This window comes from Streptomyces sp. NPDC048106, from assembly GCF_040706415.1.
In the GTDB taxonomy this organism is placed as follows: domain Bacteria; phylum Actinomycetota; class Actinomycetes; order Streptomycetales; family Streptomycetaceae; genus Streptomyces.
In genome coordinates this window covers 1-57075 of record NZ_JBEZND010000027.1, presented here as the reverse complement: position 1 = coordinate 57075, position 57075 = coordinate 1, and the positions used below count along the sequence as shown (strand labels likewise).

At 72.3% G+C, this 57075-nt stretch carries 51 protein-coding genes, 2 tRNA genes and 1 pseudogene (1 of these 54 only partly in view); 8 read left to right on the top strand and 46 right to left on the bottom strand.

Going from position 1 to position 57075, the window contains the following annotated elements; all coding sequences use genetic code 11:
• On the top strand, positions 1-140 hold the 3' portion of the coding sequence (locus AB0927_RS25535; protein ID WP_366670032.1) for an MFS transporter. 1276 nt of this gene lie to the left of the window's left edge; only the last 140 of its 1416 coding nucleotides appear in the window; the start codon falls outside the window, past its left edge; its stop codon occupies positions 138-140.
• A gap of 2 nt (positions 141-142) precedes the next feature.
• On the opposite strand, the gene AB0927_RS25530 is transcribed toward AB0927_RS25535, so the two are convergent.
• The 15 genes from AB0927_RS25530 to hrcA form a co-directional block, all read right to left on the bottom strand.
• Positions 143-1162, bottom strand: a complete 1020-nt coding sequence (locus AB0927_RS25530; protein WP_366670031.1) for a S66 peptidase family protein — start codon at positions 1160-1162, stop codon at positions 143-145.
• A gap of 40 nt (positions 1163-1202) precedes the next feature.
• Positions 1203-1562, bottom strand: a complete 360-nt coding sequence (locus AB0927_RS25525; protein WP_366670030.1) for an MmcQ/YjbR family DNA-binding protein — start codon at positions 1560-1562, stop codon at positions 1203-1205.
• Positions 1559-2854, bottom strand: a complete 1296-nt coding sequence (locus AB0927_RS25520; protein WP_366670029.1) for a hemolysin family protein — start codon at positions 2852-2854, stop codon at positions 1559-1561. The genes AB0927_RS25525 and AB0927_RS25520 overlap by 4 nt, the downstream gene beginning before the upstream one ends.
• A gap of 8 nt (positions 2855-2862) precedes the next feature.
• Positions 2863-3360 (bottom strand): rRNA maturation RNase YbeY, encoded by a 498-nt coding sequence (ybeY, locus tag AB0927_RS25515; protein WP_366670028.1) that lies wholly within the window; start codon positions 3358-3360, stop codon positions 2863-2865.
• A gap of 12 nt (positions 3361-3372) precedes the next feature.
• Positions 3373-4452 (bottom strand): PhoH family protein, encoded by a 1080-nt coding sequence (locus AB0927_RS25510; RefSeq protein ID WP_366670027.1) that lies wholly within the window; start codon positions 4450-4452, stop codon positions 3373-3375.
• 137 nt (positions 4453-4589) lie between these two features.
• Positions 4590-5732 carry a PfkB family carbohydrate kinase gene (locus AB0927_RS25505; RefSeq protein ID WP_366670026.1) on the bottom strand — a complete coding sequence of 381 codons (1143 nt, stop codon included), beginning with the start codon at positions 5730-5732 and terminating at the stop codon, positions 4590-4592.
• A gap of 316 nt (positions 5733-6048) precedes the next feature.
• On the bottom strand, positions 6049-7038 hold the full coding sequence (locus tag AB0927_RS25500) for an adenosine deaminase (protein WP_366670025.1): 990 nt from the start codon (positions 7036-7038) through the stop codon (positions 6049-6051).
• A gap of 20 nt (positions 7039-7058) precedes the next feature.
• Positions 7059-7964 (bottom strand): ribonuclease Z, encoded by a 906-nt coding sequence (locus AB0927_RS25495; protein ID WP_366670024.1) that lies wholly within the window; start codon positions 7962-7964, stop codon positions 7059-7061.
• A 6-nt stretch (positions 7965-7970) separates the two neighbouring features.
• Positions 7971-8324, bottom strand: a complete 354-nt coding sequence (locus tag AB0927_RS25490) for a histidine triad nucleotide-binding protein (protein WP_366670023.1) — start codon at positions 8322-8324, stop codon at positions 7971-7973.
• A 98-nt stretch (positions 8325-8422) separates the two neighbouring features.
• Positions 8423-11632 carry a PDZ domain-containing protein gene (locus AB0927_RS25485; protein ID WP_366670022.1) on the bottom strand — a complete coding sequence of 1070 codons (3210 nt, stop codon included), beginning with the start codon at positions 11630-11632 and terminating at the stop codon, positions 8423-8425.
• 45 nt (positions 11633-11677) lie between these two features.
• Complete coding sequence (locus tag AB0927_RS25480) at positions 11678-12181, bottom strand: hypothetical protein (RefSeq protein WP_366670021.1); 504 nt, start codon at positions 12179-12181, stop codon at positions 11678-11680.
• A gap of 175 nt (positions 12182-12356) precedes the next feature.
• Positions 12357-13103, bottom strand: a complete 747-nt coding sequence (locus tag AB0927_RS25475; RefSeq protein ID WP_366670020.1) for a 16S rRNA (uracil(1498)-N(3))-methyltransferase — start codon at positions 13101-13103, stop codon at positions 12357-12359.
• The gene (locus AB0927_RS25470; RefSeq protein ID WP_366670019.1) at positions 13100-14188 is read right to left on the bottom strand and encodes a nitronate monooxygenase; all 1089 of its coding nucleotides are present in this window, start codon (positions 14186-14188) and stop codon (positions 13100-13102) included. The genes AB0927_RS25475 and AB0927_RS25470 overlap by 4 nt, the downstream gene beginning before the upstream one ends.
• An 86-nt stretch (positions 14189-14274) precedes the next feature.
• Positions 14275-15411 carry a molecular chaperone DnaJ gene (dnaJ, locus tag AB0927_RS25465; protein WP_366670018.1) on the bottom strand — a complete coding sequence of 379 codons (1137 nt, stop codon included), beginning with the start codon at positions 15409-15411 and terminating at the stop codon, positions 14275-14277.
• Positions 15412-16428 (bottom strand): heat-inducible transcriptional repressor HrcA, encoded by a 1017-nt coding sequence (gene hrcA / locus AB0927_RS25460; protein WP_366670017.1) that lies wholly within the window; start codon positions 16426-16428, stop codon positions 15412-15414. It abuts the gene before it with no gap.
• 168 nt (positions 16429-16596) lie between these two features.
• Here hrcA and AB0927_RS25455 point away from each other — a divergent pair, with 168 nt between their 5' ends.
• Both AB0927_RS25455 and AB0927_RS25450 read left to right on the top strand, forming a co-directional pair.
• Positions 16597-17319 carry an MBL fold metallo-hydrolase gene (locus AB0927_RS25455; RefSeq protein WP_366670016.1) on the top strand — a complete coding sequence of 241 codons (723 nt, stop codon included), beginning with the start codon at positions 16597-16599 and terminating at the stop codon, positions 17317-17319.
• A gap of 211 nt (positions 17320-17530) precedes the next feature.
• On the top strand, positions 17531-18328 hold the full coding sequence (locus AB0927_RS25450; RefSeq protein WP_366670015.1) for a DUF3097 domain-containing protein: 798 nt from the start codon (positions 17531-17533) through the stop codon (positions 18326-18328).
• Here AB0927_RS25450 and hemW read toward each other — a convergent pair whose 3' ends face one another.
• The 4 genes from hemW to lepA all read right to left on the bottom strand — a co-directional run bounded on the left by hemW (position 18329) and on the right by lepA (position 25621).
• Complete coding sequence (gene hemW / locus AB0927_RS25445) at positions 18329-19561, bottom strand: radical SAM family heme chaperone HemW (RefSeq protein ID WP_366670014.1); 1233 nt, start codon at positions 19559-19561, stop codon at positions 18329-18331.
• A gap of 67 nt (positions 19562-19628) precedes the next feature.
• Entirely contained in the window at positions 19629-21425 is a 1797-nt protein-coding gene (locus AB0927_RS25440; protein WP_366670080.1) for a SpoIIE family protein phosphatase, read from the bottom strand.
• A gap of 160 nt (positions 21426-21585) precedes the next feature.
• Entirely contained in the window at positions 21586-23463 is a 1878-nt protein-coding gene (locus tag AB0927_RS25435) for an AMP-dependent synthetase/ligase (protein ID WP_366670013.1), read from the bottom strand.
• A 283-nt stretch (positions 23464-23746) separates the two neighbouring features.
• A complete protein-coding gene (gene lepA / locus AB0927_RS25430; RefSeq protein WP_366670012.1) occupies positions 23747-25621 on the bottom strand; it encodes a translation elongation factor 4 in 1875 nt (624 codons plus the stop codon).
• A 227-nt stretch (positions 25622-25848) separates the two neighbouring features.
• On the opposite strand from lepA, the gene rpsT reads away from it, so the two are divergent.
• On the top strand, positions 25849-26115 hold the full coding sequence (rpsT, locus tag AB0927_RS25425) for a 30S ribosomal protein S20 (protein ID WP_366670011.1): 267 nt from the start codon (positions 25849-25851) through the stop codon (positions 26113-26115).
• Positions 26116-26451: 336 nt separating this feature from the next.
• On the opposite strand, the gene holA is transcribed toward rpsT, so the two are convergent.
• The 3 genes from holA to AB0927_RS25410 all read right to left on the bottom strand — a co-directional run bounded on the left by holA (position 26452) and on the right by AB0927_RS25410 (position 28682).
• Positions 26452-27441 carry a DNA polymerase III subunit delta gene (gene holA, locus AB0927_RS25420; protein ID WP_366670010.1) on the bottom strand — a complete coding sequence of 330 codons (990 nt, stop codon included), beginning with the start codon at positions 27439-27441 and terminating at the stop codon, positions 26452-26454.
• 63 nt (positions 27442-27504) lie between these two features.
• A complete protein-coding gene (locus AB0927_RS25415; protein WP_366670009.1) occupies positions 27505-27750 on the bottom strand; it encodes a hypothetical protein in 246 nt (81 codons plus the stop codon).
• Between the two features lie 41 nt (positions 27751-27791).
• A complete protein-coding gene (locus tag AB0927_RS25410) occupies positions 27792-28682 on the bottom strand; it encodes a YceI family protein (RefSeq protein WP_366670079.1) in 891 nt (296 codons plus the stop codon).
• Positions 28683-28936: 254 nt separating this feature from the next.
• On the opposite strand from AB0927_RS25410, the gene AB0927_RS25405 reads away from it, so the two are divergent.
• Positions 28937-29431, top strand: coding sequence for a DUF3761 domain-containing protein (locus AB0927_RS25405; protein ID WP_366670008.1), 495 nt, complete (start codon positions 28937-28939; stop codon positions 29429-29431).
• An 18-nt stretch (positions 29432-29449) separates the two neighbouring features.
• On the opposite strand, the gene AB0927_RS25400 is transcribed toward AB0927_RS25405, so the two are convergent.
• The 14 genes from AB0927_RS25400 to AB0927_RS25335 form a co-directional block, all read right to left on the bottom strand.
• Positions 29450-32164: a ComEC/Rec2 family competence protein gene (locus AB0927_RS25400; protein ID WP_366670007.1), complete on the bottom strand. Its 2715-nt coding sequence runs from the start codon at positions 32162-32164 to the stop codon at positions 29450-29452.
• On the bottom strand, positions 32161-33108 hold the full coding sequence (locus AB0927_RS25395; RefSeq protein WP_366670006.1) for a ComEA family DNA-binding protein: 948 nt from the start codon (positions 33106-33108) through the stop codon (positions 32161-32163). Before AB0927_RS25395 ends, AB0927_RS25400 begins: the two co-directional genes overlap by 4 nt.
• 140 nt (positions 33109-33248) lie before the next feature.
• Positions 33249-34094, bottom strand: a complete 846-nt coding sequence (locus tag AB0927_RS25390) for a DegV family protein (RefSeq protein WP_366670005.1) — start codon at positions 34092-34094, stop codon at positions 33249-33251.
• 104 nt (positions 34095-34198) lie between these two features.
• Positions 34199-34855, bottom strand: a complete 657-nt coding sequence (locus AB0927_RS25385) for a hypothetical protein (RefSeq protein WP_366670004.1) — start codon at positions 34853-34855, stop codon at positions 34199-34201.
• 127 nt (positions 34856-34982) lie between these two features.
• Complete coding sequence (gene leuS, locus AB0927_RS25380) at positions 34983-37862, bottom strand: leucine--tRNA ligase (protein WP_366670003.1); 2880 nt, start codon at positions 37860-37862, stop codon at positions 34983-34985.
• Between the two features lie 250 nt (positions 37863-38112).
• Positions 38113-38185 (bottom strand) — tRNA-Ala (locus AB0927_RS25375).
• Between the two features lie 122 nt (positions 38186-38307).
• A complete protein-coding gene (locus tag AB0927_RS25370; RefSeq protein WP_037655034.1) occupies positions 38308-38541 on the bottom strand; it encodes a hypothetical protein in 234 nt (77 codons plus the stop codon).
• 170 nt (positions 38542-38711) lie between these two features.
• Positions 38712-38784 (bottom strand) — tRNA-Ala (locus tag AB0927_RS25365).
• A 97-nt stretch (positions 38785-38881) separates the two neighbouring features.
• Positions 38882-39550 carry a histidine phosphatase family protein gene (locus AB0927_RS25360; protein ID WP_366670002.1) on the bottom strand — a complete coding sequence of 223 codons (669 nt, stop codon included), beginning with the start codon at positions 39548-39550 and terminating at the stop codon, positions 38882-38884.
• Complete coding sequence (gene rsfS / locus AB0927_RS25355; protein WP_366670001.1) at positions 39550-39993, bottom strand: ribosome silencing factor; 444 nt, start codon at positions 39991-39993, stop codon at positions 39550-39552. The genes AB0927_RS25360 and rsfS overlap by 1 nt, the downstream gene beginning before the upstream one ends.
• A 128-nt stretch (positions 39994-40121) precedes the next feature.
• The gene (locus tag AB0927_RS25350) at positions 40122-41903 is read right to left on the bottom strand and encodes a LytR C-terminal domain-containing protein (RefSeq protein WP_366670000.1); all 1782 of its coding nucleotides are present in this window, start codon (positions 41901-41903) and stop codon (positions 40122-40124) included.
• Positions 41904-41919: 16 nt separating this feature from the next.
• Complete coding sequence (nadD, locus tag AB0927_RS25345) at positions 41920-42615, bottom strand: nicotinate-nucleotide adenylyltransferase (protein ID WP_366669999.1); 696 nt, start codon at positions 42613-42615, stop codon at positions 41920-41922.
• Between the two features lie 56 nt (positions 42616-42671).
• The gene (locus AB0927_RS25340) at positions 42672-42827 is read right to left on the bottom strand and encodes a hypothetical protein (protein ID WP_366669998.1); all 156 of its coding nucleotides are present in this window, start codon (positions 42825-42827) and stop codon (positions 42672-42674) included.
• Between the two features lie 130 nt (positions 42828-42957).
• Positions 42958-43125 carry a hypothetical protein gene (locus AB0927_RS25335; protein ID WP_366669997.1) on the bottom strand — a complete coding sequence of 56 codons (168 nt, stop codon included), beginning with the start codon at positions 43123-43125 and terminating at the stop codon, positions 42958-42960.
• 100 nt (positions 43126-43225) lie between these two features.
• Between AB0927_RS25335 and AB0927_RS25330 the strand changes: the two genes are divergently transcribed.
• Complete coding sequence (locus AB0927_RS25330) at positions 43226-44305, top strand: M48 family metallopeptidase (RefSeq protein WP_366669996.1); 1080 nt, start codon at positions 43226-43228, stop codon at positions 44303-44305.
• Positions 44306-44336: 31 nt separating this feature from the next.
• On the opposite strand, the gene AB0927_RS25325 is transcribed toward AB0927_RS25330, so the two are convergent.
• From AB0927_RS25325 to proB, 5 genes are all read right to left on the bottom strand, one after another.
• Positions 44337-45401, bottom strand: coding sequence for a hypothetical protein (locus AB0927_RS25325; RefSeq protein ID WP_366669995.1), 1065 nt, complete (start codon positions 45399-45401; stop codon positions 44337-44339).
• Positions 45402-45482: 81 nt separating this feature from the next.
• Positions 45483-46043, bottom strand: coding sequence for a hypothetical protein (locus AB0927_RS25320; RefSeq protein ID WP_366669994.1), 561 nt, complete (start codon positions 46041-46043; stop codon positions 45483-45485).
• 34 nt (positions 46044-46077) lie between these two features.
• Positions 46078-47364, bottom strand: a complete 1287-nt coding sequence (locus AB0927_RS25315; protein WP_366669993.1) for a glutamate-5-semialdehyde dehydrogenase — start codon at positions 47362-47364, stop codon at positions 46078-46080.
• Between the two features lie 83 nt (positions 47365-47447).
• Complete coding sequence (locus tag AB0927_RS25310) at positions 47448-47873, bottom strand: hypothetical protein (RefSeq protein ID WP_366669992.1); 426 nt, start codon at positions 47871-47873, stop codon at positions 47448-47450.
• A gap of 132 nt (positions 47874-48005) precedes the next feature.
• Entirely contained in the window at positions 48006-49109 is a 1104-nt protein-coding gene (gene proB / locus AB0927_RS25305; RefSeq protein ID WP_366669991.1) for a glutamate 5-kinase, read from the bottom strand.
• A gap of 878 nt (positions 49110-49987) precedes the next feature.
• Between proB and AB0927_RS25300 the strand changes: the two genes are divergently transcribed.
• Together AB0927_RS25300 and galU are read left to right on the top strand one after the other, a co-directional pair.
• Positions 49988-52291: a bifunctional glycosyltransferase family 2 protein/CDP-glycerol:glycerophosphate glycerophosphotransferase gene (locus AB0927_RS25300; protein WP_366669990.1), complete on the top strand. Its 2304-nt coding sequence runs from the start codon at positions 49988-49990 to the stop codon at positions 52289-52291.
• Positions 52292-52341: 50 nt separating this feature from the next.
• The gene (gene galU, locus AB0927_RS25295) at positions 52342-53256 is read left to right on the top strand and encodes a UTP--glucose-1-phosphate uridylyltransferase GalU (RefSeq protein ID WP_366669989.1); all 915 of its coding nucleotides are present in this window, start codon (positions 52342-52344) and stop codon (positions 53254-53256) included.
• A gap of 132 nt (positions 53257-53388) precedes the next feature.
• Here the strand turns inward: galU and obgE are convergent, their stop codons facing one another.
• The 5 genes and pseudogenes from obgE to AB0927_RS25270 form a co-directional block, all read right to left on the bottom strand.
• On the bottom strand, positions 53389-54834 hold the full coding sequence (gene obgE / locus AB0927_RS25290) for a GTPase ObgE (protein WP_366669988.1): 1446 nt from the start codon (positions 54832-54834) through the stop codon (positions 53389-53391).
• Positions 54835-54955: 121 nt separating this feature from the next.
• Complete coding sequence (rpmA, locus tag AB0927_RS25285) at positions 54956-55210, bottom strand: 50S ribosomal protein L27 (RefSeq protein ID WP_030779398.1); 255 nt, start codon at positions 55208-55210, stop codon at positions 54956-54958.
• 14 nt (positions 55211-55224) lie between these two features.
• Entirely contained in the window at positions 55225-55545 is a 321-nt protein-coding gene (gene rplU / locus AB0927_RS25280) for a 50S ribosomal protein L21 (RefSeq protein WP_009188585.1), read from the bottom strand.
• A gap of 211 nt (positions 55546-55756) precedes the next feature.
• The gene (locus AB0927_RS25275; protein ID WP_366669987.1) at positions 55757-56815 is read right to left on the bottom strand and encodes an iron-containing alcohol dehydrogenase family protein; all 1059 of its coding nucleotides are present in this window, start codon (positions 56813-56815) and stop codon (positions 55757-55759) included.
• Positions 56803-57075 (bottom strand): annotated as a pseudogene (locus AB0927_RS25270) (phosphocholine cytidylyltransferase family protein); the annotation flags it as partial. The pseudogene AB0927_RS25270 and the gene AB0927_RS25275, both read right to left, overlap by 13 nt.

The window sequence follows — 57075 nt, the reverse complement described above, 5'->3', positions numbered from 1 at the left end:
GCATCCCGCTCCTCGGGGTGCTGGCCACCACCTCCGGCGACCTGCTGTCCGGGGTGCGCACGGTGGTAGCCCTGGACGCGGCGATCGTGCTCGGCGCCGCGGTCCTGATCGGGCTCGGCCTGCGCCGGTCCGGGAGCTGACCTCAGTCCAGGGTCTGGACGATCTCGCTGCGCGCGGCCGTGTGCACCACACGGCCGCGCGCGCCGTTGACCAGCGGGAGGTACGGCGCCACGTGCCCGCACTCGACGTCGGCGAGGATCGGCACGCCCAGCGGCCCGAGGGCGTCGAGGACGGCCTCGTCCTGGGTGAGGGTCGGCGCGTCGGGGGCGCGGGTGCGGCCGACGAGGACGGCGGCGGCCCGGTCGAAGAACCCGGCGAGGCGCATGCCGTGCAGGTGGCGGCAGATGACGAGCGCGTCGTCCTCGCAGGCCTCGACGTAGACGAGCAGCGGCTCCTCGCCCGCGAACCCCCTCGTGTCGAGGTAGGGGCTGCCGGCGAGCGGGGCGACGGTCTCCACGCAGCCACCGATCAGCCGCCCCTCGACGTCCAGGTCCCCGCCACCGTCGAGCCGCCGCCAGCCGCCGTTCCCGGCCAGGGGCAGGTCGCGCATGCCTGGGTCGCCGATCCAGTCGGGGCGGCCACCGGTGTAGTGCCGGCCGGGCGGCGTCTGGGCGAACGGCTCGCCCTGGGGCGCGGCCACGACGTCCAGCCAGGACACGAGCCCCTCGGGCACCCGGTACGGGGTGTCCATGAGGTTGTTGCCGTGCACGGTCGCGACGCCGGTCAGCAGGGTCAGGGGGGCGAGCACGGTCGACATGTCCGAGTAGCCGACGAGCCAGGTGGGCTCGGCCCGGCCGATCGCCTCGAAGTCCAGGTGGGACATCAGGTCGATCGCCGTCTCGCCGCCCCACGGGGGCACCACGGCCCGGATCGTGGGGTCGGTCAGCATCCCGGTCAGCTCGGCGGCGCGTTCGGCGGCCGGGGCGCTGATGTGGGTGGTGCCGTCCATGCACCGGCCGACGACGACCTCGTAACCGCGCGCCTCGACCTCCTTGATCGCGGCGTCGAGACGCCCCCGGAGGGGTTCGGCCACTCCGGAGGAGGGAGAGGTCACACCGACACGGTCACCGGGGCGCAGGGGGCGCGGGTAGCGAATGCTCATACCGGATGCTCGCGGAGTCACCGGCCCCCCGGCAACGGGATTACGGCCGGTCCAGCCGCAGCCGCTGCGCCCTCGGCAGTCCCGCGACGACCAGGTCGTACGAGTCCTCGATCAGCTCGCGCAGCAGCCGGTCCGGCAGGCCGGCGTCGGCGGTGACGGTGTTCCAGTGCCGTTTGTTCATGTGCCAGCCGGGGGTGATCAGGCCCTCGTGGTCGGCGCGCAGCCGCGGCGCGTCCTCCGGGTCGCACTTGAGGTTGACCGTCAGGGGCCGCGCGGCCAGGTTCGTCAGGGCGAACATCTTTCCCAGCACCTTGAAGACCGAGGTCTCCGGGCCGAACGGGAAGTCCTCCACGGCCGCGTTGAAGGACAGGCAGAAGGCGCGCAGCTCCTTGGGGGTCACCCGGCCCGCTCCTCCCCGGCGGGCCCGGCGGGCTCCACCAGCACGGTGACGATCTTGTTGCGGCGTCCGGCGGAGGACTCCGCGGTGAGCTTCAGCCGCCGCTCGTCGGGGAGTTCGACCTCGGCGGACGCGCCCGCGATGGGCACGCGGCCGAGAGCCTTGGCGAGCAGCCCGCCGACGGTCTCCACGTCCTCGTCGTCGTACTCCTCCAGGCCGTACAGCTCGCCGAGGTCGGTGATGTCCAGGCGGGCGGTGACCCGGAAGCGGCCCTCCCCCAGGTCCACCACGGGTGGCAGTTCGCGGTCGTACTCGTCGGTGATCTCGCCGACGATCTCCTCCAGGATGTCCTCGATGGTGACGATGCCCGCGGTGCCGCCGTACTCGTCGATGACGACGGCGACGTGGTTGCGTTCCTTCTGCATCTCGCGCAGCAGGTCGCCGGCGTTCTTGGTGTCGGGCACGAAGACCGCCGGGCGCATGGCCGTGGAGACCAGGTCGCTCTCCGCGTCGCGGCTGATGTGCGTCTTGCGGACCAGGTCCTTCAGATACACGATCCCGACGATGTCGTCCTCGCTCTCACCGGTGACCGGGATCCGGGAGAACCCGGAGCGCAGGGCAAGGGTGAGGGCCTGCCGGATGGTCTTGAAGCGCTCGATGGTGACCAGATCGGTGCGCGGCACCATGACCTCGCGCACCAGGGTGTCGCCCAGCTCGAAGACGGAGTGCACCATGCGGCGCTCCTCGTCCTCGATCAGCGACTCCTTCTCGGCGAGGTCGACCAGCGCGCGCAGCTCCGCCTCCGAGGCGAACGGGCCGTGCCGGAAGCCCTTGCCGGGGGTGAGCGCGTTGCCGAGGAGGATCAGCAGCGAGGGGATCGGGCCCATCACCCGGGCCAGCGGCACCAGGGCGTACGCGGCGGCGGTCGCGGTGTTCAGCGGGTGCTGGCGGCCGATGGTGCGCGGGGAGACGCCGACGGCGACGTACGACACCAGGACCATGACGCCGATGGCGACCAGCAGGGCCTGCCAGGTGGCCGGGAACTCCTCCAGGCAGGCGTAGGTGACCAGCGCCGCGGCCGCCATCTCGCAGGCGACGCGGACCAGCAGGGCCACGTTGAGGTAGCGGGTGGGGTCGGCGGCGACCTGCGCCAGCTTGGCGCCGCCGCGCCGCCCGGACTTCACGGCCTCCTCGGCCCGGAAGCTGGAGACGCGGGCGAGGCCCGCCTCCGCGCAGGCGGCGAGCCAGGCGACGACGACCAGCGCGATCGCGCCGATCACGATCTGCGGGGACATACGGCCGCTTACGAGACGGTCGGCGCCGGGGACGGTCCGGTCAGACCGCGCTCGGCCCGCCAGCCGTCCACGATGGCGGCCTGGAGCCCGAACATCTCGGCCTTCTCGTCGGGCTCCTCGTGGTCGTAGCCGAGCAGGTGCAGCACGCCGTGGACGGTGAGCAGTTGGAGCTCCTCGTCCATGGAGTGCCGCGTCGGGGCGTCCGCCCCCTGCTTGGCGGCGACCTCCGGGCACAGCACGATGTCGCCGAGCAGCCCCTGCGGGGGCTCGTCGTCGTCCTTGCCCGGCGGACGCAGCTCGTCCATCGGGAAGGACATGACATCGGTCGGCCCGGGCAGGTCCATCCACTGGATGTGCAGCTGCTCCATGGCGTCTTCGTCCACGACGATCACCGAGAGCTCGGACAGCGGGTGGATGCGCATCCGCGCGAGCGCGTAGCGGGCGATGTCGAGGATCGCCTGCTCGTCGACCTCGGTGCCGGATTCGTTGTTGACGTCGATCGACATGCTCGTGCGGGTCTACTTCCCCTTGGTGCCCTTGGCGCCGGTCCTGGCGCGGTCGCCCTTGTGGGTGCCGTCCTCGGTGCCGTTCTTGCTGTCGTACTTCTCGTACGCGTCGACAATACGGCCCACCAGCTTGTGCCGTACGACATCGTGGGACGACAGCCGGGAGAAGTGCACGTCCTCGACGCCCTCCAGGATCTCCTGGACCTGGCGCAGACCCGACTTCTGTCCGTTCGGCAGGTCGACCTGCGTCACGTCGCCCGTGATCACGATCTTCGAGTCGAAGCCGAGGCGGGTGAGGAACATCTTCATCTGCTCGGGGCTCGTGTTCTGGGCCTCGTCCAGGATGATGAAGGCGTCGTTCAGCGTGCGGCCGCGCATGTACGCCAGCGGGGCGACCTCGATGGTCCCAGCGGCCATCAGCTTCGGGATGGAGTCCGGGTCGAGCATGTCGTGCAGCGCGTCGTACAGCGGGCGCAGGTAGGGGTCGATCTTCTCGTAGAGCGTGCCGGGCAGGAAGCCCAGCCGCTCGCCGGCCTCGACCGCGGGACGGGTCAGGATGATCCGGTTGACCTGCTTGGACTGGAGGGCCTGGACGGCCTTGGCCATGGCCAGGTAGGTCTTGCCGGTACCGGCGGGGCCGATGCCGAAGACGACCGTGTGCTTGTCGATCGCGTCGACGTAGCGCTTCTGGTTGAGGGTCTTGGGGCGGATGGTGCGGCCACGCGAGGACAGGATGTTCTGCGTCAGCACCTGGGCCGGGGTCTCCGAGCCGTCGCTCGTGCCGTTGTCGCTCGCCTTGAGCATGGCGATCGAGCGTTCCACTGCGTCCTCCGTCATCGGCTGCCCGGTGCGGAGCACCAGCATCATCTCGTCGAACACGCGCGAGATCAGGGCGACGTCGGACGGGTCGCCGACCGCGCTGATCTCATTGCCCCGGACATGGATGTCGGCCGCCGGGAAGGCCCTCTCGATCACGCGCAGGAGGGAGTCGCCGGAACCCAGAACGGTCACCATGGGGTGCTGGGCGGGGACGGTGAGCTGTGCTCTCGCCTGCTCCTGCGCGGGGGTGTGAGCTGTGGGTGTCTGTGTCATGGGCCGGCGCGAAGGCCTTGTGCTTCCTCCTGATCACGACCGCGCAACCAAGGGCGGCCTCGTCGCTGTCCAGAGTACGCCGGACGGCTGACAAGCCTGTAGGACTTTTCCTCCGGAAGAGTTCCGGCCCGGACCCGTCAGCCGGAGCGCCGGAAGCCGATCGTGGGCACGGCCCGCCGCAGCGGCCACGGCCGGTCCAGCTCCTCGGGCACCAGTCCGTCGAGGAACGCGTACCTGCGCAGCGCCGCGGGCTCCTGGGCCGGGAGGGACTGGACCCTGCGCCACCACGCGCCGATCTCCGACCAGCCCGGCGCCGACAGCGAGCCCCCGAACTCCTGCACGGACAGCGCGGCCGTGAGGCCCGCGAAGGCCAGCCGGTCGGCCAGCGGCCAGCCCGCCAGGGACCCGGTCACGAAGCCCGCGACGAAGACGTCGCCCGCGCCCGTGGGATCCAGCGCCTCCACCGCGATCGCCGGCACCTCCGCCGCCTCGCCGGTGCGGCGGTCCACCGCGTACGCGCCCTCGGAGCCCAGCGTCACCACCGCCACCGGCACGTACTCGGTGAGCGCGTGCGCGGCCAGGCGCGGGCAGTCGGCGCCCGTGTAGCGCTTCGCCTCCTCCGCGTTGGGGAGGAACGCCTCGCAGTGTTCGAGGTCCGGCAGCGCGGCGAGGTCCCACGCGCCCGTCTCGTCCCAGCCCACGTCCGCGAAGATCCGCGTCCCGCCGCGCGCGGCCTGGGCGATCCAGGGGGCCCGGCGGCCGGGCGTGAGGGAGGCGACGGCGGCCCGGGCGCGGGGCGGGCAGTCGGGGACCGGCTCGCCCGGCGGCGGCTCGTGCCCGTGCGAGACCATCGTGCGCTCGCCCTCGTACGCCATGGACACCGTCACCGGCGAGTGCCACCCGGGCACCGTCCGCGAGGGCGTGAGGTCGATCCCCTCGCCCTGTTCGAGGGCGTCCCAGCAGTACTCCCCGTAGTGGTCGTCGCCGAACGCCGCGGCGAGCGAGGTCCGCAGTCCGAGCCGGGCCAGCGCGCTGGCCATGTTGGCGACCCCGCCGGGGCTGGAGCCCATGCCCCGCGCCCAGGACTCGGTGCCGCGCACGGGCGCCGAGCCGAGGCCGGTGAAGATGATGTCGAGGAAGACGGTGCCCGTGAGATAGACGTCCCAGGGCGGGTCCCCGGGCGCCCGCCGCGCGGCGAGCGGATCGACCTGGGCCCGGCGGTGCCCCGCCCGGGTGAGGTGCTCGGGTTCCTCTCCGATGAGGGTGTGCGACGAGGTCACGGTGCGCTCCCTGGTGTGCGGGTCTGGCCAGTGTGCACCACCACGGCCACCGCGCACGGGCATACGGCCGGGCCCGTGCGCACATCGACAAGTCCGCGAAGAGCCCGCGACAACTCGCGCGGCACGAGAAAAGAGCCCCGCCCCGCACACGGCGGGACGGGGCTCACTGGAGCGCCGGGCAGGCCTTGCACCTGCATCTCCCCGCAGGAAGCGGGGCGTCTTTCCTTGGACCACCAACGCACTGTCCGGCTACCGGAGTTCCGGCGGCCTCGACATGATCAAGCATATCCCATGCCGAGGCCCGCGCCGGACACGCTCAGAACGCGTACGCCTCCACCTCGGCCAGCAGGCGGGCGCGCCGCTCCTCGTCGTCCTCCAGGAAGGACGCGAGGAAGGAGTTGCGGGCCAGCTCGCGCAGCCGTTCCCCGGTCAGGCCGAGCGTCTCGCGCACCGCCTGGAAGTTGTCGTCGGCGTACCCGCCGAAGTAGGCCGGGTCGTCGGAGTTGACCGTACACAGCAGCCCCGCGTCCAGCATGGCCGGCAGCGGGTGGTCGGCCAGGGTGTCCACCGCGCGCAGCCGGACGTTGGACAGCGGGCACAGGGTGAGCGGGATCCGCTCCCGCACCAGCCGCTCGACCAGCGCGGGGTCCTCCATGCAGCGCAGCCCGTGGTCGACGCGCTCGACGCCGAGCAGGTCCAGGGCCTCGGTGATGTACTCCGGCGGCCCCTCCTCGCCGGCGTGCGCCACCCGGCGCAGCCCGAGCGCGGCGGCGGCCTCGTAGACCTCGCGGAACTTCGCCGGCGGGTGGCCGACCTCGGCGGAGTCCAGGCCGATGCCGGTGATCCGGTCCAGGTAGGGCCGCGCGGCCTGGAGCGTCTCCAGCGCGGAGTCGGCGGACTCGTCGCGCAGGAAGCACAGGATGAGCCGGGTGGAGATGCCGTGGTTCTCCTCGCTGCTCCCCAGCGCCCGCCACAGCCCCTCCACGACGGTGCCCATGTCGAGGCCCCGGGCGAGGTGGGCCTGCGGGTCGAAGAAGATCTCCGCGTGCCGCACGCCCTGCGCCGCGGCGCGGGTCAGATAGGCGTTGGCCAGATCCTCGAAGTCCTGCTCGGTGCGCAGGACGGTCATCAGCTCGTAGTACAGGTTCAGGAAGGACTGGAGATCCTCGAAGCGGTACGCCTCGCGCAGCTCGTCCGTGTCGGCGTAGCGCAGCTTCACGCCGTTGCGGGCGGCCAGGGTGAAGGCCAGCTCCGGCTCCAGGGTGCCTTCGATGTGGAGGTGCAATTCTGCTTTGGGGAGGGGCATCAAAGCATCGTACGGCGCACTCACCGTCGTTTCGGAACCGCCACTCGCTGGAGGTCGTACGCCACGGTCAGCTCGCCCTCGAAGCCGGCGGCCCGCGCCTGCCGCTCGAACTCCTCCGGTTCGGAGTACCGCTGGCTGAAGTGGGTGAGCACCAGGTGCCGCACCCCCGCGTCCCGCGCGACCGTCCCCGCCTGCCCGGCCGTCAGGTGGCCGTGTTCGACCGCGAGTCGCTCGTCCTCGTCCAGGAAGGTGGACTCGATGACGAGCAGGTCGCAGCCCTCGGCGAGCGCGTGCACGCCCGCGCACAGCCGGGTGTCCATGACGAACGCGAACCGCTGTCCACGCCGCACCTCGCTGACCTCCTCCAGCGTCACGCCCCCGAGCCGGCCCTCGCGCTGGAGCACCCCGACGTCCGGGCCCTTGATCCCGTGCGCGGCGAGCCGGTCGGGCAGCATGCGGCGGCCGTCGGGCTCGGTCAGCCGGTAGCCGTACGACTCCACCGGGTGCGACAGCCGCCGGGCCTCCAGGGTGTACGACGGCGTCACCGCGAGGACGCCGTCGGCGGCCACCGGGACCTCGGTGACGCCCACGGTCTCCCGGTAGGCGGTGGCATACCGCAGCCGGTCGAAGAAGCGCTGTCCGGAGGCCGGGTAGTGCGCGGTGACCTGGTGCGGCACCTGGTCCAGGTTGATCCGCTGGATGACCCCGGCGAGGCCGAGACAGTGGTCGCCGTGGAAGTGGGTGACGCACAGGCGGTTCAGGTCGTGCGCGGCGGCCCCGGCACGCAGCATCTGCCGCTGGGTGCCCTCGCCGGGGTCGAAGAGGATGCCCTCGCCGTCCCAGCGCAGCAGGTAGCCGTTGTGGTTGCGGTGCCGGGTCGGGACCTGGCTGGCGGTGCCGAGGACGACGAGTTCACGGACGGACACGACGAACTACCCAGGCGGCCACTGGAGGCCGCGGCCGCCGAGGACGTGCCCGTGGGCGTGCCAGACGGTCTGGCCCGCGCCGGTGCCGGTGTTGAAGACGACGCGGTAGCTTTCGAGCTTCTCCTCGTCGGCCACGGACTTGGTCTCGCGCAGCACGTCCGCCGCGACCTCCGGGGCGCCGGCGGCGAGCGCGGCGACGTCGCGGTAGTGGACCTTGGGGATCACCAGGATGTGCGTGGGCGCCTGGGGGTTGATGTCCCGGAAGGCGACGGTGGTCTCCGTCTCGCGGACGATCGTCGCCGGGATGTCGCCCGCGACGATCTTGCAGAACAGGCAGTCGTCCTGCGGTTCTCCAGCCATTTCGCGTGCGCTCGCTTTCGCCGGGCGGGTTCGGGGAGATCATCGTAGTCGGTGGGGCGCGGGTCCGTCCGGGCCGGTCGCGCGGTTCCCCGCGCCCCTCAGGCCGGCGGCGGCGGGGGCGTCTTGGCGGGTACGGCCTCCAGTGCCTCCAGGGCCAGCCTTATCGCCTCGTCGAGCTGGGGGTCGGTCCCCCTCGCCCAGTCCTGTGGCCGCTGGACGACTTCGACGTCCGGGTCGACGCCGTGGTTCTCGACGGTCCAGCCGGGGCCGTCCAGCCACATGGCGTACTTGGGCTGGGTGACCAGGGTGCCGTCGACCAGGCGGTAGCGGCTGTCGATGCCGATGACGCCGCCCCAGGTGCGGGTGCCGACGACGGGGCCGATACCGAGGGCCTTGATGGCGGCGTTGACGATGTCGCCGTCGGAGCCGGAGAACTCGTTGGCGACGGCGACGACGGGGCCGCGCGGGGCGTGCCGTGGGTAGCTGACGGGGCGCCGGCCGCGGGGGGTGTCCCAGCCGACGATGCGGCGGGCCAGCTTCTCCACGACGAGCTGGGAGGTGTGGCCGCCGCGGTTCTCGCGCACGTCCACGATCAGGCCCTCGCGGGCGACCTCGACGCGCAGGTCGCGGTGGATCTGGGCCCAGCCGGGGGCCTGCATGTCGGGGACGTGGAGGTAGCCGAGGCGGCCGCCGGAGCGCTCGTGGACGTGGGCGCGGCGGCCGGCGACCCAGGCGTGGTAGCGCAGGGGTTCCTCGTCGGCGAGCGGGATGACGACGACGTGCCGGGGGTCGCCGCCGGCCGCGGGCGAGACGGTGAGTTCCACGGGGCGTCCCGCCGTGCCGGTGAGCAGCGGGCCGGGGCCGGTCACCGGGTCGACGGGGCGGCCGGCGACGGCGAGGATCGCGTCTCCGGGGCGGACGGCGACGCCGGGCGCGGCGAGCGGGCTGCGGGCCTCCGGGTCGGAGGTCTCCGAGGGCAGGATGCGGTCGACGCGCCAGCCGCCGTCCTCGTGACGGGAGATGTCGGCGCCGAGCAGGCCCTGGCGGGGGCCGCCGCCGTAGCCGCCGCGGGGGATGACGTAGGCGTGCGAGGTGCCGAGTTCGCCGTGCACCTCCCAGAGCAGGTCCACGAGGTCGTCGTGGGTGGCGAGGCGGTCGAGGACCGGGCGGTAGCGGTCGAGGACGCCGTCCCAGTCGACGCCGCCGAGGTCGGGGCGCCAGAAGTTGTCACGCATCAGGCGGCCGGTCTCGTCGTACATCTGCCGCCACTCGGCGGCGGGGTCGACGGTCTGCCGGATGCGGCCGAGGTCGACGGTGATGTTGGAGTCGCTGTCCTCGTCGGCGGAGGCGCGCCGGTCGCTGGGTACGACCTTCAGTTTGCCGTCGGTCCACAGCAGGACCCGCTTGCCGTCGCCGCTGACCTCGAAGTGGTCGGCGTCGGCCGCGAGGTGCTCCAGGCGCTGCTGGGCGAGGTCGTAGCGCTCCAGCTCGGTGCTGGGGTCGGGCTCGTCGGGGGTGGCACGGGCGGTGCCGAGGACGCCGTGCAGCGGGTGCCGCAGCCAGAGCACGCCGTCCTTGGCGGCGCGCAGGTTGGCGTAGCGGGCGGCCTCGACCGGGAAGGGCACGATGCGGTCGGCGAGTCCGTCGAGGTCGATCCGGGTGCTGGGCACGCCCTCGCTGTCCGGGGTCTCCTCCTTGTCGGAGGTCTCGAACGGGCGGCCGTGGCGCTGCGGCCCGAACGGGGAGGGGGTGGTCGCGGCGAGGGTGATCAGGTAGGGGCGGGTGCCCTCCACGAAGGCCAGGTCGAAGACGTGTTCGTCGTAGACCGGGTCGAAGGAGCGGTTGGAGAGGAAGGCGAGGTGCCTGCCGTCGAGGGTGAAGGCGGGCGCGTGGTCCTGGAAGCGCAGCGGGGTGGCCTCGCTGACGGTCAGGTCGGTGGTGTGGGCGAGGCGTAGCTGGCACAGCGGGCGGGGGCCGGGGTGGGTCCAGGCGAGCCAGGCGGAGTCGGGCGAGAAGGTGAGGTCGCGGACGTCGCCGTCCTCGCTGCGGTCGACCTCGCGGACCTCGCCGGTCTCCCGCTCGACCAGGAGCAGCCGGCCGTCGTGGGAGGCGACGGCGGCGCGGCTGCCGTCGGGGGCCATGGCGAGTTCCAGGACCCGGCCGAGGCGTCCGGCGGCGAGCCGACGCGGGGTGGCGCCGAGGGCGGGGCCGGTGGCGGGGGCGAACTCCAGGGCGTCGTCGCCCTCGGCGTCGGTGACCCAGACGACCCATTCCTCGCCGTCGGCGCGGAAGGTGCGGGGCAGCCGGGTGCGGACGCCGGGTTCGGCGGCGAGGGCGCGCACCGGGCCGGAGCGGTGGGTGACCCAGTGGACGGTGCCGCGCAGGCCGACGGCGCTGCCGCGGGCGGTGTGGTCGGGGGCGGCCGAGCCGAACCAGTGGGAGGTGTTCACCTGGAAGGGCTGGAGGTCGACGCGGGGGCCGCCGAGGCGGATGTCCAGGGGGCGCGGGGTGGCGCCGTCGAGGTCGTCCAGGAGCCACAGCCGGCCGGCGCTGGAGTAGACGACGCGGGTGCCGTCGGTGGCGGCGTGGCGGGCGTAGAAGCCGTCGAGCGGGGTGTGCCGGCGCAGCTCGGAGCCGTCGGCGCGGGAGGAGTAGAGGGCGCCGGTGCCCTCGTGGTCGGAGAGGAAGGCGATGCGGTCGCCGGCCCAGAGGGGGTACTCGATGTTCCCGTCGAGTTCCTCGTGCAGCCGGGCGAACTCCCCGTCGCCCTCCCGGTCGATCCACAACTTGCCCGCGGTGCCGCCGCGGTAGCGCTTCCACCAGGCCGCCTCGCGGCCCATGGGGGCGGACAGCAGCACGGGGTGCGGGCCGTGGGCGAGGTCGCCGACGGGGCCGTAGGGCAGGGTGGTGGCGGGTCCGCCGTCGAGCGGGACGGCGCGGGCCCAAGTGCGGCGCGCGCTCGGCTGGCCGGTGGTGCTCAGCGCGAGGACCTGGCCCCCGGGGGTCCAGCCGCGCACCTGTGTCTTCCAACTTCCCCAGTACGTCAGGCGTTTGGCGGGTCCGCCGGCCACGGGCGCGATGTGCACCTCGGGGGCGCCGTCGCGGGTGGAGGTCCAGGCGAGGGTGGTGCCGTCGGGCGAGATGCGGGGGTGGTTCACCGGGATGTTGTCGGCACTGGCCCGCCATGCGCGGCCCCCGTCGAGAGGGGCGAGCCACACGTCGTCCTCGGCGACGAAGGTCACCAAGTCGCCGTGCAGGTGCGGGAATCGGAGGTAGCCGGAGGTTCCTGTCGAAGCGCCCTGAGTCACCCCGTCACCTTACGCAGCGGCCGCCGTCCGCGCGCCCCTTTCGGATCACTTGCCCTGCACGGGCCGGCAGTTGGGGTCGCCCTGGCACCAGACGGTCCGGGTGACGGTGACCGTCACGGCGGGCAGCGGTCCGACGGTCGTGTAGCTGGGCGGGCGGTACGTCGGCCCCGGCGCGGCGTCGCAGTCGCCGAGCCCGCTGACGTGGAACACCTGCTTCCCGCCGACCCTGGCCCGCAGATCCCCGCGCACGCAGGCCCCGTCCACGGCCCGGGTCACCTCTCCGTTCACGGTGATCTTCCGCCGGTCGCCGGTCTCCCCCTGGCAGTCGACGGAGACGACCGTGCTCTCCCCGGTCTCCCCCAGCGAGGCCGGTGAGGCCGGTGAGGCCGTCGCCCCGCCGCTCCCGCCCGCGCCGCCGGTGCAGTTGAGCCAACTGACGTCCACATCCGCCTGTTCCAGTCGCGCGGTGGCGGTCATCCGGGTCGTGTAGGCGACCCCCGCCGACCCGAGCACGTCCGGCCGGCACCCCGCGACGGCGACTCCGGCCACGCAGGCGATCCCGGCAACCGCGACCACTCGCGGCCGAATCCACATGAATGCCCCCATGTACGGCAGAGTGCCACCGCGCGGGACCGGACGGAAGCCCGGGCACGGCGACTCACCCGTTCGGCGTGCCGGTTCCTCCGAAGCGGCGTACACCGGGGGGCGGTTGCCGCCCTCGGGTTCAGGACCAGCGGCCGGTGCGTCCCAGGAGGAGGGCCGCGGCGGCGGTGCCCGCGGTGGAGGTGCGCAGCACACTGGGCCCGAGGACGTACGCCTTCGCGCCCGCCTCCTCGAAGAGCGCCAACTCGTCGCGGGAGACGCCCCCTTCGGGACCGACGACCAGCACGATCTCGCCCTCGGCGGGCAGCGGGGCGGTGGCCAGCGGCTCGCTGGTGTGCTCGAAGTCGGAGTGCAGCACCCCGGCGAAGTCTGCCCCGGCCAGAAGTGCCGCGACCTGCTTGGTGGTTGCCGCGTCCGCGATCTCCGGGAAGCGGACCCGCCGCGACTGCTTGCCCGCCTCGCGCGCGGTGGCCCGCCACTTGCCGAGCGCCTTCAGCCCCCGCTCGCCCTTCCACTGCGTGATGCAGCGCGCGGCCTGCCACGGCACGACGGCGTCGACGCCGACCTCGGTCATCGTCTCGACGGCCAGCTCCCCCCGGTCCCCCTTGGGCAGCGCCTGGACGACCGTGATCCGGGGCCGCGGCGCCGGCTCCTCGGACACCTCCGGCATCCGGACGACCAGCCGGTCCTTGCCCTCGCTGCCGAGCACCTCGCACACCGCGTAGCGCCCCGCGCCGTCGGTGAGCACGACCTCCTCGCCGGCCTCCAGCCGCTTGACCGACACCGCGTGCCGGCCCTCGGGCCCGTCCAGGACATAACGGTCGCCGTCCGCGGCGAAGTCGGGTACGACGAAGACGGGCGCGGTCATCGCGAGCCACCGCCGATCACCGGGCGGGACGCCAACCGCGCGCGGGCGTCGGCGAGTTCGGCCGCCAGCACCTCCACCAGTCGGCCGGCGGGCAGTTCCCTGGCCAGCCGGTGGCCCTGCCCCGCCCACAGCGCCAGGCCCTGCGCGTCCCCGGCCCTGGCGGCCGCCTTGCGCAGCGGCGAGGTGAGATGGCTGATCTCCGGGTAGGCGGCCGGCGCGTACGGTCCGTGCTCGCGCAGGAAGCGGTTGACCAGGGCGCGCGCCGGGCGGCCGGTGAACGCGCGGGTCAGCTCGGTCCGCGTGAACAGGGGGTTGGTCAGCGCCTGCTTGTGCACCTCGGGCGCGCCGGACTCGGGGGTGGCGAGGAAGGCGGTGCCCAGCTGGGCCGCGCTCGCGCCCGCCGCGAGGACGGCGGCGATCTGGGCGCCGCGCATGATGCCGCCGGCGGCGACGACGGGAAGGCGCACGGCCTCGCGGATCTGCGTGATCAGGGACAGCAGGCCGATGCCGGCGCCGTCGTTCTCCGGGGTGTCCCGGTGCGTGCCCTGGTGACCGCCGGCCTCCACGCCCTGGGCGATCACCGCGTCCGCCCCGGCCCGCTCGACCGCGACGGCCTCCTCGGCGGTGGTGGCGGTGACCAGGGTGACGGTCCCCGCGCGCCGCAGCCGCTCCAGCGCCTCCCGGCTCGGCACGCCGAAGTGGAAGGAGACGGCCGGCACCGGATCGTCCAGGAGCACCGCGAGCTTGGCGTCGTAGCCGTCGTCCCGGCCGCTGTCCGGATCGCCCAGCTCGGTCTCGTACCAGGCGGCCTCGCCGGCCAGCTGATGGGCGTAGACCTCGACCGCGCCGCTCTCCGAGTGCTCCGGCTGCGGCATGAACAGGTTCACGCCGAAGGGCCGGTCCGTGAGGCTCCGCAGCCGCTTGATCTCCTGGTACATGCCGTCGGCCGTCTTGTACCCGGCGCCCAGGAACCCGAGCCCGCCGGCCTCGCCCACGGCGGCGGCCAGCTCCGGCACGGAGACACCCCCCGCCATGGGGGCCTGCACGATCGGGTGACGGAGAAGATCGGTCAGCACGGAGGACATGACCGCATGGTGTCATGTCCTCCGAACAAGTCCGAATCGGGTGTCTCCACCGGCATATTCCGCGGCATATTCCGCTACACGCCCGGTCAGCGCCCGTTGAACGCGTCCTTCAGCCGCGAGAACAACCCCTGCTGGCCCGGCTGGAACTGGCCCTGCGGCCGCTCCTCGCCGCGCAGCTTGGACAGCTCGCGCAGCAACCGCTCCTGCTCGGGATCCAGCTTCGTCGGCGTCTGCACCTCGACGTGCACGATCAGGTCGCCCCGGCCGCCGCCCCGCAGATGCGTGACGCCCCGGCCGTGCAGCGGGATCGACTGCCCGGACTGGGTGCCGGGACGGATGTCGACCTCTTCGAGGCCGTCCAGCGTCTCCAGCGGCACCTTGGTGCCGAGCGCCGCCGCCGTCATCGGGATCGTCACGGTGCAGTGCAGGTCGTCGCCGCGCCGCTGGAAGGTGGAGTGCGGCAGCTCGTGGATCTCGACGTACAGGTCACCGGCCGGACCGCCGCCGGGGCCGACCTCGCCCTCGCCGGCGAGCTGGATCCGGGTGCCGTTGTCGACGCCGGCCGGGATCTTCACGGTCAGCGTGCGACGCGAGCGGACCCGTCCGTCACCGGCGCACTCCGGGCACGGCGTGGGGACGACCGTCCCGAAGCCCTGGCACTGGGGGCACGGCCGCGAGGTCATGACCTGGCCCAGGAAGGACCGGGTGACCTGCGAGACCTCACCGCGGCCGCGGCACATGTCGCACGTCTGCGCGGACGTGCCCGGGGCCGCGCCCTCCCCGTTGCAGGTGTTGCAGACGATCGCGGTGTCGACCTGGATCTCCTTGGTCGTCCCGAAGGCCGCCTCGTCCAGTTCCACCTCGATCCGGATCATCGCGTCCTGGCCGCGCCGGGTGCGCGAGCGCGGCCCGCGCTGCGACGCCGTGCCGAAGAACGCGTCCATGATGTCCGAGAAGTTGCCGAAGCCACCGGCCCCGAAGCCGCCCGCGCCGGCGCCGCCGGACTGCGAGAGGGGATCCCCGCCGAGGTCGTAGACCTGCTTCTTCTGCGGGTCCGACAGCACTTCGTAAGCGGCGTTGATCTCCTTGAACCGCTCCTGGGTCTTCGGATCGGGGTTGACGTCCGGGTGCAGCTCGCGCGCGAGCCGCCGGAACGCCTTCTTGATCTCATCCTGCGACGCGTCGCGGCGCACGCCGAGAACGGCGTAATAGTCCGTGGCCACTTACGACTCCGCCAGGATCTGTCCGACGTACCGTGCCACTGCGCGTACCGCTCCCATCGTTCCCGGGTAGTCCATGCGGGTCGGTCCGACCACGCCGAGCTTGGCAACCGCCTCGCCGCCCGAACCGTAGCCCACCGACACCACGGAGGTTGAGTTGAGTCCTTCGTGGGCGATCTCGTGCCCGATGCGCACGGTCATGCCCGGATCCTTCGCCTCGCCGAGGAGCTTGAGGAGCACGACCTGCTCCTCAAGGGCCTCCAGGACGGGCCGGATCGTGAGGGGGAAGTCGTGTCCGAAGCGGGTGAGATTGGCGGTGCCGCCGATCATCAGCCGCTCCTCGTTCTCCTCGACCAGTGTCTCCAGAAGGGTGGAGAGCACCGTGGAGACCGTACCGCGATCCTCGTGTTCGAAGGCGTCCGGCAGGTCCTCGACCAGCTGCGGCACGTCCGCGAACCGGCGGCCCGCGACCCGGCTGTTGAGCCGCGCGCGCAGGTCCGCGAGGGACGCCTCGCCGAAGGGCGCCGGGCAGTCGACCATCCGCTGCTCGACCCGGCCGGTGTCCGTGATCAGCACGAGCATCACGCGCGCCGGGGCGAGCGCGAGCAGTTCCACGTGCCGCACGGTGGACCGGGTCAGGGACGGGTACTGCACGACGGCGACCTGGCGGGTCAGCTGCGCGAGCAGCCGCACCGTGCGCGCCACGACGTCGTCCAGGTCGACGGCGCCGTCCAGGAAGTTCTGGATCGCTCGCCGCTCGGGCGCGGTCATCGGCTTGACGCCCGCGAGCTTGTCGACGAACAGCCGGTAGCCCTTGTCGGTGGGGATGCGCCCCGCACTGGTGTGCGGCTGCGCGATGTACCCCTCGTCCTCCAGGGCCGCCATGTCGTTGCGCACGGTCGCCGGGGACACGCCCAGGCTGTGCCGCTCGGTCAGGGCCTTGGAGCCGACCGGCTCCTCGGTGCCGACATAGTCCTGGACGATGGCGCGCAGCACCTGAAGTCTGCGTTCACTCAGCATTCGCGCGCACCTCCAGCACGTGTTCCCGGCCCCTCGGCCGCCCTCTTGTGTCCGTCCTGGCACTCTTCGCATGCGAGTGCCAGAGTTCCCCGGCCCAGTGTACGGCCGTGGGGTACGCACCCGGCAAGGTCGGTGCCCCTTCCGCCTCCCTCCGGCTAGCGTCGCGGTATGACGGTGACTTGGGAAGAGCGGGGCTGGGAGCGGCTGACCGCCGGGGTCGGGCGGTGCCGGCTGCCGGGCTGGGACTGCACGGCGGGGCTGGTCCTGGGCGCCGGGGCGGCGCTGATGGTGGACGCCGGGTCGAGCCTGGCGGAGGGGGCGCGGCTGCGCTCGTCGGCGGAGGCGCTGGCGGGCGGGCGTGTGACCCATCTCGCGCTGACCCACGTGCATTTCGACCACGTCTTCGGGACGGCGGCGTTCGCGGGGGCGGCGGTCTACGCGGCGGTGGGGGCGGACACGCTGTTCCTGCGCGGGCGGGACGAGCTGCGCCACGACGCCGTCCACCACGGGCTCCCGGCGGCGGATGCGGACGAGGCGGCACTGGCGCTGGTGCCGCCGAAGCACCTGGTCTCCGGGGAGCGGACCGTGGACCTGGGCGCGGGCCGCCAGGTGCTGCTGGCCAACGTCGGCCCCGGCCACACGGCCCATGACCTGGTGGTCCTGGTACCGGGCGATCCGGAGGTGGTGTTCTGCGGCGACCTGGTGGAGGAGTCCGGCGAACCCCAGGCGGGCCCGGACGCCGTACCGTCGCGCTGGCCGGACGCGCTGGACCGGCTGCTGGCGCTGGGCGGCGAGGACGCGCTGTACGTGCCCGGTCACGGCGCGGTGGTCGACGCGGCCTTCGTACGACGCCAACGGGACGCGCTGGCCACGCGTTTCGGCGTGTCGTGAGCGCCGCGCCGCCGCTTCTCCTATCGTCATCCGAATGCGCCCGCCCGTCTCCCACCACCGCCCTTCCAACGAGGGCCCTTCGGACCCGCACCCCCCTCTGCCCGTCTCCCACCACCGCCCTTCCAACGAGGGCCCTTCGGACCCGCACCCCCCTCTGCCCGTCTCCCACCACGGCCCTTCCAACGAGGGCCCTCGGGGCCCGCGCCCCCGCGTGTACTCGCCCGACCTGACCCCGCCGTGGAAGAAGCCGCAGCCGGTGCCGGAGGTGCCCGCCGAGCCGGGGCTGGTCGTGGAGGAGCCCGGCACCGGGTTCTGCGGGGCGGTGATCCGCTGCGAGGCGGGCACGGTGACCCTGGAGGACCGCTTCGGCAAGCACCGGGTGTTCCCCCTGGAGCCCCGCGGCTTCCTCCTGGAGGGCCGGGTGGTGACCCTCGTACGGCCCTCGTCCGGCCCGGCGCGCCCCGCCCGCACCGCGTCCGGCTCCGTCGCCGTGCCCGGCGCCCGCGCCCGCGTGGCCCGCGCCGGCCGCATCTACGTCGAGGGCCGGCACGACGCCGAACTGGTCGAGAAGGTCTGGGGCGACGACCTGCGCGTCGAGGGTGTCGTCGTGGAGTACCTGGAGGGCGTGGACCACCTCCCCTCGATCGTCGCCGACTTCGCCCCCGGCCCCGACGCCCGCCTCGGGATCCTCGTGGACCACCTCGTGCCGGGCAGCAAGGAATGGCGCATCGCCCAGTCGGTGACGAGCGAGCACGCCCTCGTGGTCGGCCACCCGTACATCGACATCTGGGCGGCGGTGAAACCGGCGTCGCTTGGCATCGCCGGATGGCCGGAGGTGCCCAGGGGCCAGGACTGGAAGACGGGCGTGTGCCGGGCGCTCGGCTGGCCCGCGGACAACACCGGCGCGGTGTGGCAGGCGATCCTGAGGCGCGTGACCTCCTACAAGGACCTGGAGCCCGAGCTGCTGGGGCGGGTGGAGGAGCTGATCGACTTCGTCACGGGCGCCTGATCAGTCCACCAGGTCCCGGACCACGGCGTCCGCCAGCAGCCGTCCCCGCAGGGTGAGGACGGCGCGGCCCTCGTCGTACGGGCCGGGTCGCAGCAGGCCGTCCGCCAGGGCGCGGCGGGAGGCGGCGAGGCCCTGGTCCTTCAGGAGGGACAGGGGCACGCCCTCGCTCAGGCGCAGTTCCAGCAGGACGCGTTCGACGCGGCGGTCCTCGGCGGACAGCACCTCGCGGCCCGCGCCCGGGGAGCGGCCGGAGGCGAGGGCGGCGGCGTAGGCGCCGGGGTGTTTCACGTTCCACCAGCGGACGCCGCCCACGTGGGAGTGGGCGCCGGGGCCCGCGCCCCACCAGTCGGCGCCCCGCCAGTACAGCTCGTTGTGCAGGCAGCGGCCCGCCTCGGAGGTGGCCCAGTTGGAGACCTCGTACCAGGAGAAGCCCGCGGCGGAGAGGGTCTCCTCGGCGATCAGGTAGCGGTCGGCGTGCACGTCGTCGTCGGTCATCGGGATCTCGCCCCGGCGGATCCGGCGCGCGAGCTGGGTGCCCTCCTCCACGATGAGCGCGTAGGCGCTGACGTGGTCGGGGCCGGCGCCGATCGCGGCGTCGAGGGAGGCCCGCCAGTCGTCGTCGCTCTCGCCCGGGGTGCCGTAGATCAGGTCGAGGTTCACGTGCGCGAAGCCCGCCGCGCGGGCCTCCGCCACGCATGCCTCGGGCCGGCCGGGGGTGTGGGTGCGGTCGAGGATCCGCAGCACGTGCTGCCGGGCGCTCTGCATCCCGAAGGAGATCCGGTTGAAGCCGCCCGCGCGGAGCGTCGCGAGGTAGGCCGGGTCGACCGACTCGGGGTTCGCCTCCGTGGTGACCTCGGCGTCCGGGGCGAGCCCGAACTCGTCGCGGATCGCTCCCAGCATCCGTACGAGGTCGTCGGCGGCCAGCAGCGTGGGCGTGCCGCCGCCGACGAACACCGTGCGCACCGGGCGCGGGTCGTCGCCGAGCACCTTGCGGGCGAGCCGGACCTCGTCGACGAGGGTGTCCGCGTAGTTGTCGCGGGAGGCCAGCACCCCGCCGGTGCCGCGCAGCTCGGTCGCGGTGTAGGTGTTGAAGTCGCAGTACCCGCAGCGGGTCGCGCAGTACGGGACGTGCAGGTAGAAACCGAGCGGACGCTCCGCCGCCCCGTCGAGCGCGTGCGCGGGCAGCGCGCCGTCGTCGGGTACGGGCTCACCGTCGGGGAGTGCGGAAGGCATACGCCCATTGTCCAGCACCGCCGCCGGTACCCCGGCCGTCGAGCCCGAGGACCGTGGTGCCGCGCCGTCACTCCGCCTGGAGCACCAGCAGGGCCAGGTCGTCCTCCGGTGGGGCCTCGCCGAAGGTGTGGACGAGGTGACTGATCCGCTCCGCGATCTCCTCGGCGGTGAGGCCGGCGCAGGAGGCGAGGGCGGTGGCGAGGCCGTCGGCGTCGTCGAACTGGCGGGAGCCGCAGCGCCGCTCGGTCACCCCGTCGGTGACGCACAGCAGGCTGTCGCCGGGCCCCAGGTCGAGGGTCTCGCTGGTGTAGGTCTCGTCCTCGACCACGCCGAGCAGCGTCTGGGGGCGGGCGGCGGTGCGCACGGTGCCGTCGGGGCCGAGGACGAGCGGCAGCGGGTGCCCGGCCGAGGCGAGGGTGCAGCGGACCCCGCCGTCGTGCGGGGTGAGTTCGCCGTAGAGCAGGGACAGGAAGCGTGTCTGCGGGCCTTCCCCGCGGCCGTCCACGGCGACCAGGGCGCGCGCGGCGGCGTCCGCGGCCTCCGTGGCGTCGTCCAGGAGGAGCTGGTTGAGCCGGTCGAGGACGTCGGCGACCCGGTACCCCTCGCGGGCCAGCAGCCGCAGCCAGGGCCGGGCGAGGCCGATCACGACCGCCGCCTCCGGGCCCTTGCCCTGCACGTCGCCGATCGCGAAGCACCAGCGGCCGTCGCCCGCCGGGAAGAGGTCGTAGAAGTCGCCGCTGGGGCCGTTCTTGTCGCAGGGTTCGTAGACCAGGGCGCTGGTCATCCCGGGGATCTCGGCGACCGCGCCGGGCAGCAGACCGCGCTGGAGCACGGCGCTGATGGTGGCCTGGCGGGCGTACTGCCGGGCCGCGCCGATGGCGAGGGCCACCCGGCGGCCCAGGTCCTCGACCAGGCCGGTGATCTCGTCGGGGAAGCGTTCGAGCCCGCACCGCCCGATGACCAGCGTGCCCAGCGGCCGGCCGCCCGCGACCAGCCGGTACGCCAGCGCCGTACCGTCCGCGCCGTGGGCGCCCAGCGCGTCCCCGGGCCAGGGGTACGCCTCGGGTCCGAGACCGGCGGCGTCCCCGGCGAGCGGCGGCTCCTTCTCCAGGGCGAGGCGCAGGTCCTCGATGCGGTTCTCGCTGGCGTGCCAGACCCGGGCGGGGCCCTCGTAGGACCCGCCGCGCGCGGACGCCTCGTCCTCCAGCCACACCGCGCACCAGTCGGCGAGCCGGGGCACGATCAACTGGCCGGCGAGGGCCGTGACCAGGTTCTCGTCGAGCTGGCCCGCGAGCAGGTCGGAGGCCTCGGCGAGGAAGGACAGCGCGCCCCGGCCGAGCCAGTCCCGGTCGCTGTCCGCGCGCTGCGACTGGGGGGCCAGGTCCTCGGCGACCTCCAGCGGGTCCTGCGCCCCGGGAGGGGCCGGCGGCTCGCTGCCGCCCGCGGGCAGCCTGGCCCACACCGACTTGGCGCCGGTGCGGTAGGTGACCCCCCAGGACTCGGCGAGCGCCCCGACCAGGCGCAGGCCGCGGCCGTACTCCGGGATGTCGTACGACGGCTCGCCCGCGGTCGCGTCCCGCGGCGGCCGGGCCGGGTGCCGGTCCCCGACCTCGACCACGAACGCGCCGTTGTCGTCCAGGTACCAGTCGAGGGATATCTCGGTGCCCGCGTGCACCACGGCGTTGGTGACCAGCTCGCTGACGACCGCCATGGCGTCGTCGACGAGCCGGGGCGCCACGGGCGCCTCGGCCAGCGCGTCCCGCACCAGGGCCCGCGCGGAGCCCGGCGCGAGCGGACCGCCGGGCAGCGCGTGGCTCCCGCGTGTCCGGCTCACCGTCTCCCGCTGCGTGGGTATGGCCGCCATGTCCATGCGGCCAGGGTGACAGACAGGGGTCGCGCATAAGCGGGAAGTCACCGAAGTGGCCACGCATGGCCGAGAAGCGTGCTAGGACGGCATCGGAAGAGGGAACTTTTCGAGCGCCGGTGGCCGGAAAGGGGCGCGGGGCGCCCCTACCGCTCCCCCGTCACTTCTCGCGCGCTCCGGCGTACATCTCGTCGATCAGCTCCTTGTACTCCCGCTCCACCACCGGCCGCTTCAGCTTCAGGCTCGGCGTGATCTCCCCGTGCTCCACGTCGAGGTCCCGCGGCAGCAGCCGGAACTTCTTGATGGTCTGCCAGCGCTGAAGGCCGGCGTTGAGCTCCCGCACGTACCCGTCGACCATCTCCACCGTCTGCGGCGCCGCGACGATCTCGGCGTAGGGCTTGCCGCCCAGGCCGTTCTCCTTCGCCCACTCCGCGAGCGCGATCTCGTCCAGGGCGATGAGGGCGGTGCAGTAGTTCCGGTCGGCGCCGTGCACGAGGATGTTGGAGACGTAGGGGCAGACCGCCTTGAACTGGCCCTCGACCTCGGCCGGGGCGACGTACTTGCCGCCGGAGGTCTTGATGAGGTCCTTCTTGCGGTCGGTGATGCGCAGGTACCCGTCGGGCGAGAGTTCGCCGATGTCGCCGGTGTGGAACCAGCCGTCGGACTCCAGGACCTCGGCGGTCTTGTCGGGCAGCTTGTGGTAGCCCTGCATGATGCCGGGGCCGCGCAGCAGGATCTCGCCGTCGTCGGCGATGCGCACCTCCGTGCCGGGCAGCGGCTTGCCGACCGTGCCGGTGCGGTACGCCTCCCCGGGGTTCACGAAGGACGCCGCGGAGGACTCGGTGAGGCCGTAGCCCTCCAGGACGTGGATGCCGGCGCCGGCGAAGAAGTAGCCGATCTCGGGCGCGAGCGCGGCGGAGCCGGAGACGCAGGCGCGCAGTCTGCCGCCGAAGGCCTCGCGGATCTTGGCGTAGACGAGGGTGTCGGCGACCTTGTGCCGGGCCGCGAGGCCGAAGGGCACGCTGCGGTTGCCGGTGTGCCGGAAGTTGTCCTGCTCGGTCCTGGCGTACTCGCGGGCGACCTCGGCCGCCCACTGGAAGATCTTGTACTTGGCCGCGCCGCCCTCGCGGGCCTTGGCCGCGACGCCGTTGTAGACCTTCTCGAAGATGCGCGGCACGGCGGCCATGTACGTCGGCTGCACCACCGGAAGGTTCTCGATGATCTTGTCGACGCGGCCGTCCACGGCGGTGATGTGGCCGGTCTCGATCTGGCCCGAGGTGAGCACCTTGCCGAAGACGTGCGCGAGCGGCAGCCACAGGTACTGCACGTCGTCGGGGCCGAGCAGCCCGGTGGCCGCGATGGCCTTGGCCATGTACGACCAGTTGTCGTGCGGCAGCCGTACGCCCTTGGGGCGGCCGGTGGTGCCGGAGGTGTAGATGAGGGTGGCGAGCTGGTCCTTGGTGAGCGCGCCGACCCGCTCCTTGATCAGCTGCGGGTGCTGCTCCAGGTAGGCGGTGCCGCGCCGCTCCAGCTCGGCGAGGGTGATCACCCAGTCGTCGTCCTCCGCCACGCCGGCCGGGTCGATGACGACGACCTTGATCAGCTCGGGCAGTTCGGCGCGCTTCTCGACCGCCTTGGCGACCTGGGCCGCGTTCTCGGCGATCAGCACCCGGCTCTCGGAGTCGGCGAGGATGAACGCGGACTCGTCGGCGTTGGTCTGCGGGTAGATCGTGGTGGTGGCGCCGCCGGCGCACAGGATGCCGAGGTCGGCGAGGATCCACTCGACGCGGGTCGCGGCGGCGAGCGCCACCCGCTGCTCCGGCTCGATGCCCAGCTCGGCGAGTCCGGCCGCGATCGCGTATACCCGGTCGGCCGACTCGGCCCAGCTCAGCGACTTCCAGTCGTCCGGGCCCTGGCCGGAGGCGGGAGGCACCGGGTAGCGGTAGGCCTCGGCGTCCGGTGTGGCCGCCACGCGCTCAAGGAAGAGGGCCGCGACGGACGGCGGACGGTTCTCGATCTGGGTCTGTGTGTCGCTCACGACATCCTCCGGGGCCCGCGACGGCGCGGTTGGTACTCGGTGCGGCTGGGATCACTCACGGTGGGGTTCGCGCTCTTGTTTAACTCGCGAGTAACTATCGAGCAGGCATCAGAGTAAGGCGCGACCGCCCGCTGCGTAAGGGGCTTCGTCCTCTCTCTTTCACCGCACGGTCTCCCCGGGGTCGACACGGAGTGACGGCACCGACGCACGGGGGCCCGCCGCGCTTTCGCACGACGGGCCCCCTGATGTCCGTTTCGCGGACGCGACCGGCTGCCGCCCCCGGTTACTTCTTGCCCTTGGCCGACCCCGCGCTGTCATCGCTGGAGAGGACGGCGATGAACGCCTCCTGCGGAACCTCCACCGAACCCACCATCTTCATCCGCTTCTTGCCTTCCTTCTGCTTCTCCAGCAGCTTGCGCTTACGGGAGATGTCGCCGCCGTAGCACTTGGCGAGGACGTCCTTGCGGATGGCGCGGATGGTCTCGCGGGCGATGACCCGGGAGCCGATGGCGGCCTGCACCGGCACCTCGAAGTTCTGCCGCGGGATCAGCTCCTTGAGCTTGGCGACGAGCCGCACGCCGTACCCGTACGCCTGGTCCTTGTGGGTGATCGCCGAGAAGGCGTCCACCTTGTCGCCGTGCAGCAGGATGTCGACCTTGACCAGGCTGCTGGACTGCTCGCCGGTGGGCTCGTAGTCGAGCGAGGCGTAGCCGCGGGTCTTGGACTTCAGCTGGTCGAAGAAGTCGAAGACGATCTCCGCGAGCGGCAGGGTGTAGCGGATCTCGACGCGGTCCTCGGAGAGGTAGTCCATGCCGAGCAGGGTGCCGCGCCGGGTCTGGCACAGCTCCATGATCGCGCCGATGAACTCGGTGGGCGCGAGGATGGTGGCCCGCACGACCGGCTCGAAGACCTCGTCGATCTTGCCCTCGGGGAACTCGCTCGGGTTGGTGACGACGGTCTCGGTGCCGTCCTCCATGATCACGCGGTAGACCACGTTCGGGGCGGTGGCGATCAGGTCGAGGCCGAACTCGCGCTCCAGGCGCTCCCGGATCACGTCGAGGTGCAGCAGGCCGAGGAAGCCGACGCGGAAGCCGAAGCCGAGGGCGGCGGAGGTCTCCGGCTCGTAGACCAGGGCGGCGTCGTTGAGCTGGAGCTTGTCCAGGGCCTCGCGTAGCTCGGGGTAGTCGGAGCCGTCCAGCGGGTACAGGCCCGAGAACACCATCGGCTTGGGGTCCTTGTAGCCGCCGAGCGCGTCGGTGGCGCCCTTGTGCTGGCTGGTGACGGTGTCACCGACCTTGGACTGGCGGACGTCCTTCACACCGGTGATCAGATAGCCCACCTCGCCGACGCCCAGGCCGTCGGCCGGGAGCATCTCGGGCGAGCTGACGCCGATCTCCAGCAGCTCGTGGGTCGCGCCGGTCGACATCATCCTGATGCGCTCGCGCCGGTTGAGCTGGCCGTCGATGACACGGACGTACGTCACGACACCGCGGTAGGAGTCGTAGACCGAGTCGAAGATCATCGCGCGGGCGGGGGCGTCGGCGACGCCGACCGGGGCCGGGATCTCCTTGACGACCTTGTCGAGCAGCGCCTCGACACCGAGACCCGTCTTCGCGGAGACCTTGAGCACGTCGTCCGGCTCGCAGCCGACCAGGTTCGCCAGTTCCTCGGCGAACTTCTCCGGCTGGGCGGCCGGCAGGTCGATCTTGTTGAGCACCGGGATGATCGTGAGGTCGTTCTCCATCGCCAGGTAGAGGTTGGCGAGGGTCTGGGCCTCGATGCCCTGGGCGGCGTCGACGAGGAGGATGGTTCCCTCGCAGGCGGCCAGCGACCGCGAGACCTCATAGGTGAAGTCGACGTGCCCCGGGGTGTCGATCATGTTGAGGATGTGCGTCGTGCCCTGGTCGGGGCCCTCGGTCGGGGCCCAGGGCAGACGCACCGCCTGGGACTTGATCGTGATGCCGCGCTCGCGCTCGATGTCCATCCGGTCGAGGTACTGAGCACGCATCTGCCGCTGCTCGACCACACCGGTCAGCTGGAGCATCCGGTCGGCGAGCGTGGACTTGCCGTGGTCGATGTGCGCGATGATGCAGAAATTGCGGATCAGCGCCGGGGCGGTACGGCTCGGCTCGGGCACATGGTTAGGGGTCGCGGGCACGCAGGGTCCTGTCTCTTGAGGCGCCTTATGCCTCGGGTCGGATCGATACGTAGCCTCCATGGTCCCACGCGGAGGGACCGAAGGGCGTTTTGGGCCGCTCGCAGGGCCACTGGTACTGTAGATGGCTGTGCCTCATGCCCTCTCGGCCCGAGGCGCGATCAGAGAAATTTTGGATCACCGGCCCGGGTCCCGTGCGGCCCCGTGCCTGAACCTGAAAAGGCTCCTTCGTGGCGAACATCAAGTCCCAGATCAAGCGGATCAAGACCAACGAGAAGGCTCGGCAGCGCAACAAGGCCGTCAAGTCCTCCCTGAAGACCGCGATCCGCAAGGCCCGTGAGGCCGCTGCCTCGGGTGACACCCAGAAGGCCACCGAGCTGCAGCGCGCCGCCGCGCGTGCGCTCGACAAGGCCGTCTCCAAGGGCGTCATCCACAAGAACCAGGCCGCCAACAAGAAGTCGGCGCTTGCTTCCAAGGTCGCGTCCATCAAGGGCTGAACTTCCCCTTTGATCTGACCGCCGGAAAGACTCAGAGCGGGCCCTCTCTCATCCGCTCCCGACCGGCAGCCCCGAAGCCTCACGCGGCCTGCGTTCGCCACGCGGGTGAGGCTTCAGCAGCGTGACCCAAGGGCCTCGGTGCCTCTCCCTTCCCCAGGGCGAGGCACCGAGGCCCTTCGGCATGCCCGGGGGCGTTCCCTGCGCGGACCGGGGAGGGAGCCCGTGCCGGGCGGGGTCCACCGATCGGTGGACCCGAAGTTCAACCAGTCGCCGCTGTCGGCGCCGCCGTCTCCAGCGCCGCCCTCTACCTCGCCGACGACGTCATCTTCTCCTCCGCTATCCCCGGCCGCGGGAGCGGGCGGCTCGGGCGATCACCACCACGGCCTTCTCCAACGCGTACTCGGGGTCGTCGCCCCCGCCCTTCACCCCCGCGTCCGCCTCCGCGACGGCGCGCATCGCCACCGAGACACCGTCCGGCGTCCATCCCCGCATCTGCTGCCGCACCCGATCGATCTTCCAGGGCGGCATCCCCAGCTCCCGCGCGAGATCGGCCGGCCGGCCACCCCGCGCGGACGACAGCTTCCCGATCGCCCGCACCGCCTGCGCCAGCGCGCTCGTGATCAGCACCGGGGCCACCCCCGTCGCCAGCGACCACCGCAGCGCCTCCAGCGCCTCCGCCGTACGCCCCTCCACCGCCCGGTCCGCGACCGTGAAGCTGGAGGCCTCGGCCCGCCCGGTGTAGTACCGGCCGACGACGGCCTCGTCGATCGTGCCCTCGATGTCCGCGACCAACTGCGCCACGGCGGACGCCAGCTCCCGCAGATCACTGCCGATCGCGTCGCACAGCGCCTGGCACGCCTCCGGCGTCGCCGAGCGCCCCGCCGTGCGGAACTCCCCCCGCACGAACGCCAGCCGGTCCGCCGGCTTGGTCATCTTCGGGCAGGCCACCTCCCGCGCCCCCGCCTTGCGCGCGGCGTCCAGCAGGCCCTTGCCCTTGGCGCCGCCCGCGTGCAGCAGCACCAGCGTGATCTCCTCGGCGGGCGAGCCGAGGTACGCCTTCACGTCCTTGACGGTGTCGGCCGACAGATCCTGCGCGTCGCGTACGACGACGACCTTGCGCTCGGCGAACAGCGAGGGGCTGGTCAGCTCGGCGAGCGTGCCGGGCTGCACCTGGTCCGGGGTCAGGTCCCGGACGTCCGTGTCCGCGTCGGCGGCACGCGCGGCGCTCACCACCGCGCGCACGGCACGGTCCAGCAGCAGGTCCTCCTGGCCCACGGCGAGGGTCACCGGGGCGAGAACGTCGTCATTCGCAGTCTTCCTGGCCATCGCACCAAGCATCCCACGCGCCACCGACAACGCCCCGGCCCCCGAGGGCCGGCTCCCGCCGGGTCACGGCTCCTCGCGCCACCCCTCCCACTCCCCCGCGAACGCGTCCAGCTCCCGGGGGTCCAGCAGCTCCTGCTCGTCGGCCAGTACGACCAGCCACTGGGCGTCCTCGGCGTCGTCCTCGCCGGCCAGGGCGTCCCGGAGCACCCGGGGATCCTCGTCGAGGCCGAACCGCTCGCCGAGCGCCTCGGCCGCCTCCTGCGCCGCGTCCCGGTCGGGCAGCACCAGCACATGTCTCACATCGCTCACGCCGCCATTCTCCGGCATGCCCCAAAGCCCGAACCGCCAGGTCAGCCCCTGGCCCCCTTCGGCACGAGCTGCACGTCCAGGTCGACGCGGATGCTCGGCCCCACCGCCGCGATACCCCGGGCCAGCATCGACTGCCAGCTGACCGTGAAGTCGTCCCGGTGCAGCTCGGTGGTGGCCCGGCAGGCGACCCGCGTCTCGCCCTCGATGCCGTTGCCCATCCCGAGGTACTCGGTGTCGAGCGTCACCGTGCGGGTCACCCCGTGCAGCGACAGCGCGCCGGTGACCGACCACCGGCTGCCGCCCCGGTGCGTGAGCCGGTCGCCGTAGAACTCCAGCGTCGGAAACCGCCGTACGTCCAGGAAGTCACCCGAGCGCAGATGGTCGTCGCGCATCCGCACCCCGGTGTCGATGGACGCCGCGTCGATCACCACGTGCATCGCCGAGTGCTCGATCCGCTCGGCGATCCGCACCGCCCCCGCGAAGGAGTTGAACCGCCCGTGGATCCTGGCCAGCCCGATGTGCCGCGCGGTGAAGCCGATCGAGGAGTGCGCGGGGTCGAGCTCCCACTCGCCCGGCGTCGGCGGCTCCGGCGGCGGGGCGACCTGAAGGGTGACATCGCCCAGCGAGGCGAGGGCACCCTCCTCGACCCGCGCGGTGGCCCGGTAGGGCGTGTACCCCTCGGCCGACACCGCGAGCCGATACTCCCCGGCCGGCACGGTCGCCAGGAAGGTCCCGTACGGACCCGTCCCCCCGGTCACCACCTTGCGGCCCATGGTGTCGCTGACCGAGAACTCGGCCCCCGCGACCGGCTGATCGACCGGATCCACCACCCGGCAGCCGAACACCCCCGCACCGGGCGGTATCGGAACCGCGCCCAGAGGGCTCGCCGGTCGCACCCCGTTCGCCCGGTTACCCAGCCAGCGGCCGAACATCCACGCCACCCCCGTACGCCTCGACATCTTCTGCTGCCGAAGATCCATTCGATCACACGATGCGGCTTTCGCGGCAACACGGGTCCACATCACTGCAATGCGACGCATGCGCCGGAACCACCCGCATTGGCGGCCCAGCGCCTCTTTCTCATCACCCCTTACACATCACGAACAAGCGGCTTCCTCACGAAAACTTCACATGAACATCACATCTGAAGTTACGGTCTTACCTCCGACGCTCCCTGGGGGGACACATGACCAACCCGTACGCCATGCCGCCGATGCCGCCGCAGCCGCCCACGCGGACGGCTCCCAAGTGGGCGCGCAAGCGGTTCGTACTGCCCACGATCGGGCTCGCCTTCCTCCTCGGCATCGGAGCCGGTGCCGGCGGCCAGGACAACGGGACCGACGCCAAGCCGACGGCCGCCAAGGTGCAGCCGACCGCCACGGTCACGGCAACCGCCACCGCCACCGCCACGGAGACCGCGGCTCCCGAGCCCGCGCCGACGGTGACGGCGACGAAGACGGTGAAGGTGAAGGTGACCGTCACCGCGCACGCGCCGTCCGCCGGTTCGGGGAGCGGCAAAAGCTCCTCGGGCAGCGGGGGCTCCGGCTCCTCGGGCGGCGGGGGCTCCACCGGCGCAGGCAACGGCGCCACCGCTCGCTGCAACGACGGCACCTACTCCTACGCCGCCCACCACCAGGGCGCCTGCTCGCACCACGGCGGCGTGGCCGTCTTCTACCGCTAGGCCCGCTCACTTCCACCGCTAGGCCCTCTCCCGCGCCACCTTCACCTCCCTGTCCCCGCTCGCGGCCCCCGGTGTCCCGCCGACCGCGAGCGCCCCGTCCCGGTCGGTCCGCAGCACCAGCGCGCCACCGGACCGCAACGCGGCCACCGTCGACGGGGCCGGATGGCCGTACGGGTTCCCCGTGCCACAGGAGATGAGCGCCACCCGGGGAGCCACGAGCCGTATCAACTCCGGGTCCTGGTAGGCCGACCCGTGATGGGCCACCTTCAGCACATCCACACCGGCCAGCCCGGCCGCCTCCGGAGACCGCAACAGCGCCTGCTGGTCCGGTGGTTCGAGGTCTCCCAGCAGCAGCAACCGCAGCCCGCCCGTGCGGACCAGCAGCGTCACACTGGCGTCGTTGGGACCGTCGAAGCCGGGCCCGGTGACCGACGTGTCCGGGGGTGGCCACAGCACCCGCCAGGACAGTGACCCGGCGCGCCGCTCCTCGCCCGCCACGGCCCGGGTGACCGGGATGTGCCGTGCGGCCGCCTCCTTTCTGACGAACTCCGCCTCCTGTCCGGGCTCTTCGAACCCCGTCGTCTCGATCGCGGCCACCTCGCGCCCCCGCAGCACACCGGTCAGCCCCGCCACATGGTCGGCGTGGAAGTGGGTCAGCACGAGGAGGGGGACGCGGGTGATGCCCAACTGCCGGAGGCAGCGGTCCACCGGGGCCGGATCGGGTCCGGCGTCCACGACCACCCCGGTTCCGGCGCCCGCGGCCAGCACGGTCGCGTCGCCCTGCCCGACATCGCACATCGCGAACCGCCAACCCGGCGGCGGCCAGCCCGTGAGCACCCGGGTCAGCGGCGCGGGGCGCACGACCGCCAGCAGGAGCAGCGCCCCGAACAGCCCGCACCACCACGGATGCCGCACCAGCCGCCGCCCGGCCAGGACGACGGCCACCGTGACCGCCGCGAGCAGCAGCGCCCCCGGCCGACCTCCCGGCCAGTCCACTCCCGCGCCGGGCAGCGCGGCCCCGGCCCTGGCCACCCCGGCGATCCACCCGGTCGGCCAACTCGCGCCCCACGCCAGGGCCTTGGCCAGAGGCATCGCCACCGGTGCGGTCGCCAGCGCGGCGAACCCCAGCACGGTCGCGGGCGCCACCGCCGCCTCGGCCAGCAGATTGCAGGGCACCGCCACCAGGCTCACCCGGGCCGACAGCACCGCCACGACCGGCGCGCACACCACCTGCGCCGCGGCGGCCGCGCCCAGCGCCTCGGCGAGCCTCGGCGGCACCCGGTGCCGGCGCAGCCCTTCGCTCCAGCCCGGTGCCAGCGTCAGCAGCGCGCCGGTGGCCAGCACGGAGAGCAGGAAGCCGTAGCTCCGGGCCAGCCACGGGTCGTACAGCACCAGCAGCAGTACGGCCGTGGCCAGGGCCGGGACGAGGGATCTGCGGCGCCCCGTGGCCAGGGCGAGCAGCGCGATCGCTCCGCAGGCGGCGGCCCGCAGCACGCTGGGATCGGGCCGGCACACGATCACGAATCCCAGCGTGAGCGCCCCCGCGAGCAGGGCGGTCGACCGCAGGGAGAGCCCCAGGCGCGGGGCCAGGCCCCGGCGTTCGGTCAGCCGGGCCAGTCCCGGCGGGCCGATGAGCAGGGCGAGCAGCACCGTGAGGTTGCTGCCGGAGACCGCGAGGGTGTGGGTCAGGTCGGTCGCCTTGAAGGCGTCCTCCAGCTCGGGCGTGATCCGTGAGGTGTCCCCGACGACCAGGCCGGGCAGCAACGCCCGCGCGTCCGCGGGCAGTCCATCGCTCGCCGCGCGGAGCCCGTCCCGCAGCCGCCCCGCCAGCCGCTGCGTCCCGCTCGGCCCCGCCGTGATCCTCGCGCCGGGCAGCCCCCGCACCCTGAGCACGGCCGCCGTCCGATCGCCCCCGGCAAGGGCGGGCACCAGCCGCCCGCCCACCCGCAACCGCGTGGACGGCAGCAGCCGAAGCCAGGCTGCCTGCCCGGCCCGCGCCCGGGAGACCTCCGCCGCCGTCACCGCCCGGTCCCGCGCCCCGGAATCTCCGGCGAGGGAAACCCCGGACACCGCGCCCGGCCGGCCCGGCGCCGCCAAGGCCCCGGCCCACGGCGGCGGCCCGTCAGGTCCGCCCGGAGCCCCGTGCGCAGACGGCGTTCCGGTGTCTCCTTCAGGCCCCGGCGCATCTCCCTCGACCACCACCAGGACAGGCGCCCGGGTCCGCGTACTCCTCCCGTCACTCTCCTCGACGCGCCTCACCTCCGCCCGGACCAGCACCGCCACCGGAGCCGTGTGGTCCCCGCGCACCCGGGGTCTGCTCAGCCAGGGGTCACCGGTCAGCTCGATGTCGGCGGTCACGGTGGCGGAGCGCCGGGCAAGTGCGGGTACCGGTCCGCTTCGTACGTCCGCGCCCTGGAGCCCCGCGGACGTGGCCGACGCGGCGACGCAGAGGAGCACCGCGGCGAGCGAGGCCCGTGCCCAGCCGGGCCGCCCGTCCGGCCGCTCCGGGGCCCGGCCGGCCCGGCGCGCGCCCAGCAGGGCGATCCCGCCGAGCAGGGAGAGGGCCACGATCCACCCGGTCCGGGCGGCCGGGGCGTCCAGTGTCAGCGCCGCCGTGGCCCAGGCCACGAGGGCGGGTGGCACCAAGCGCAGGTCCAGGGGGCCCGGCTCGGGTCCGGCCTCGGGGTCGGGCTCCGGGCCGGGCTCGGAGCCGTGGGGGAAGCCGGTGCTCATGGCCGTACCAGATCGCGGAGGTCGGTGAAGCGGCGGTCGCCGATGCCGTTGACCTGGCGCAGGTCGTCCACCGAGCGGAAACCGCCGTGCCGGGTGCGGTAGTCGATGATGTGGCGGGCCAGCACGGGGCCGACTCCCGGCAGGGTGTCGAGCTGGTCCTCGGTGGCCGTGTTGAGGGAGACCGGCGCGGCCGGGCCGGTGGGGGCGGCCGCGCCCGCGGGTGCTCCGGCGGCCGTTTGATCGCCGACGAGCACCTGCTCGCCGTCGACCAGGAAGCGGGCCCTGTTGAGGCCGTCGGTGTTCACGCCCGGCCGGACACCGCCCGCCGCCCGTAACGCGTCGGCCACCCGGGAACCCGCGGGGAGCCGGCGGACTCCCGGATCGCGGACCTTGCCGCCGATGTCCACCACGATCTCCCCGCCCGGAGCCGGAGCGCCCTCCCCGCCACCGCCCGCGCCGGGCGGCGGCGCCTTCGCGTACGTCGCCTGCGCGCGCACCACGCGGGGCGCGCTCACCGACTCGGGCCGGCCCGCCCGGAAGTGCTGCACGGCGAACAAGGCGGCGACCACCAGCAGCACGGCAAGCGCCACGGTCCCCCGTCGCTCCACCCCGCACCGCGACTGCAACCACACCGGCAGCCGCTCCCGCAACGCCATCCCGGCCCGCTCCCGCCAGTCCGGGGGCACCGGATCGGCGGGCTCCGGCGGCAGCACCGGTCCGGGCACGCTCGCGTCCGGCGGCGCCTTACCCGACTCCCGCCGCTGCACGGCCTGTTCGCCGAAGAGGAGTTCCGCCCGGCGTCGCAGATCCTCCGCGGGCGCGGGCCCGCGGTGACGGATCCGCCGGTGCTCGCTCGCGCGATGCCGCGTGCGGACGTCGGAGGCGGGGCCACGGCCGGGGCCGCTGGCCGGAATGACGGTGCGGGAACGTGATCGGAGTGCCATGGGACGAGGATCGGACATCCCGCGACTTCGCGATGATCTTGGTCAATACCCGGGGAATCCCGATGAGTTGTGGATAACTCCCGCACTCGTGTGGGTGACCCTCAACGACCCCACTACGAGCCCCCAGTCCTCACCCCGCCTCACCGAGGCGAGACCACCGCCCCCAGCAGCCCCGGCCCGGTGTGCGCCCCGATCACCGCCCCCACCTCGCTGACGTGTAGTTCTCCCAGTCCCGGCACCCGCTCCCGCAGCCGGTCGGCGAGCGCTGCCGCGCGCTCGGGAGCGGCCAGGTGATGGACGGCGATGTCCACCTCGGCGCCGCCCGCGCGCTCCGCGGCGATCTCCTCCAGGCGCGCGATCGCCTTGGACGCCGTGCGGACCTTTTCCAGCAGTTCGATGCGGCCGCCGTCGAGTTGGAGCAGGGGTTTGACCGCGAGGGCGGAGCCGAGCAGGGCCTGGGCGGCGCCGATGCGGCCGCCGCGGCGCAGATAGTCGAGGGTGTCGACGTAGAAGTAGGCGGAGGTGCCGGCGGCCCGCTTCTCGGCGGCGGTGACGGCGTCGTCCACGGTGCCGCCCGCCTCCGCCGCCCCGGCCGCGGCGAGGGCACAGAAGCCGAGGGCCATCGCGACCATCCCGGTGTCCACCACCCGCACGGGCACCGGCGCTTCCCGGGCCGCGACGACGGCCGCGTCGTACGTGCCGGACAGCTCGCCGGACAAGTGCAGGGAGACGATGCCGCGCGCGCCGGACTCGGCGACTCTGCGGTAGGTCTCCGCGAACACCTGGGGGCTGGGGCGCGAGGTGGTGACGGGGCGCCGCTTCTGCAGGGCCTGGGCCAGGGCGCGGGTGGAGATCTCGGTGCCCTCTTCGAGCGCCTGGTCGCCGAGGACCACGGTCAGGGGCACCGCGGTGATGTCGTGCCGCTCCATCGTCCGGGGCGGCAAGTAGGCCGTGGAATCGGTGACGATGGCGACATGGCGGGACATGAGCTGGAGGTTACCCGCCGGGGCGCACGCGCGGCAGCCCGGCCCCTGGCGTGTGCCCCCGGGCGGCGCGCTCAAGCCCGGGACGCGTGGTGGTCGGGTGGCGGTCAGGTGGTGCTTTCGGGACGCGGGGTCTTCTGCCAGGGGTAGGAGGGGCGCGGCGTGGGCGGGGTGAGGGAGTGGGGCGCGGGCCTCGGGGCCGGCTCCTCGGGGGCCCCGGGCCGGGTCCAGTGGCGCAGGGCGTCGGCCTCCATGTCGATCTGGGCGCTGAGGGCGCCGAGATCGTCGTCGGCGAAGCGGCGGGCGCGGTCGCGGACGGCCCAGCGCAGGGCGTCGGCGGACTTGGTGACGCGCTCGGTGCGGGCGCGCAGCTCGGGCAGCCGGGCGGCGAGCGTGGCGCGGTCGGGCTCGGACTCCAGGCGCTTGAGGTCGTCGTCCAGCTCGTGTCCGTGCGCGCTGAGGCGCTCGAAGAGGCCCAGGGACTCCTTCAGCGACTCGTCCTCGGCCGCGCCCGCTTGCAGCGCGTCCTGGGTGGCGCGCATGGAGGTGCGCAGGGTGAGCCGCAGCTGGGCCAGCTCGGCGGCCGGGCCCACGTGGGCAAGGGACTTGGCGCGCAGCGTGTGGTCCTCGACGGTGCGCCGGGCCTGGACGATGGTGCGGTCCACGCCGCGCTTGGCGGCGCTCACCACCTTGATAGTGGCGTACGCGCCCAGGGCGACGAAGGCCAGGAAGAGCAGGGCGATGACGATGATCACTGCTTCCACGACGCTCCTCCTCGGACGGTGCGCCGCGCGTCGCGGCACTCCTCAACGGTAAACGCAACGGGCAGGTCCGGGGTTCCAGAAAAACCCCGAACCTGCCCGTAGGGGAGTACCCCGAGAGGCGTCGCCGTTACGCCGGAACGATGTTCACCAGCTTCGGCGCACGCACGATCACCTTGCGGATGGCCGCGCCGTCCAGCGCCGCGACGACCTTCTCGTCGGCCAGCGCCACCTTCTCCAGCTCCTCCTCGGAGATGCCCGGCGGCACCTCCAGGCGGGCCTTGACCTTGCCCTTGATCTGGACGACGCAGGTCACGGTCTCGTCCACCACGTACCGCGGGTCGGCGACCGGGAAGTCCTGGTGGACGACCGAGTCGGAGTGGCCCAGGCGGCGCCACAGCTCCTCGGCGACGTGCGGGGCCAGCGGGGCGACCATCAGCACCAGCGGCTCGGCCACCGACCTCGGCAGGGCCGCGCCGGCCTTGGTCAGGTGGTTGTTCAGCTCGGTGACCTTGGCGATGGCGGTGTTGAAGCGCAGGCCCTCCAGGTCCTGGCGCACCCCGTCGATCGCCTTGTGCAGGACGCGCAGCGTGTCCTCGTCGGGCGCCGCGTCCACCACGGTCACCTCGCCGGTGTTCTCGTCCACGACGTTGCGCCACAGCCGCTGCAACAGCCGGAACTGGCCGACGACCGCGCGCGTGTCCCAGGGGCGGGAGACGTCCAGCGGGCCCATGGCCATCTCGTACAGGCGCAGGGTGTCGGCGCCGTACTCGGCGGCGATCTCGTCCGGGGTCACCGCGTTCTTCAGGGACTTGCCCATCTTGCCCAGCAGGCGGCTGACCTTCTCGCCCTGGTAGTAGTACGCGTCGTCGCGCTCCTCCACCTCGGCGGCCGGCACGGCGATGCCCCGGCTGTCGCGGTAGACGTAGGCCTGGATCATGCCCTGGTTGAACAGCTTGTGGAACGGCTCCGCGGAGGAGACGTGCCCCAGGTCGAACAGGACCTTGGACCAGAAGCGGGCGTACAGCAGGTGCAGCACGGCGTGCTCGGCGCCGCCCACGTACAGGTCGACACCGCCGTGCGGCCGGCCCTCGCGCGGGCCCATCCAGTACCGCTCGATCTCCGGGTCGACCATCTGCCGGTCGTTGTGCGGGTCCAGGTAGCGGAACTCGTACCAGCAGGAACCGGCCCAGTTGGGCATGGTGTTGGTCTCGCGGCGGTACTTCTTCGGCCCGTCGCCCAGGTCCAGGGTGACGTGGACCCACTCGTCGTTGCGCGACAGGGGGGTCTCGGGCTGGGTGTCGGCGTCGTCCGGGTCGAAGGTGCGCGGGCTGTAGTCCTCGACCTCGGGCAGCTCCAGCGGCAGCATCGACTCGGGCAGCGGGTGGGCGATGCCGTCCTCGTCGTAGACGATCGGGAAGGGCTCGCCCCAGTAGCGCTGGCGGCTGAACAGCCAGTCGCGCAGGCGGAAGTTGACGGTGCCCCGGCCCAGGCCCTTGCGCTCCAGCCACTCGGTGACGCGCGCCTTGGCCTCGACGACGCCCAGGCCGTCCAGGGTGATGCCCTCGCCGGCCGAGTTGACGATCTTCGCGTCGTACGAGGCGAACGCGTCGTCCCAGCCGGCGGTGTCGGTGCCGCGGTCGTCGGTCGGCTCGACCACGCAGCGCATGGGCAGCTCGAAGGCGCGCGCGAAGGCGAAGTCGCGGGTGTCGTGCGCCGGTACGGCCATGATCGCGCCGGTGCCGTAGCCCATCAGGACGTAGTCGGCGATGAAGACGGGGACCCGCTCGCCGTTGACCGGGTTGACGGCGAACGCGCCGGTGAAGACGCCGGTCTTGTCCTTGGCCTCGGCCTGGCGCTCGACGTCGGACTTGGCGGCGGCCTGCGCGCGGTAGGCGGCGACGGCCTCGGCGGGGGTGGCGTGGCCGCCGGTCCACACCTCGTGGGTGCCCTCGGGCCAGGCCCCGGGGGTGAACTTGTCGACCAGGGGGTGCTCGGGCGCCAGCACCATGTAGGTGGCACCGAACAGGGTGTCCGGGCGGGTGGTGAAGACCGTGATGTGCTCGCCGTCGATCGGGAAGTCGACGCGGGCGCCCTCGCTGCGGCCGATCCAGTTGCGCTGCTGCAGCTTGATGGCCTCGGGCCAGTCCAGCTCCTCCAGGTCCTCCAGCAGGCGGTCCGCGTAGGCGGTGATGCGCATGTTCCACTGGCGCAGCTTGGCCTTGAAGACGGGGAAGTTGCCGCGCTCGGAGCGGCCGTCGGCGGTGACCTCCTCGTTGGCCAGCACGGTGCCCAGGCCGGGGCACCAGTTGACCGGCGCGTCGGAGGCGTAGGCCAGGCGGTACTCGCCCAGGACGTCGGCGCGCTCGGCGGCACTCAGTTCGTTCCAGCCACGCGTGGTGCCCGCGATCGCGCGCTCACCGGTCTCGAACTGGGCGATCAGCTCGGCGATCGGGCGGGCCTTGCGGGCCTCGTCGTCGTACCAGGAGTTGAAGATCTGCAGGAAGATCCACTGGGTCCACTTGTAGTAGTCCGGGTCGATCGTGGCGAAGGACCGGCGCTTGTCGTGGCCCAGGCCCAGCCGGCGCAGCTGGGCCTTCATGTTCTCCATGTTGGCCTCGGTGGACACGCGCGGGTGCGTGCCGGTCTGCACGGCGTACTGCTCGGCGGGCAGGCCGAAGGCGTCGAAGCCCAGGGTGTGCAGGACGTTGTGGCCGGTCATGCGCTGGAACCGGGCGTAGACGTCGGTGGCGATGTAGCCCAGCGGGTGGCCGACGTGCAGGCCCGCACCGGAGGGGTACGGGAACATGTCCATGATGAACTTCTTGGGCTTGGCGGCCAGCTCGGCGTCGCCCGCCAGGTCACCCTTGGGGTTGGCCGCCGCGTAGGTGCCGTCTTCGTCCCAGAAGTCCTGCCAGCGTGCCTCGATCTCGGCTGCCATGGCGGCCGTGTAGCGGTACGGGGCGGCTTCCGCCGGAGTCGCGGCGGCAGCGGGGTTCGTCTCGCTCATGATCCTCAAAGCTCCATCGATCGTCTCTGCCTGCAGAAATGAAAAATCCCCTCACACAGGAGGGGACGCCGCGCCGATGCCGACCTCACGGGTACCACCGGGGTCGGTACTGATCAGCGCGGCCCGCTAAGCAGAAGGCGTACGGCACGCATGGCGCCTAGGGTACCGCAGGCGTCGCGCGAGCGGGGAAGCGGGGCACGAACGGATCGAGGGCGAACCATCCTTCCGGATGATCCGCCCTCGATTTCTGTGGAGCTAAGGAGAATTGAACTCCTGACCTCCTGCATGCCATGCAGGCGCTCTACCAACTGAGCTATAGCCCCTTGTTTCGTTTCGCCCGGTTCCCCCGGCGACGTCGTAAACATTACAGGTCCCGAGCTGGAGCGCCAAATCGGTTTCCGTTACGACTATTTAGTCGCGAATGTCCGATTTAACGATGATCCACTCAGGCGGCGACGAAGGAGTAGAACCTCTTGAGGGTGCAGTGCTCTTCCAGGAGACGGCCGTAGATCGGCTCGCCCTCCAGCTCCCGGTACGTCTCGATGGGGTCGCCTTTTATGATCAGCGCCCGCGCGCATTCCTCGCACCAGTACTGGTAGTCGGCGTTGACCGGCTCCATGTCGCGGACGATGGGCGTACCGCTGCCGCACCAGTCGCACTTCCGCCTGTGTGCACCCATCGATCAGCTCCCGTCGGGCCGCGCCCCCTTCCGGCCGTTTGATTCTGCCACGGCGGGGCCGACACGGTCAGCGACGCCTTGACACCGGTCCGAACACGGGACTGCCAGGTCAAACAGTCAGGACAAACGGAAGATCCCGCCCCCCTGACGGGGACGGGATCTTCCTCCTGTGGAGCTAAGGAGAATTGAACTCCTGACCTCCTGCATGCCATGCAGGCGCTCTACCAACTGAGCTATAGCCCCTTGCTGTGTTCTTCCCGCTCGGCGGGGCGAACAAGAAGAACTTTAGCCTGTGACCTGCCAGAAAGTGAAATCCGGGGTGTGCGGCGCAGCGACGGGCTCAGGTGTCGTCGCCGAGGACGGGCTCGGGGAGGGTGCCGGCGTTGTGCTCCAGCAGGCGCCAGCCGCGCGCGCCTTCGCCGAGCACGGACCAGCAGCAGTTGGAGAGGCCGCCGAGGCTCTCCCAGTGCGCGGCCTGGAGGCCGAGCAGCCGGCCGATGGTGGTGCGGATGGTGCCGCCGTGGCTGACGACCACCAGGGTGCCGTCCACGGGCAGCTTCTCCACGTGCCGCAGGACGACGGGCGCGGCGCGGTCGGCGACCTCGGTCTCCAGTTCGCCCCCGCCCCGGCGGACCGCCTCGCCGCGCTTCCAGGCGGCGTACTGATCGCCGTGGCGGGCGATGATCTCCTCGTGCGTCAGCCCCTGCCAGACGCCCGCGTAGGTCTCGCGCAGGCCCTCCTCGCGGGTGACGTCGAGGCCGGTGAGGGCGGACAGCTCGGCGGCCGTGTCCGCGGCCCGCGTCAGATCCGAGGAGACGATCGCGTCGGGGCGCAGGGAGGCGAGCAGCCGGGCGGCGCGGCGGGCCTGGCCGACGCCGGTCTCGGTCAGCGGCACGTCCGTGCTGCCCTGGAAGCGGCGCTCCACGTTCCACGCGGTCTGGCCGTGCCGCCACAGGATGACGCGGCGGCCCCGGTCCTTGCGGTCGGTCACCTCACCCGTGGCGCTCATCACCACTCCCCGTCCGACTCCCCGTCGGCTTCGGCCGTCTGCAGCTTGGCGTGCTCCTCGCCCTTGCCACGGGTGGCCTTGGCGTCGGCGGGCAGCTCGATCTCGGGGCAGTCCTTCCACAGCCGCTCCAGGGCGTAGAAGACGCGCTCCTCGCTGTGCTGGACGTGGACGACGATGTCGACGTAGTCGAGCAGCACCCAGCGGGCCTCGCGGTCGCCCTCGCGGCGTACCGGCTTGGCGCCGAGTTCCTTCTGGAGGCGCTCCTCGATCTCGTCGACGATGGCCTTGACCTGGCGGTCGTTCGGCGCGGACGCGAGCAGGAAGGCGTCCGTGATCGACAGGACGTCGCTGACGTCGTAGGCGATGACGTCATGGGCGAGCTTGTCGGCAGCCGCCTGGGCGGCGGTGTTGATGAGCTCAAGGGAACGATCGGTGGCGGTCACTGCGTGGCTTTCCGTCGGCGGGCACTGAGCCTCAAGGGTCTCACGGACCGCCGGGGGCGCCCCACGCGATAAAAGGCATCGCGCGGGGCACCGCCCAGGGCCCTGCGAAAGAGAGGCCCCGACCGCGGTCAGGAGCCGGACGGCTTGTAGTCCTGGCCCAGGACCACCGAGACATCGGCGCCCGAGCGGACCGTGCCCTTGGTGACGGAGCCCGCGGGCAGGCCGAGGGTCTTGGCGACCTCGGTGGCGTTCTGCTTGTCGGAGGCGTTCTGGTAGACGACCTCCGAGGTGGCCCGGGTGCCGCCGCTGCCGCCCTCCAGGAAGGTGAAGCCGCCGTTCAGCAGCACCACGCGGGCCTGCTCGGTGTCGTCCTTGACCCCGGTGGCGTTCTGCACCGAGACCCGGAGCGCGCTGCCGGCGTCGGGGCTCTTGGCGGTGCCGCCGAGGATGTCCCTGACCACGCCGCTGCCGGTCTGGGCGCTGAGCGTGCCGTCGGGCTGCACGGGCAGGAGGGTCGTCTTGTAGTCGCCCACCTTGGCGAGGCCGGCGAGCTTGGCCAGGAAGGCGCCGAGGTCCTTGTCGGTGAGCGAGGGGTCGAGGATCTGCGCAAGGCTCTGCACGGTGACCGTGGCGTCCGGCGCATCAGTGGAGATCTTGCGCAGCACGCCCTGCATGACCTGCCCGAACCGCTCAAGCTGGGCGTTCTCCGACTCGCCGGGGGCCCGGTAGGTGGCGTAGCCCACGGCCATCTTGCCGCTGAGGGTCTGGTCGCTGCCCTTGGAGACGAGCGGCTCGGTGCCCTTCTTCTTGGCGTCCGGGTCGGGCACGTCGGTGTTGGTGTCGATGTCGATGTCGCCGACGAGGTCGACCAGGTTCTGGAGGTAGGGGGTGTCCAGCCGCCAGGTGCCCTGGATGTCGGTGCCGAGGACGGTGTTCAGCTGGTCGCGGGTGCCGGAGGAGCCGTCGTCGTCCACCGACTTGGCGAGGGTGGTGGTGGAGCCGTCGTCGTCGGTCAGCGCGAGGGAGTTGGGCAGCAGGACGGTGCTGCCCCGCTTGGTGGTGGTGTTGTCGACCAGCAGCATGGTCGAGGTGCCGCGTTTGCCGGTGTTGTGCAGGTGGACGACGATCACGTCGCGCTTCTGGGCGCCGACCGGAGTGGCCGCGCCGGCGCCGGCGCCGGAGGAGGACAGGAAGGGCAGCTTCCCGGCGTACCAGAGGTAGCCGACGCCGCCGACGGCGACGAGGGCGAGGACGACGCCGAGGGCGATCAGCCGGCTGCGGGCGCGGCGGCGGGCCTCCTCGCGGCGTTCGGTGCGGTTCTCGGTGAACTTCAGCCAGTCGATGACGTCCTCGGAGTCGCCGTCCGGGTCCTCCACGAACGCGAACTGCTCGGTGTGGTAACCCGGTTCGCCGTCCGGGCCGTCCGGCCCGTCCTGGTCGTCGGCGTGCTCGCTCGCGAGTTCCGCGTACGGGTTGGGCCGGGCGGCGCCCGGCGGTCCCGCCTGCTGGGGGATGTGCGCGGTCTGCTCGGCGACCCGGGGCTGCTGCCCGCTGCTCGCGGCCTGCCCGTAGGGGTCGTACCCGGAACTCCCCCCGTGCCCCGGGCCCTGCGTGCCGTAGGGGTCGTAACCGGGGTAGCCGTCAGCGCCGGGGTAGCCGTCGTTCGCGGGGTACGCCGGGGTCTGCGGCTGCTGTCCGGTGTCGTACGACTCGTACGGCTGCGCGGGCTGGGGGGTGCCGTAGGGGTCGTAGCCGTAGTCCTGTTGCCTGCCGTAAGGGTCGTAGGACCCGCGCGGAGCCTGCTGCGCCGGAACCTGGCGGTAGACGGGCCGGCCGTACTCGTCGTAGCCGACGAGCTCGTACGGTTCCGCGCCGTAGCCGGCGTCACCCGCGTCGTATCGGTCGTTCACCGGTGCCCCTCTCGGCTCACTCGCCGCGGTACAGCTCGCGCTTGTCGATGTAGCGCACGACTCCGTCCGGCACCATGTACCAGATGGGGTCGCCCTTGGCGACTCTCGCACGGCAGTCTGTGGACGAGATGGCGAGCGCCGGGACCTCGACCAGCGAGACGCCGCCCTCGGGCAGTCCCGGGTTGCTGAGGTGGTGTCCGGGCCGGGTGACGCCGATGAAGTGCGCGAGGGAGAACAGCTCCTCGCTGTCGCGCCAGGTCAGAAGCTGGGCGAGGGCGTCGGCACCGGTGATGAAGTACAGGTCGGTGTCCGGGTTGAGGGCGCGCAGGTCGCGCAGGGTGTCCACGGTGTAGGTGGGGCCGCCGCGGTCGATGTCGATGCGGCTGACGGAGAACTGCGGGTTCTCGGCGGTGGCGATGACCGTCATCAGATAGCGGTCCTCGGCCGGGGAGACCTGGCGGTGGGACTTCTGCCACGGCTGGCCGGTGGGCACGAACACCACCTCGTCCAGCCGGAACTGCGCGGCGACCTCGCTGGCCGCCACGAGGTGCCCGTGGTGGATCGGGTCGAAGGTGCCGCCCATGACACCCAGGCGCCGCTTGCCGGGGCGGGCGGGGCCGTGGCCCGGCCGGTGCCGGCGGTACTGCGGCTGGTTGACCGTGTCGGCGGCGGCTGCGCGCGCCGGACCGGTAGGCATGTCCTGCTCTCCCATGCGTGCAGACCCTACCGGCCCGGTCTCCGGCGTCCGGCCGGGGCCGGTCCCCCGGCTCAGCGGTCGCGGTTGAAGCGGGTCGTGATCCACAGCAGGAGAAGCAGGATGACGAAGGCGGCGCCGCCGGTGACGGCGGGGTTCAGGCTGTCGTGGTGGCCGCCCTCTTCGGCGGCGAGGGAGATCAGCGGGGCTGCGGCGCTGGTGAGCATCATCTTCGACAGGACCTATCGCGTGTGGGCGGGATAAAGACGTCGGCTCATCGTATGCGGGTGGTGCTTCGGCGATCACGCCGACTCCGCCGTCGGGAAGCGGGCGTCCGGGGCGGGGAACTCCGGCCGTCCGTCAGTCGTCCTTCTGCTTGTAGCCGCGCAGCAGGAACCAGGCGGTCAGCGCGCAGCCCAGGACCATCACGACCAGCACGATGCGGAGCAGGTCTCCGCCGCCCCCGGGCTGCTGGGTGGCGTTCGCTGCGGCCTCGGTCAGCCGGGCGGCTGCGGGGTGGTGCTCCATGGCGTGGACTCCTTCGGCTGTCTGCCCGTCCACGGTATCTCCGCCTAGGCTGAACCCCGCCTCGGGGGCCCACGGCACTCACACGCACTTGGGGGAAGACATGCACGACGGTGATCGGCAGAGCGGGCACGAACGGGTGCCGAGCAGGCAGCGGACGCGCTTCCCGGGGATCTCCTCGCGGGCGTACGAGCATCCGGCCGACCGGTCCGCCCTGGTGGCACTGCGCAAACTCAGCGGGTTCGACCAGGTGTTCAAGGCACTCAGCGGGCTGCTGCCGGAGCGGAGCCTGCGGCTGCTGTTCCTGTCCGACTCGGTCCGCGTCTCCGAACGGCAGTTCGGTCATCTGCACGACATGCTCCTGGACGCCTGCTACATCCTGGACCTGCCGAAGGTCCCGCCGATGTACGTCACGCAGGACCCGCAGCCGACCGCGATGTGCATCGGCCTGGACGAGCCGATCATCGTGATCTCCACGGGCCTGGTGGAGCTGCTGGACGAGGAGGAGATGCGGGCGGTCGTCGGACACGAGGTGGGACACGCGCTGTCCGGGCACTCCGTGTACCGCACCGTCCTGCTGTTCCTGACGAATCTGGCGATCAAGGTCGCCTGGATCCCGCTGGGCAATCTCGCGGTCATGGCGATCATCGCGGCGCTGCGGGAGTGGTTCCGCAAGTCCGAGCTGTCCGCGGACCGGGCCGGGCTGCTGGTGGGCCAGGACGTACGGGCCTCGATGCGCGGCCTGATGAAGATAGCGGGCGGCAACCATCTGCACGAGATGAACGTGGACGCGTTCCTGGAGCAGGCCGAGGAGTACGACTCCGGGGGCGACCTGCGCGACTCCGTGCTCAAGATCCTGAACGTGCTGCCCCGCTCGCACCCGTTCACCACCGTGCGCGCGGCCGAGCTGAAGAAGTGGGCCGAGTCGCGGGACTACCAGCGGATCATGGACGGCCACTACCCGCGCCGCGACGACGACAAGGACGCCTCGGTCGGCGACTCCTTCCGCGAGTCCGCGGCGAGCTACGCGAGTGACGTCAAGGACTCGAAGGACCCCCTGATGAAGCTGGTCACCGACCTGGCGGGCGGCGCGGGCGACCTGGGCGGCCGGGTCAAGCGCGGCTTCGACGGCTTCAAGAGCCCGCCGCCGGCGAAGGGCGACGCGGCACCGGACGCGGGGTAACCGAGGCCGAGGGGGGTGGGGCCCGCGGGCCTCACGCCCTCGGCTGCGCCCCGGTGGCCAGCGTGCCGCACAGCGAGGCCGGGCTGTCGGTCTCGTACGGGTTGGTGCCCGCCGGGGCGCCGGGGTGCGGGGCCTCGCCCGCCAGCAGGGGGTGGAGGTAGGACGTGGCGTCCTCGGCGCAGGACAGCGGGCCGGCCTGGACGTAGGACGAGATCAGCTGGACCTGGCGGGTGCGCAGGTCGTCGCTGGTGAAGCGGAAGGTCAGGGCGCGGCGGACGGTGAAGAGGGAGACGGGGGCGCTCGCGGTGCCGGCGGGGCGCAGGGCGTAGACGAAGGTGTGGTCGGCGCTGACCTCCAGCGTGGCCGGGTCGGCCTCGGTGAAGCGCAGCGCGCCCTGGACGCGGATCCGGTCGTCGGCCAGCCGGTCGCGGGCCGGGTCGAGGCGCACCAGCCAGCCGGTCGGGGCGTGCCGGCCGTCTGCCGCCGGGTGCTCGAAGCTCCCGTCGAACTGCGCGAGCTGGTCGGAGTCCACCAGCGCCCGCGCCGGAGCCGTCGCCCGGCCGGTGAGCACCTCGGGGTAGAGCGAGGAGCGGACGATGTAGTCCTTGGCGGTGGTCAGCGCCGTCATGACCTGGCTGCCGGAGAAGTGCGCGGTGCCCCGCGCGGCCGGCAGCGGTACCCCCTCGGCGCCGACGTCGAACTGCGCGGCGGGGCTGTGCGCGTACAGCGCCTCCGCGTCCGTCCCGCCCGGCACCCTGCCCTGCGGGGCGAGCGGTATCACCGTCATCCGCAGGGGCTCCACCGGCCGCGGCGCCTCGGCGGAGTCGTAGGGGTGGCGGACACCCATGTAGACGGCGGTGCCGAAGGCCACGGCGATCAGCAGGACCAGGATCATCGCCTGGCGGGCGAGCCCCCGGTGCAGCGGGCGGCGGCGTACGGCGGGCGCGTGGTCGGCCATCCGCTCCTCGGCCGAGTACTCCTGGAGGCGGGCAGCGCGCACGAACGACTCGTCGAACACGACGGATCGGTATTCGTCCTCTGCACCGCCGGGGCCGCCCTCGGGTGTCCCCTCCGGTGGGTCTCCAGGCCCGCCCATACTTTCAGAGTGGGTTTCCCGCGCCCCGGGTAAACGCCCCGCTCCACCACAACTTCTGACAAGCCCTCACCCGGATGCCACTCAGGGCAGGAGCGGCACCGCCGACACCACGGGGCGGACGGGAGCCACCGTGGGGACCTGGTTCTGGCCGGTCGTGCTGGGCGGCGGCAACTGGTCCCCGCTGCCCGGGGAGGTGCCCCGGTAGACCGCGGCGAAGGCCAGGGCGACCATGCCGACCCCCATCACCACGGCGAGCACCCAGGCCACCGGCCGGTGCCAGCGGGCCTGCTTGCCGTGGCCGTCGAAGGGGCCCCGGTCGAGGGCGTAGACCCCGTCCAGCTCGTCCAGGTCGTCGTCCGGGTCCGCGCCGAGATCGGCGCTCCCGTACCGCTCGCCTCGGGCGCGGGCGCGGCGGGCCTCCTCGGAGGCCTCGGCTCTGGCCTCCGCGGCGGCGAGGAGCCGCTCGACGGCGGTCGGCTCATGGACCGTGGCCGCCCGCACGAAGGCCTCGTCGAAGACCACGGAGGCGAACTCTTCGTCCGACACCCCATGGTCGCGGTCGTCGTCGGGCTCCCCGCCGTCAGGGAACGGCGTGCCCCCCACGTCCTCCGGCACGCATCCAGAGTAGACCTGGGGGATCAATTTGGGCAGACGGTATGGAAATTCATCCGCCTGCTCAGCGGCGGACGTGTCCGTCGCCGGTGACGATGTACTTGGTGCTGGTCAGCTCCGGCAGGCCCATCGGGCCCCGGGCGTGCAGCTTCTGGGTGGAGATGCCGATCTCGGCGCCGAAGCCGAACTGGCCGCCGTCGGTGAACCGGGTGGAGGCGTTCACGGCGACCGTGGTCGAGTCGACCAACTGGGTGAAGCGGCGGGCGGCCTGCTGCGAGGTGGTGACGATCGCCTCGGTGTGCCCGGAGGTCCACAGCCGGATGTGCTCGACGGCCTTGTCGAGCGAGTCCACCACGGCGGCGGCGATGTCGTACGACAGGTACTCGGTCTCCCAGTCCTCCGGGGTGGCCTCGACCACGGTGGCCTTCGAGTCCTTGGCGTGGGCCATGACCCGCTCGTCGGCGTGCACGGTGACGCCGGCCTCGGCGAGGGCGTCCAGGGCGCGCGGCAGGAACTCGGCGGCGATGTCCTGGTGGACCAGCAGGGTCTCGGCCGCGTTGCACACGCTGACCCGCTGGGCCTTGGAGTTGACGAGGATGTCGATCGCCATGTCGATGTCGGCCTGCGCGTCGACGTAGACGTGGCAGTTGCCGGTGCCGGTCTCGATGACGGGGACGGTGGACTCGCTGACCACGGTCCTGATCAGGGAGGCGCCGCCGCGCGGGATGAGGACGTCGACCAGGCCGCGGGCGCGCATCAGCTCGCGCACGGACTCGCGGCTCTCCCCCGGCACCAGTTGCACGGCGTCGGCGGGCAGCCCGGCGCCGCCGACCGCGTCCCGGACGACCCGGACCAGGGCGGTGTTGGACTCGTAGGCCGAGGCGGAGCCGCGCAGCAGGACGGCGTTGCCCGACTTCAGGCAGAGGGCGGCGGCGTCGACGGTGACGTTCGGGCGGGCCTCGTAGACGATGCCGACGACGCCGAGCGGGACGCGGACCTGGCGCAGGTCGATGCCGTTGGGCAGGGTGGAGCCGCGGACCACCTCGCCGACCGGGTCGGGCAACCCGGCGACGTCGCGCACGTCGGCGGCGATGGCGCGGACCCGCTCGGGGGTGAGGGTAAGCCGGTCCACGATGGCCTCGCTGGTGCCGGCCTCGCGCGCCTTGGCCACGTCCTTGGCGTTGGCCTCCACGATCTCCGCGGAGCGGACCTCCAGGGCGTCGGCGATGGCGAGCAGCGCGTCGTCCTTCACCGAGCGCGGCAGCGGCGCGAGGTCGGCGGCGGCGGCCCGGGCCCGGTAGGCGGCCTGGGTGACCGGGGACATCGAGTCGTACGGCGAGAGCGTGGTCATGGGGGAAGGGTAGTGCGCGGTGCGGGACCTTCCGCGCACGTCCCACACCCCGAGACGAACCCCCCGGTAAGGGCCCGCAAGGGTCAGAAGGGGTGGACCCCTACGGGGGTCGCGGGCGGCGGGCCGTAGCCCTCGGCGATGCGCTGGTGGTACGTCTCGCGGTCGATGACCTCCAGCCCGACGATCTCCCAGGGGGGCAGTCCGGCACTGAGCCGGTGCTCGCCCCACAGGCGCAGCGCGACGGCCGCCGCGTCGTGCAGGTCGCGGGCCTCTTCCCAGTACCGGATCTCGGCGTGGTCGCTCGCGTATCTGCTGGTCAGCAGGAAGGAATGGTCGTGAGCCAGCTTCTCCAGGGCCCGGCGCAGCTCCGTGAGCGGGACGCTCGGGCCGGCCACGCTGAGGGTGACGTGCCACAGCCTGGGCAGGTCCCTGGGCTCCTCGTAGGTGCCCCCGGCCGCGACGCTCGTCAGGGCACCTCGGGTGGTACCCCCAGGGCGCACTCGTCTCACGACGGCCTCCTTCACCCACGTGCTCGGAAACATGTCTCGCACACAAAGTTGAGCAGGCCGTAAGGCTTCGCGGGGCGGTTTCACGGAACGTCCCCCAGCGGAGGCCCGTAGGGGCGCCCCGCTGTACGACTGTCACCCGTGCAGGAGCACCAGGTCGTCCCTGTGTACGACCTCGCGTTCGTACGCCGGGCCCAGCTCGCGCGCCAGCTCGTGGGTCGAACGCCCGATCAGCCGGGGGATCTCCTTGGCGTCGAAGCTGACGAGCCCCCGTGCCACCGCGCGGCCAGCGGTGTCCCGTAGTTCCACGGGGTCGCCCGCGCTGAACTCGCCCTCGACCGCGGCGATTCCGGCGGGCAGCAGCGACTTGCGGCCCTTGACGACCGCCTCCACGGCGCCGTCGTCCAGGGTGAGCGCGCCCTGCGGGGTGGAGGCGTGCTGGAGCCAGAGCAGCCGGTCGGCCGAGCGCTTGCCGGTGGGGTGGAAGTACGTGCCGGTGTCGCCGCCGCCGAGGGCGTCCGCCGCGTGCACGGCGCTGGTCAGCACCACCGGGATGCCGGCGGCGGCCGCGATCCGCGCGGCCTCCACCTTCGTCACCATGCCGCCGGTGCCGACGCCGGCCTTGCCCGCGCTGCCGATCTCGACGCCCGCGAGGTCCGCGGGGCCGCGCACCTCCGCTATCCGGGAGGTGCCGGGCCTGCTGGGGTCGCCGTCGTAGACGCCGTCGACGTCGGAGAGGAGGACGAGCAGGTCCGCGTGGACGAGGTGGGCGACGAGGGCGGCGAGCCGGTCGTTGTCACCGAAGCGGATCTCGTCGGTGGCGACGGTGTCGTTCTCGTTGACGATCGGCAGGGCGCCCATCGCGAGCAGCTTGTCGAGGGTGCGGGAGGCGTTGCGGTGGTGGGCGCGGCGGCTCATGTCGTCGCTGGTGAGCAGGACTTGGCCGACGCGGACGCCGTACCGGGCGAAGGAGGCGGTGTACCGGGCGACCAGCAGCCCCTGTCCGACGCTGGCGGCGGCCTGCTGCCGGGCCAGGTCGCGGGGGCGGCGGCGCAGCCCGAGCGGGGCGAGCCCCGCGGCGATGGCGCCGGAGGAGACGAGGACGACCTCCTTCTCGCCGCCGCGGCTCTTGGCCAGCGCGTCCACCAGGGCGTCCACCCGGTCGGCGTCCAGGCCGCCCGCCGCGGTGGTCAGGGAGGAGGAGCCCACCTTGACGACGATCCTGCGGGCCTCGCTCACGGCCCGCCTCGCGCTTGCCACCTTGCCTGCCGTCCCCTTCGCCCGTGTACCGGCCTCGTGCTGCGCAATGTACGCGACCCGGGACCTTCGGTGCGCTCCGGTTTCGCTGGGCGGACCCCGGGCCGCTCGCCGCGCGCGCCGAGCGGTCCGGCCGGGCGGCGCGGGGGTTCCCCTGTGACGGGCGGCGCCGCGGGAAATCGGGATCGCGCGGCCATTCGCGGCGTTCGTGGAATGGGCGGGATGCGGCGCTTTTCGCCTTCCGGATTTCCGTCGCCGACTTTCTCTCGCCGACTTTCTCTCGCCGGCTCCCTTTTCCGGCTTCTCTTTTCCGGCTTCCGGGCGGGCTTTTTCCGCCGTGCCGCGCCATGCCGCCGCGCGAGGTGCCGCCGGCCGGGACCGGTGATGCCGCGCACGGGCGCCGCACGGGCGCGGGGCCCGAGGTCGCGGTGCCGGAACGGTGTCGGGTCCACCACATCCGGCCCGTATCCGAGGGCCGGGACACACCGCGGACCCCGGCGGCGCGCGCACGGGGCGGGTTGACCGGATCGCCCGATTCGCGCTGCCGGCGGCGCCGTTCTCACCGTGGACTCACCTTCTCTTACCCAGGCGGGCCGCCGTAGCCCCCGCCCGGGTCCCCCCGGCCCGTGATCCCGGATCCGGCCGCCACCCCCGGGAACGCGCGCGCGAGCGCCCGTGAGTCGCGCCACATCCGGGGCGTCCGGTCGCGCGCGGTCGTACGGTGAGACCATCCGGTAGGGCACGTTAGGGTAGGGTTAAACGCCCCTTAACCTCGCACTCCTTGTGCCTCTCGCCTCCCACGCCGCACCCGGCAGCGGGAGGCGGTTGAGAGTCTGACCGACAGTCCAGGAGCCCCAAGCATGCCCGTAGCGAATGGAAACGCTTCGCCGAAAATAAGCGTTGTCGTCCCTGTCTACAAAGTCCAGGGATATCTGCGTGCGTGCTTGGACTCCATTCTGTCCCAGTCCTTCGAGGACTTCGAGATCGTCGCCATCGACGACCACTCCCCCGACGCCTGCGGCCGGATACTCGACGAATACGCCGCCCTCGACAGCCGCGTCATACCCGTGCACTTCGAGGAGAACCAGGGCATCGGAAAGGCGCGCGACGCCGGTGCGCTGAAGTCGCGCGGTGAGTACATCCTCTTCCTCGACAGCGACGACACCCTGGCCGACGGCGCGCTCCAGGCGATCGCCGACCGCCTGGAGGTCACGGGCGACCCGGACATCCTGCTGCTCAACCACGTCCGCACGTACTGGAACAACCGGGTCCAGGCGAGCGCGGCCGGCGAACTCCTCGCGAGCGCGGGCACGGACGTGTTCACGGCCCTCGAACGGCCGGACTTCCTCACCATGTTCGCCGTCGTCTGGAACCGCGCCTACCGCCGCGAGTTCTACGTCGGCAACAACTTCATCTTCACGGACGGCATCTACGAGGACGCGCTCATGGTCTACAAGACCATGCTGACCGCGGAGCGCATCGCCGCCACCGACCACGTCTGCGTCGAGTACCGCCAGCGCCGCCAGGGCAACTCCATGCGCACGCCCGGCCGCAAGCACTTCGGCATCTTCCAGCAGTACGCCCGCCTCTTCGAGTTCCTCGACCAGCACCCGGAGACGGAGCCGGTGCGCGCCCTGCTGTTCGAGCGCGCGGCGAGCCACTACCTGTTCACGCTGGCCCGCGAGGACCGCATCGTCCCCAAGGACCGCGCGGAGTTCTTCAAGCTGGCGGCCGCCTCGTACAAGCGCTACAAGCCGCAGGGCTTCGTGCTGCCGGAGGGCTCCCAGGGCGTCCGGTTCCAGCTCCTCGAACGCGGCTCCTACACGGCGTACGCCGCGGTGATCGCCGCCGGCAACACCCGCCGCCAGGTGGTCCAGCGGGCCGCCAAGGTCAAGACCAAGCTCGGCAAGACCGCCTACAACCGGCTGTACCGGCTGCACCTGCGCCGCCCGGTGGACGAGAACCTCGCGGTCTACGCGGCCTACTGGAACCGCGGCGTCGCCTGCAACCCGGCCGCCATTTACCACAAGGCCAAGGAACTCGCCCCGAACGTGCACGGCGTGTGGGTCGTGCGCCGCGACATGGTGGACAACGTCCCCGCGGGTGTCGACTACGTGGTGGCCAACTCGCCGCGTTACTGGGAGGTCATGGCCCGCGCCAAGTACCTCGTCAACAACGTCAACTTCCCGAACAACATCATCAAGCGCCCCGAGCAGGTCTTCCTCCAGACCCATCACGGCACCCCGCTGAAGCAGATGGGCATCGACCAGCAGAAGTACCCGGCGGCCGCGAAGAACATGAGCTTCGCGAAGATGCTGGAGCGGGCCGACAAGTGGGACCTCAGCCTCACCTCCAACCAGCACTCCACGGAGAACTGGGAGCGGGTCTACCCCTGCGCGTTCGAGGCGATCGAGTTCGGCTACCCGCGCAACGACGTCTACTTCCGGACCGACGGTGACGACGTCCTGCGCATCCGCCGCGAGCTGGGCATCGAGGACGGCAAGAAGGCCATCCTGTACTGCCCGACGGTGCGCGACTACCAGAAGGGCTACGTCCCCCGCATCGACCTGGAGCGCTTCTGCTCCGAGCTGGGCCCGGACTTCGTCGTCCTGGTGCGCACCCACTACTTCTACGGCGCCGACCCGCGCCTGGAGGCCCTCCAGGAGCGCGGTCTGATCAAGGACGTGTCGACGTACCCGGTGGTGGAGGATCTCTGCCTGGCCGCCGACGCGCTGATCACGGACTACTCGTCCATCATGTTCGACTACGCGTGCCTGGACCGCCCGATCGTCACCTACGCGGACGACTGGGAGGTCTACCGCAAGGCCCGCGGTGTCTACTTCGACATCCTCTCCGGCCAGCCGGGCGAGACCCCGGGTGCCACCGCGACCGACGAGGACCAGCTGATCGAGGTCTTCCGCTCCGGCGCCTGGAACGACGCCAAGGCCGCCGAGCTGCGGGCCGCGTTCCGTGAGCGCTTCGTGCAGTTCGACGACGGAAACGCGGCGGAGCGTGTGGTGCGCCGCCTCTTCCTCGGCCAGCAGGAGACCACCCCCGCGGTGCTCCCGCTGGCGGACCGGACGCCCGCGCCCGCGCCGGGGGCCCTCACCGGGGCCCGCATCCCGCGGCAGCCCACCGGTGAGCACGGCCTCATCGACGCCTGAGCCCGGCCGCACCGGCGTCCGACGTGCCGAACGAGAGAGACGAACACCTGATGGCTTCCCGCCCCACCATTTCCAAGGCGGTCATTCCGGCGGCGGGTCTTGGCACCCGGTTCCTGCCGGCGACCAAGGCCACTCCGAAGGAGATGCTGCCGGTCGTCGACAAGCCCGCGATCCAGTACGTGGTCGAGGAGGCCGTGTCCGCGGGGCTCGACGACGTCCTCATGATCACCGGTCGTAACAAGCGTCCCCTGGAGGACCACTTCGACCGCAACTACGAGCTGGAATCCGCCCTCCAGAAGAAGGGCGACGCCGGCCGGCTCGCCAAGGTGCAGGAGTCCAGCGACCTGGCCACCATGCACTACGTCCGCCAGGGCGACCCCAAGGGCCTCGGCCACGCCGTGCTCTGCGCCGCCCCGCACGTCGGCCGCGAACCCTTCGCCGTCCTCCTCGGCGACGACCTCATCGACCCCCGCGACCCCCTCCTCCAGCGCATGATCGAGGTCCAGGAACGGCACGGCGGCAGCGTGATCGCCCTCATGGAGGTCGCACCCGAGCAGATCCACCTCTACGGCTGCGCCGCCGTCGAGGCCACCGCCGACGGCGACGTCGTCAGGATCACCGGCCTGGTCGAGAAGCCCGACCCCGCCGACGCCCCCTCCCACTACGCCGTCATCGGCCGCTACGTGCTCGCCCCGCAGATCTTCGACGTCCTGCGCAGGACCGAACCCGGCCGCGGCGGCGAGATCCAGCTCACCGACGCCCTCCAGCAACTCGCCGACGACGAGAAGCTCGGCGGCCCCGTCCACGGCGTCGTCTTCCAGGGCCGCCGCTACGACACCGGCGACCGCGGCGACTACCTGCGTGCCATCGTCAGGCTCGCGTGCGAACGTGAAGACCTGGGCCCGGAGTTCCGGACCTGGCTCCGCGGTTACGTCGGCCAGGAGCTGGCGGACGGCGAGAGCTGAGCAGTCCGGACAACGGCAGAGGGCGGGCCGGAGGATCTTCCTCCGGCCCGCCCTCTGCCGTTGTCACCGTGTCAAACCGCTGTCGCTGTTCCGGATGGCGAAGCCGCCGTCCGGAACAGCGCGGGTCTTCGTCTAGAACGGCTCGAAGTCGTCGAACTCCCGGCCGGCCTCGTCCCGTTCGGCGTCCTTGTCCCGGCGGCGCTGGGCCGCGGGCCGGGGCGCCTCGAAGCGGTGGTCCTCGCCGCGGCGGCCGAGCATCTCGGCGCCCGCGGTGACCGACGGCTCCCAGTCGAAGACGACCGCGTTCTCCTCGGGGCCGATGGCGACGCCGTCGCCGCCCCGGGCGCCCGCCTTCATCAGCCGCTCCTCCACGCCGAGGCGGTTGAGCCGGTCGGCGAGGTAGCCGACGGCCTCGTCGTTGTTGAAGTCGGTCTGGCGCACCCAGCGCTCGGGCTTCTCGCCGCGCACCCGGAACAGCGGCTCGCCGTCGACCTCCTCACGGGTGACGGTGAAGCCGGCGTCGTCCACGGCCTTGGGCCGGATGACGATCCGCGTGGCCTCTTCCCTGGGCTTGGCCGCACGCGCCTTGCCGACCAGCTCGCCGAGGGCGAAGGACAGCTCGCGCAGGCCGATGTGGGCGACCGCCGACACCTCGAAGACGCGGTAGCCGCGGGCCTCCAGGTCGGGGCGGACCATCTCGGCGAGATCCTTGCCGTCGGGCACGTCGACCTTGTTCAGGACGACCATCCGGGGCCGGTTGTCGAGGCCGCCGTACTGCCGCAGCTCCTCCTCGATGATGTCGAGGTCGGAGAGCGGGTCGCGGTCGGACTCCAGGGTCGCGGTGTCCAGGACGTGCACCAGCACACTGCACCGCTCCACGTGCCGCAGGAACTCCAGGCCCAGGCCCTTGCCCTGGCTGGCGCCCGGGATCAGCCCCGGCACGTCGGCGATGGTGTAGACGGTCGAACCGGCGGTCACCACACCGAGGTTGGGCACCAGGGTGGTGAAGGGGTAGTCCGCGATCTTCGGCTTGGCGGCGCTGAGCACCGAGATCAGCGAGGACTTGCCGGCGCTCGGGTAACCGACCAGCGCCACGTCGGCGACGGTCTTCAGCTCCAGGACGATGTCCTGGAGCTCCCCGGGCACGCCGAGCAGCGCGAAGCCTGGCGCCTTGCGGCGGGCCGAGGCCAGCGACGCGTTGCCGAGGCCGCCGCGGCCGCCCTGTGCGGCGACGTACGACGTCCCGTGCCCGACCAGGTCGGCGAGGACGTTGCCCGCCTTGTCGAGCACCACGGTGCCGTCCGGGACCGGCAGGATCAGGTCCTGGCCGTCCTTGCCGGAGCGGTTGCCGCCCTCGCCGGGCTGGCCGTTGGTGGCCTTGCGGTGCGGGGAGTGGTGGTAGTCGAGCAGCGTGGTGACCGACTGGTCGACGGTCAGGATGACGTCACCGCCACGGCCGCCGTTGCCACCGTCCGGGCCGCCCAGCGGCTTGAACTTCTCGCGGTGGACGGAGGCACAGCCGTGGCCTCCGTTACCCGCGGCGACGTGCAGTTCGACGCGGTCCACGAAGGTGGTCATGGTTCAGTGCCTCCAGAAATTACGGGTATGTCAGGCGTACTAACAACGAAAGGCGGACCCGCCTTCCCGATTCGGGAAGTGAGGTCCGCCTCGCGAAACGTTCAGTGCCGAATCAGCTGATTCAGGCGACCGGAACGATGTTCACGACCTTGCGGCCACGGTGGGTACCGAACTCCACCGCGCCCGGCAGCAGGGCGAACAGGGTGTCGTCGCCGCCACGGCCGACGCCGGCGCCGGGGTGGAAGTGGGTGCCGCGCTGGCGGACCAGGATCTCACCCGCGTTGACGACCTGACCGCCGAAGCGCTTCACGCCGAGCCGCTGGGCATTGGAGTCGCGACCGTTCCGGGTGGACGATGCGCCCTTCTTGTGTGCCATGTCTTCTCAGTCCCTTACTTCGCAGCCGTGGGGATCGACGTGACCTTGATCGCCGTGTACTGCTGGCGGTGGCCCTGCCGACGGCGGTAGCCGGTCTTGTTCTTGTAGCGCAGGATGTCGATCTTCTGGCCCTTGTGGTGGTCCACGACCTCGGCCTGGACCTTGATGCCGGCCAGCACCCACGGGTCGCTGGTCACAGCGTCGCCGTCGACAACGAGCAGGGTCGAGAGCTCGACCGTGTCGCCAACCTTGGCAGTGGAAATCTTGTCAACCTCAACGATGTCGCCGACAGCAACCTTGTGCTGGCGACCACCGCTGCGCACGATGGCGTACACGCGGATCTCTCTTTCGCTCGAAGAAACGGCACCCCCGCAGGCCAGCCACCCGGCAATAGCATGGGCGACCTCTCCCGGCCGGCCTAGCGTCCGGGAGGAACAGGTTTACGGGGATGTGGCGGGCTCGATGACACGCCGACGGTCAAGATTAAGGGCCGGGACCCCGGGGGTCAAACTGGGCGTCCGGCCCCGGCCGGCGCAGGCCCGGTTCTCACCCGGCCGCGGCGACGTACCCGGCGTACGCCTCCTCGATCCCCTCCCGCGCGAGGGCGAGGTGCTCCAGGATGGTGTACCGGCCGGGCCGGGTCTCCGGCGCGAACGCCACCGCCCGCACGAACTCCTCGTCGCTGAAGCCGATCTCGGCCGCCACCACCGGCAGCCCGTGCCGGCGCAGCCCGTCCACGATCAGCCGGGAACCCTCGTGGTCGCCGCGCAGATACGTGGCGAAGGCGGCGCCGAGGCCCACCTGTTCGCCGTGGGCGGCGGCCCGGCGGGGGTAGAGCAGGTCCAGCGCGTGACTGATCTCATGGCAGGCGCCCGAGGAGGGCCGGGTGTGCCCGGCGATCGACATGGCGATACCCGTCAGCACCAGGCCCTCGGACAGCACGGTGAGGAACCCGTCGTCGCCGCAGCCGCCCGGGTGGCGCAGCACCGCCTCGCCGGCCTGGCGGGCCATGGCCGCGGCGAGACCGTCGATCCGCTCGCCGTTGACCCGGTGGTCCAGCTCCCAGTCCGCGACGGCGGAGATGTTGGACAGGGCGTCGCCGATGCCCGAGCGCACGAAGCGCAGCGGGGCCTCGCGGATCACGTTGAGGTCGATGAACAGGGCGACGGGCGCGGGCACGCCGTAGGAGCCGCGTCCCGCGTCGTTGTCCAGGTTGGACACGGGCGAGCAGATGCCGTCGTGCGAGAGGTTCGTCGGCACGACGACCAGGGGCAGGCCGATCCGCGCCGCCGAGTACTTCGCGCAGTCGATGACCTTGCCGCCGCCGATGCCCACGACCGCGTCGAAGTCGCCCGGCTTCATCCGGTCGGCCAGGTCGACCGCCTCGTCCAGGGTGCCGCCGCCCACCTCGAACCAGGTGGCGGCGGGCAGCGCCGGGGTGAGGCGCTCGCGGAGCTGGGCGCCGTAGCCGCGGCTGACGGCGACGGCGAGCCGTCCGGAGTCCGACATGCGCTGGTCGGCGAGCACGCCCGCCAGGTCGTCCAGGGCACCCGCGCGGATGTCCATGACGATCGGCGAGGGGAAGAGCCGGGTCAGTACCGGCATGCGATCTCCCGCCCGCGGGCGAGGTCCTCGTGGTTGTCGATCTCGACCCAGTCGACGTCGCCGATGGGCGCCACGTCGATCCGGAAGCCGCGGTCGACCAGCTCCTGGTAGCCGTGCTCGTAGAACTGCTGCGGGTCGGTCTCCCAGACCGTCTTCAGCGCGTCGGCCAGCTCCTCGGCCGCGTCGCCCTCGATCAGGGTGACGCCGATGTACTCACCGGTCGCCTCGGCCGGGTCCATCAGCTTGGTGATCTTCGTCAT

What these genes read in the sequence shown, in the direction of transcription:
- AB0927_RS25530 (WP_366670031.1), bottom strand. Translation starts at nt 1,162, where the DNA reads ATGAGCATTCGCTACCCGCGCCCCCTGCGCCCCGGTGACCGTGTCGGT.
- AB0927_RS25520 (WP_366670029.1), bottom strand. Translation starts at nt 2,854, where the DNA reads ATGTCCCCGCAGATCGTGATCGGCGCGATCGCGCTGGTCGTCGTCGCC.
- ybeY (WP_366670028.1), bottom strand. Translation starts at nt 3,360, where the DNA reads ATGTCGATCGACGTCAACAACGAATCCGGCACCGAGGTCGACGAGCAG.
- AB0927_RS25510 (WP_366670027.1), bottom strand. Translation starts at nt 4,452, where the DNA reads ATGACACAGACACCCACAGCTCACACCCCCGCGCAGGAGCAGGCGAGA.
- AB0927_RS25500 (WP_366670025.1), bottom strand. Translation starts at nt 7,038, where the DNA reads ATGCCCCTCCCCAAAGCAGAATTGCACCTCCACATCGAAGGCACCCTG.
- AB0927_RS25490 (WP_366670023.1), bottom strand. Translation starts at nt 8,324, where the DNA reads ATGGCTGGAGAACCGCAGGACGACTGCCTGTTCTGCAAGATCGTCGCG.
- AB0927_RS25475 (WP_366670020.1), bottom strand. Translation starts at nt 13,103, where the DNA reads ATGACCGCGCCCGTCTTCGTCGTACCCGACTTCGCCGCGGACGGCGAC.
- AB0927_RS25470 (WP_366670019.1), bottom strand. Translation starts at nt 14,188, where the DNA reads ATGTCCTCCGTGCTGACCGATCTTCTCCGTCACCCGATCGTGCAGGCC.
- hrcA (WP_366670017.1), bottom strand. Translation starts at nt 16,428, where the DNA reads ATGCTGAGTGAACGCAGACTTCAGGTGCTGCGCGCCATCGTCCAGGAC.
- AB0927_RS25455 (WP_366670016.1), top strand. Translation starts at nt 16,597, where the DNA reads ATGACGGTGACTTGGGAAGAGCGGGGCTGGGAGCGGCTGACCGCCGGG.
- hemW (WP_366670014.1), bottom strand. Translation starts at nt 19,561, where the DNA reads ATGCCTTCCGCACTCCCCGACGGTGAGCCCGTACCCGACGACGGCGCG.
- AB0927_RS25440 (WP_366670080.1), bottom strand. Translation starts at nt 21,425, where the DNA reads ATGGCGGCCATACCCACGCAGCGGGAGACGGTGAGCCGGACACGCGGG.
- holA (WP_366670010.1), bottom strand. Translation starts at nt 27,441, where the DNA reads ATGGCCAGGAAGACTGCGAATGACGACGTTCTCGCCCCGGTGACCCTC.
- AB0927_RS25410 (WP_366670079.1), bottom strand. Translation starts at nt 28,682, where the DNA reads ATGTTCGGCCGCTGGCTGGGTAACCGGGCGAACGGGGTGCGACCGGCG.
- AB0927_RS25405 (WP_366670008.1), top strand. Translation starts at nt 28,937, where the DNA reads ATGACCAACCCGTACGCCATGCCGCCGATGCCGCCGCAGCCGCCCACG.
- AB0927_RS25400 (WP_366670007.1), bottom strand. Translation starts at nt 32,164, where the DNA reads ATGAGCACCGGCTTCCCCCACGGCTCCGAGCCCGGCCCGGAGCCCGAC.
- AB0927_RS25395 (WP_366670006.1), bottom strand. Translation starts at nt 33,108, where the DNA reads ATGGCACTCCGATCACGTTCCCGCACCGTCATTCCGGCCAGCGGCCCC.
- AB0927_RS25390 (WP_366670005.1), bottom strand. Translation starts at nt 34,094, where the DNA reads ATGTCCCGCCATGTCGCCATCGTCACCGATTCCACGGCCTACTTGCCG.
- leuS (WP_366670003.1), bottom strand. Translation starts at nt 37,862, where the DNA reads ATGAGCGAGACGAACCCCGCTGCCGCCGCGACTCCGGCGGAAGCCGCC.
- AB0927_RS25370 (WP_037655034.1), bottom strand. Translation starts at nt 38,541, where the DNA reads ATGGGTGCACACAGGCGGAAGTGCGACTGGTGCGGCAGCGGTACGCCC.
- AB0927_RS25360 (WP_366670002.1), bottom strand. Translation starts at nt 39,550, where the DNA reads ATGAGCGCCACGGGTGAGGTGACCGACCGCAAGGACCGGGGCCGCCGC.
- nadD (WP_366669999.1), bottom strand. Translation starts at nt 42,615, where the DNA reads ATGGGAGAGCAGGACATGCCTACCGGTCCGGCGCGCGCAGCCGCCGCC.
- AB0927_RS25340 (WP_366669998.1), bottom strand. Translation starts at nt 42,827, where the DNA reads ATGATGCTCACCAGCGCCGCAGCCCCGCTGATCTCCCTCGCCGCCGAA.
- AB0927_RS25335 (WP_366669997.1), bottom strand. Translation starts at nt 43,125, where the DNA reads ATGGAGCACCACCCCGCAGCCGCCCGGCTGACCGAGGCCGCAGCGAAC.
- AB0927_RS25330 (WP_366669996.1), top strand. Translation starts at nt 43,226, where the DNA reads ATGCACGACGGTGATCGGCAGAGCGGGCACGAACGGGTGCCGAGCAGG.
- AB0927_RS25325 (WP_366669995.1), bottom strand. Translation starts at nt 45,401, where the DNA reads ATGGGCGGGCCTGGAGACCCACCGGAGGGGACACCCGAGGGCGGCCCC.
- AB0927_RS25315 (WP_366669993.1), bottom strand. Translation starts at nt 47,364, where the DNA reads ATGACCACGCTCTCGCCGTACGACTCGATGTCCCCGGTCACCCAGGCC.
- AB0927_RS25300 (WP_366669990.1), top strand. Translation starts at nt 49,988, where the DNA reads ATGCCCGTAGCGAATGGAAACGCTTCGCCGAAAATAAGCGTTGTCGTC.
- galU (WP_366669989.1), top strand. Translation starts at nt 52,342, where the DNA reads ATGGCTTCCCGCCCCACCATTTCCAAGGCGGTCATTCCGGCGGCGGGT.
- obgE (WP_366669988.1), bottom strand. Translation starts at nt 54,834, where the DNA reads ATGACCACCTTCGTGGACCGCGTCGAACTGCACGTCGCCGCGGGTAAC.
- rpmA (WP_030779398.1), bottom strand. Translation starts at nt 55,210, where the DNA reads ATGGCACACAAGAAGGGCGCATCGTCCACCCGGAACGGTCGCGACTCC.
- AB0927_RS25275 (WP_366669987.1), bottom strand. Translation starts at nt 56,815, where the DNA reads ATGCCGGTACTGACCCGGCTCTTCCCCTCGCCGATCGTCATGGACATC.